General features: G+C 70.0%; 48 protein-coding genes (1 of these 48 running past the window's edge). 26 read left to right on the top strand and 22 right to left on the bottom strand.

Annotated features, from left to right (window positions below):
• The 4 genes from JR065_RS05610 to ilvD form a co-directional block, all read left to right on the top strand.
• Positions 1-1036: the 3' portion of a filamentous haemagglutinin family protein gene (locus JR065_RS05610; RefSeq protein WP_206232890.1), read on the top strand. The gene continues 10964 nt to the left of window position 1, outside the view; the window shows 1036 of its 12000 coding nt (coding positions 10965-12000); the start codon falls outside the window, past its left edge; its stop codon occupies positions 1034-1036.
• Positions 1037-1357: 321 nt separating this feature from the next.
• Positions 1358-2686: a substrate-binding domain-containing protein gene (locus JR065_RS05605; protein WP_206232889.1), complete on the top strand. Its 1329-nt coding sequence runs from the start codon at positions 1358-1360 to the stop codon at positions 2684-2686.
• Between the two features lie 529 nt (positions 2687-3215).
• The gene (locus JR065_RS05600) at positions 3216-4544 is read left to right on the top strand and encodes a substrate-binding domain-containing protein (RefSeq protein ID WP_206232887.1); all 1329 of its coding nucleotides are present in this window, start codon (positions 3216-3218) and stop codon (positions 4542-4544) included.
• 545 nt (positions 4545-5089) lie between these two features.
• Positions 5090-6928, top strand: a complete 1839-nt coding sequence (gene ilvD / locus JR065_RS05595) for a dihydroxy-acid dehydratase (RefSeq protein ID WP_206232885.1) — start codon at positions 5090-5092, stop codon at positions 6926-6928.
• A gap of 172 nt (positions 6929-7100) precedes the next feature.
• Here the strand turns inward: ilvD and JR065_RS05590 are convergent, their stop codons facing one another.
• Positions 7101-7529, bottom strand: a complete 429-nt coding sequence (locus JR065_RS05590; protein WP_206232884.1) for a Dabb family protein — start codon at positions 7527-7529, stop codon at positions 7101-7103.
• Between the two features lie 1506 nt (positions 7530-9035).
• Between JR065_RS05590 and JR065_RS05585 the strand changes: the two genes are divergently transcribed.
• From JR065_RS05585 to JR065_RS05550, 8 genes are all read left to right on the top strand, one after another.
• Positions 9036-9386, top strand: coding sequence for a nuclear transport factor 2 family protein (locus JR065_RS05585; RefSeq protein ID WP_206232882.1), 351 nt, complete (start codon positions 9036-9038; stop codon positions 9384-9386).
• Positions 9387-9611: 225 nt separating this feature from the next.
• Complete coding sequence (locus JR065_RS05580) at positions 9612-10250, top strand: DUF2625 domain-containing protein (RefSeq protein WP_206232881.1); 639 nt, start codon at positions 9612-9614, stop codon at positions 10248-10250.
• A gap of 256 nt (positions 10251-10506) precedes the next feature.
• Positions 10507-10773 carry a hypothetical protein gene (locus JR065_RS05575; RefSeq protein WP_206232879.1) on the top strand — a complete coding sequence of 89 codons (267 nt, stop codon included), beginning with the start codon at positions 10507-10509 and terminating at the stop codon, positions 10771-10773.
• 232 nt (positions 10774-11005) lie between these two features.
• The gene (locus JR065_RS05570; protein WP_206232877.1) at positions 11006-11347 is read left to right on the top strand and encodes a DUF6678 family protein; all 342 of its coding nucleotides are present in this window, start codon (positions 11006-11008) and stop codon (positions 11345-11347) included.
• Positions 11348-11500: 153 nt separating this feature from the next.
• Positions 11501-11731: a hypothetical protein gene (locus tag JR065_RS05565; RefSeq protein ID WP_206232875.1), complete on the top strand. Its 231-nt coding sequence runs from the start codon at positions 11501-11503 to the stop codon at positions 11729-11731.
• Positions 11732-11961: 230 nt separating this feature from the next.
• Positions 11962-12357 carry a VOC family protein gene (locus JR065_RS05560; protein ID WP_206232874.1) on the top strand — a complete coding sequence of 132 codons (396 nt, stop codon included), beginning with the start codon at positions 11962-11964 and terminating at the stop codon, positions 12355-12357.
• 78 nt (positions 12358-12435) lie between these two features.
• Positions 12436-13059, top strand: a complete 624-nt coding sequence (locus JR065_RS21685; RefSeq protein ID WP_277420127.1) for a DUF3592 domain-containing protein — start codon at positions 12436-12438, stop codon at positions 13057-13059.
• A gap of 306 nt (positions 13060-13365) precedes the next feature.
• Positions 13366-13833 (top strand): metallophosphoesterase family protein, encoded by a 468-nt coding sequence (locus JR065_RS05550; protein WP_206232872.1) that lies wholly within the window; start codon positions 13366-13368, stop codon positions 13831-13833.
• Between the two features lie 256 nt (positions 13834-14089).
• Here JR065_RS05550 and JR065_RS05545 read toward each other — a convergent pair whose 3' ends face one another.
• From JR065_RS05545 to JR065_RS05535, 3 genes are all read right to left on the bottom strand, one after another.
• On the bottom strand, positions 14090-14431 hold the full coding sequence (locus JR065_RS05545; protein WP_206232871.1) for a TfoX/Sxy family protein: 342 nt from the start codon (positions 14429-14431) through the stop codon (positions 14090-14092).
• A gap of 146 nt (positions 14432-14577) precedes the next feature.
• Positions 14578-16155, bottom strand: coding sequence for an SDR family NAD(P)-dependent oxidoreductase (locus JR065_RS05540; RefSeq protein ID WP_206232869.1), 1578 nt, complete (start codon positions 16153-16155; stop codon positions 14578-14580).
• A 1186-nt stretch (positions 16156-17341) separates the two neighbouring features.
• Positions 17342-17806: a winged helix-turn-helix transcriptional regulator gene (locus tag JR065_RS05535; RefSeq protein ID WP_206232867.1), complete on the bottom strand. Its 465-nt coding sequence runs from the start codon at positions 17804-17806 to the stop codon at positions 17342-17344.
• Positions 17807-17892: 86 nt separating this feature from the next.
• On the opposite strand from JR065_RS05535, the gene JR065_RS05530 reads away from it, so the two are divergent.
• Both JR065_RS05530 and JR065_RS05525 read left to right on the top strand, forming a co-directional pair.
• Complete coding sequence (locus tag JR065_RS05530; protein WP_241093408.1) at positions 17893-19104, top strand: MFS transporter; 1212 nt, start codon at positions 17893-17895, stop codon at positions 19102-19104.
• Positions 19105-19517: 413 nt separating this feature from the next.
• Positions 19518-19688 (top strand): hypothetical protein, encoded by a 171-nt coding sequence (locus tag JR065_RS05525; protein ID WP_206232866.1) that lies wholly within the window; start codon positions 19518-19520, stop codon positions 19686-19688.
• Positions 19689-19715: 27 nt separating this feature from the next.
• Here JR065_RS05525 and dinG read toward each other — a convergent pair whose 3' ends face one another.
• From dinG to aroE, 4 genes are all read right to left on the bottom strand, one after another.
• Positions 19716-21815: an ATP-dependent DNA helicase DinG gene (gene dinG / locus JR065_RS05520; RefSeq protein WP_206232864.1), complete on the bottom strand. Its 2100-nt coding sequence runs from the start codon at positions 21813-21815 to the stop codon at positions 19716-19718.
• Positions 21816-21929: 114 nt separating this feature from the next.
• Positions 21930-22283, bottom strand: coding sequence for a hypothetical protein (locus tag JR065_RS05515; RefSeq protein ID WP_206232862.1), 354 nt, complete (start codon positions 22281-22283; stop codon positions 21930-21932).
• Positions 22284-22337: 54 nt separating this feature from the next.
• Positions 22338-22706 carry a hypothetical protein gene (locus JR065_RS05510; RefSeq protein WP_206232860.1) on the bottom strand — a complete coding sequence of 123 codons (369 nt, stop codon included), beginning with the start codon at positions 22704-22706 and terminating at the stop codon, positions 22338-22340.
• A gap of 43 nt (positions 22707-22749) precedes the next feature.
• On the bottom strand, positions 22750-23598 hold the full coding sequence (gene aroE / locus JR065_RS05505; protein ID WP_206232858.1) for a shikimate dehydrogenase: 849 nt from the start codon (positions 23596-23598) through the stop codon (positions 22750-22752).
• Positions 23599-23650: 52 nt separating this feature from the next.
• On the opposite strand from aroE, the gene JR065_RS05500 reads away from it, so the two are divergent.
• Positions 23651-24547: a TolB family protein gene (locus JR065_RS05500; protein WP_206232856.1), complete on the top strand. Its 897-nt coding sequence runs from the start codon at positions 23651-23653 to the stop codon at positions 24545-24547.
• Positions 24548-25070: 523 nt separating this feature from the next.
• Here the strand turns inward: JR065_RS05500 and JR065_RS05495 are convergent.
• The 3 genes from JR065_RS05495 to JR065_RS05485 form a co-directional block, all read right to left on the bottom strand.
• Positions 25071-27590 carry a sulfite reductase flavoprotein subunit alpha gene (locus tag JR065_RS05495; protein ID WP_206232854.1) on the bottom strand — a complete coding sequence of 840 codons (2520 nt, stop codon included), beginning with the start codon at positions 27588-27590 and terminating at the stop codon, positions 25071-25073.
• Positions 27591-28038: 448 nt separating this feature from the next.
• Positions 28039-29028: a porphobilinogen synthase gene (gene hemB / locus JR065_RS05490; protein ID WP_206232853.1), complete on the bottom strand. Its 990-nt coding sequence runs from the start codon at positions 29026-29028 to the stop codon at positions 28039-28041.
• 214 nt (positions 29029-29242) lie between these two features.
• Positions 29243-29491 (bottom strand): hypothetical protein, encoded by a 249-nt coding sequence (locus tag JR065_RS05485; protein ID WP_206232851.1) that lies wholly within the window; start codon positions 29489-29491, stop codon positions 29243-29245.
• Between the two features lie 181 nt (positions 29492-29672).
• On the opposite strand from JR065_RS05485, the gene JR065_RS05480 reads away from it, so the two are divergent.
• The gene (locus JR065_RS05480; RefSeq protein WP_206232849.1) at positions 29673-30131 is read left to right on the top strand and encodes a hypothetical protein; all 459 of its coding nucleotides are present in this window, start codon (positions 29673-29675) and stop codon (positions 30129-30131) included.
• A gap of 84 nt (positions 30132-30215) precedes the next feature.
• Here JR065_RS05480 and JR065_RS05475 read toward each other — a convergent pair whose 3' ends face one another.
• From JR065_RS05475 to JR065_RS05460, 4 genes are all read right to left on the bottom strand, one after another.
• Positions 30216-32009, bottom strand: a complete 1794-nt coding sequence (locus tag JR065_RS05475; RefSeq protein WP_206232847.1) for a DUF885 domain-containing protein — start codon at positions 32007-32009, stop codon at positions 30216-30218.
• 529 nt (positions 32010-32538) lie between these two features.
• Positions 32539-33120 (bottom strand): cytochrome c oxidase assembly factor Coa1 family protein, encoded by a 582-nt coding sequence (locus JR065_RS05470; protein ID WP_206232845.1) that lies wholly within the window; start codon positions 33118-33120, stop codon positions 32539-32541.
• Positions 33121-33154: 34 nt separating this feature from the next.
• Complete coding sequence (locus JR065_RS05465) at positions 33155-35383, bottom strand: S9 family peptidase (RefSeq protein ID WP_206232843.1); 2229 nt, start codon at positions 35381-35383, stop codon at positions 33155-33157.
• A gap of 146 nt (positions 35384-35529) precedes the next feature.
• Positions 35530-36219, bottom strand: a complete 690-nt coding sequence (locus JR065_RS05460; RefSeq protein WP_206232842.1) for a glutathione binding-like protein — start codon at positions 36217-36219, stop codon at positions 35530-35532.
• A gap of 112 nt (positions 36220-36331) precedes the next feature.
• Between JR065_RS05460 and JR065_RS05455 the strand changes: the two genes are divergently transcribed.
• From JR065_RS05455 to JR065_RS05445, 3 genes are all read left to right on the top strand, one after another.
• Entirely contained in the window at positions 36332-36937 is a 606-nt protein-coding gene (locus JR065_RS05455) for a TIGR00645 family protein (protein ID WP_206232840.1), read from the top strand.
• A 210-nt stretch (positions 36938-37147) separates the two neighbouring features.
• Positions 37148-38152 carry an energy transducer TonB gene (locus tag JR065_RS05450; protein ID WP_206232838.1) on the top strand — a complete coding sequence of 335 codons (1005 nt, stop codon included), beginning with the start codon at positions 37148-37150 and terminating at the stop codon, positions 38150-38152.
• Positions 38153-38336: 184 nt separating this feature from the next.
• The gene (locus JR065_RS05445) at positions 38337-39437 is read left to right on the top strand and encodes an alpha/beta fold hydrolase (protein WP_206232836.1); all 1101 of its coding nucleotides are present in this window, start codon (positions 38337-38339) and stop codon (positions 39435-39437) included.
• Between the two features lie 327 nt (positions 39438-39764).
• Here JR065_RS05445 and JR065_RS05440 read toward each other — a convergent pair whose 3' ends face one another.
• From JR065_RS05440 to JR065_RS05425, 4 genes are all read right to left on the bottom strand, one after another.
• Complete coding sequence (locus JR065_RS05440) at positions 39765-40946, bottom strand: ABC transporter permease (RefSeq protein ID WP_206232835.1); 1182 nt, start codon at positions 40944-40946, stop codon at positions 39765-39767.
• Entirely contained in the window at positions 40943-41689 is a 747-nt protein-coding gene (locus JR065_RS05435; protein WP_206232833.1) for an ATP-binding cassette domain-containing protein, read from the bottom strand. Before JR065_RS05435 ends, JR065_RS05440 begins: the two co-directional genes overlap by 4 nt.
• A 31-nt stretch (positions 41690-41720) precedes the next feature.
• Positions 41721-43235: an alpha/beta hydrolase gene (locus tag JR065_RS05430; protein ID WP_206232831.1), complete on the bottom strand. Its 1515-nt coding sequence runs from the start codon at positions 43233-43235 to the stop codon at positions 41721-41723.
• 405 nt (positions 43236-43640) lie between these two features.
• Entirely contained in the window at positions 43641-44351 is a 711-nt protein-coding gene (locus JR065_RS05425) for an FAD-binding oxidoreductase (RefSeq protein ID WP_429001844.1), read from the bottom strand.
• 195 nt (positions 44352-44546) lie between these two features.
• Here JR065_RS05425 and JR065_RS05420 point away from each other — a divergent pair, with 195 nt between their 5' ends.
• From JR065_RS05420 to JR065_RS05400, 5 genes are all read left to right on the top strand, one after another.
• On the top strand, positions 44547-45500 hold the full coding sequence (locus JR065_RS05420) for an ATP-binding cassette domain-containing protein (protein ID WP_206233050.1): 954 nt from the start codon (positions 44547-44549) through the stop codon (positions 45498-45500).
• A gap of 21 nt (positions 45501-45521) precedes the next feature.
• A complete protein-coding gene (locus JR065_RS05415; RefSeq protein ID WP_206232827.1) occupies positions 45522-46337 on the top strand; it encodes an ABC transporter permease in 816 nt (271 codons plus the stop codon).
• A gap of 2 nt (positions 46338-46339) precedes the next feature.
• Entirely contained in the window at positions 46340-46789 is a 450-nt protein-coding gene (locus JR065_RS05410; RefSeq protein WP_206232825.1) for a hypothetical protein, read from the top strand.
• Between the two features lie 36 nt (positions 46790-46825).
• Positions 46826-47770, top strand: a complete 945-nt coding sequence (gene panE / locus JR065_RS05405) for a 2-dehydropantoate 2-reductase (RefSeq protein ID WP_206232824.1) — start codon at positions 46826-46828, stop codon at positions 47768-47770.
• Positions 47771-47965: 195 nt separating this feature from the next.
• Positions 47966-48469 carry a hypothetical protein gene (locus JR065_RS05400; RefSeq protein ID WP_429001843.1) on the top strand — a complete coding sequence of 168 codons (504 nt, stop codon included), beginning with the start codon at positions 47966-47968 and terminating at the stop codon, positions 48467-48469.
• 4 nt (positions 48470-48473) lie between these two features.
• Here the strand turns inward: JR065_RS05400 and JR065_RS05395 are convergent, their stop codons facing one another.
• The 3 genes from JR065_RS05395 to JR065_RS05385 all read right to left on the bottom strand — a co-directional run bounded on the left by JR065_RS05395 (position 48474) and on the right by JR065_RS05385 (position 53547).
• Positions 48474-51548 carry an efflux RND transporter permease subunit gene (locus JR065_RS05395; RefSeq protein ID WP_206232820.1) on the bottom strand — a complete coding sequence of 1025 codons (3075 nt, stop codon included), beginning with the start codon at positions 51546-51548 and terminating at the stop codon, positions 48474-48476.
• Complete coding sequence (locus tag JR065_RS05390; protein WP_206232818.1) at positions 51545-52645, bottom strand: efflux RND transporter periplasmic adaptor subunit; 1101 nt, start codon at positions 52643-52645, stop codon at positions 51545-51547. The genes JR065_RS05395 and JR065_RS05390 overlap by 4 nt, the downstream gene beginning before the upstream one ends.
• Positions 52646-52734: 89 nt before the next feature.
• Positions 52735-53547: a TatD family hydrolase gene (locus JR065_RS05385; RefSeq protein WP_206232816.1), complete on the bottom strand. Its 813-nt coding sequence runs from the start codon at positions 53545-53547 to the stop codon at positions 52735-52737.
• A gap of 138 nt (positions 53548-53685) precedes the next feature.
• Here JR065_RS05385 and hrpB point away from each other — a divergent pair, with 138 nt between their 5' ends.
• The gene (hrpB, locus tag JR065_RS05375; protein WP_241093406.1) at positions 53686-56352 is read left to right on the top strand and encodes an ATP-dependent helicase HrpB; all 2667 of its coding nucleotides are present in this window, start codon (positions 53686-53688) and stop codon (positions 56350-56352) included.
• Positions 56353-56827: 475 nt separating this feature from the next.
• Complete coding sequence (locus JR065_RS05370) at positions 56828-57241, top strand: hypothetical protein (protein ID WP_206232814.1); 414 nt, start codon at positions 56828-56830, stop codon at positions 57239-57241.
• Positions 57242-57671 lie beyond the last annotated feature (430 nt).

Genomic DNA, 57671 nt, shown 5'->3' with positions numbered 1-57671 from the left:
GGGCCAGGCGCCGCTGCAAGACTTGCCGGTCGCGCAGGCCTGGACCGCGTTCCAGCAACTGCCTGGCGAGGACCGGCGACTGCTGGTGGAGCGCGTGTTCCTGGACGTGCTCAAGCAGGTCGGCGAAGGCTATGCCGACCCGGCCAGCGCCGACTACCAGCAATACGCACGCGGCTACCAGGCGATCGAAGCCCTGTACCCGGCGCGACTGGGCTATACCGCCAACAACCTGCAAGGCGGCGCCAACGGCGCGGCCGCGCGGGTGGACACCGGCGCGCTGGACATGCGCGGTTCGACCTTGCAAACCGAGGAAGGCGGCGACATCCGCGTGCTCGGGCCGGGCGGCGGCATGCAGGTGGGCAGCGCGCTGGCACCGCCGGCGGTATTCGATACGCAAGGCACCGTGCTGATCGGCCCGGCCCAGCAGGGCATCCTGGCGCTGGGCCAGGGCGACGTCGGCGTATTCACCGATGCCAGCGTGCTGCTTGCGCAGAGCCGCATCTTCACCCAGCGCGGCGGCGACCTGGCGATGTGGAGCTCCAACGGCGACATCAACGCCGGCAAGGGCGCCAAGACCAGTTCGGAGAAGTCGCGCGCCAGCTATCAGTGCGACCTGGACCGCTACTGCACCCTCAACGCGCGCGGCCAGGTCAGCGGCGCCGGCATCGCCACCTTGCGCGTGGACCCGGCCGATCCGCAGGGCGACGTGGTGCTGGTCGCGCCGCGCGGCACGGTGGATGCGGGCGACGCCGGCATCCGCGTCAGCGGCAACCTGATCGTGGCGTCGCAGTTCGTGGCCAATGCCGACAACATCCAGGTGCAGGGCGATACGGTGGGCGTAGGCAGCGCGCGCGGCGTCGATGGCGGCACGCTGAGCGCGGCCTCCAACGCCGCGGCCGCGGTGTCCGACGCGGTCGGCGACATGGCCTCGCGCGGCAACACCCCGCCGCGCGAGGCGCCGTCGGTCATCACCGTGCAGGTCATCGGTCTCGGCGATTGCGCTATGGACGACCCGCGTTGCCAGCCCGGCCCATGACATTGCGACGACATGGGCCGGACCCGCGGCCGGCCCATGTCCGAACCGATAATCTCCGTCGCATTATGTAGACAAAGAAAAATATAATCGGCGTGAATCTGTTCGGATCGTTATGTTTCCGTATACGCATCATGTCAAAGGTGGCGAAAACGACCTTATTTCAAGCTACGCATCACAGGTAAAAGAGTTCCTGCGAATGTCTCCGCAATATCATTGTTCGAGCGCAACCTTTCTCCTGCGCCCCCCTCGGGCGCAAGCACGCTACAGGTCAAGAAATCCCCGGATATCCATCCGTCGTTTTCTCACCAAGGAGATAAGCAAGTGCTCAACCTCAAACTTTCCCGTTTCAGCGCGATCGCCGTGGCGGTCGCGGCCCTGTCCAGCGGTTCGGCCATGGCGGCCGAGAACCTGTACGGCGGCGGCGCCACCTTCCCGGCGCAGCCGTACGTCGGCACCGGCTACCTGACCCCCTACCCGGACGCGCGCCTGTCCACCAACGCCGGCAACACCCCCGGCACCGGCTTCACCGTCTCCGGCATCGCCGCCGGCTCGGTGTTCGGCACCTACAAGACCAACACCACCAACAACGTGTCGTACTGCCAGACCGGCAGCGGCCTGGGCAAGACCGCGCTCAACGGCGCGATCGCCAACCAGAGCTGCCGCGACTTCAGCGCCACGCCGGTGGGCTTCAGCGCCCCGACCAGCGCCACCAACACCCCGGACTTCATCGGTACCGACTCGCCGCTGAGCACCAACGACTACAACGCCTTCCTGACCGGCGCCAACGCCGCAGCGCGCGTGGGCCTGGTGCAGATCCCGACCATCGCCGGCGCCATCGCCCTGCCGCACAACGATTCCGTCGACAACGTCGCGCTGACCACCGCGCAGGTCTGCCAGATCTACTCCGGCCTGGTCAGCAACTGGTCGCAGATCCCCGGCGTGACCGGTTCCACCGGGCCGATCAAGACCGTCTACCGCACCGATGGCAGCGGCACCAGCTTCGCCTTCACCAGCTTCCTGGCCGCGCGCTGCAACGGCACCGCCAACGTCCCGTCCGGCTTCGTCTTCACCCCGCAGCAGAGCTTCAACGCGGCGCTGCCAGGCGGTGTGAGCGGCATCTACGGCACGCGCGCGGTCGGTGCCAGCGGCGATGCCGGCGTGGTTGCGGCGGTGCTGAGCACCGCCAACGCCGATGCGCTGGGCTATGCGGGCATCGGCGAAGTCATCGCCCAGGCCGCCGACTACGCCACGGTCAACGGCTTTGACCCGGCGCTGTTCGGCAGGAACTCCTCCGGCGCGCCCACCCCGATCATCATCCCCGTCACCGGGCTGCTGATCGGCCGCGTGCTCGACGGCGCCACCCACAACCCCGTCCCGGGCAGCGGCTCGACCGCGATCAAGAACTGCGTGCGCCTGGTCAACCCCTCGGCCGCGATCGCCAACGCGTATCCGATCGCCGCGATCACCTACCTGTCCGGCTACGTCAACGGCAACGGCAGCGCTGCGCACATCCAGGCGCTGAAGGACCTGTACGGCCAGTTCTACAACACCACCACGCGCCCGGTGCTGCCGAACGGCTTCGCCTACCTGGACGGCGTGACCACGTTCCGCGTCTCGGTGCAGTCGACGATCACCAACTGCGTTCAGTAAAACTCAAGTACCAACTGCACATCGGGCGGGGCCGCAAGCCCGTCCGATGCTTTTGCGTATGCGTATAGATATCTCTCTACACATCCAAACATCCATGTGACGCGATGCCCAAGCAGCCCGCCGATTCCGAGGTGCCGTCGATTCGCTGTGCGTGGCACAGTTTTGGCGATCCATGCCGAACGCTCGCGCCATCCCGGGCCGTGACACTAGGGCGGCGGCATCCATATCCATGACTGAGTCAGGCCCTAAATTTATAACAATGGTTCATTATGTAGACAATATCATTGCGACAATCTCCTCCTTCATTTAAACGTTATTTCCACGTGCACGCTTTATTACACTGACGAATATAAATACTCTGTTTTCAACATCACATCACAGGTAAAGAAAAGTTCCCACGAGTGTCTCCGCAATATCACTAATCGAGCGCAACCTTTCTCCTGCGCCACCCCCTCGGGCGCAAGCACGCTACAGGTCAAGAAATCCCCCGGATATCCATCCGTCGTTTTCTCACCAAGGAGATAAGCAAGTGCTCAACCTCAAACTTTCCCGTTTCAGCGCGATCGCCGTGGCGGTCGCGGCCCTGTCCAGCGGTTCGGCCATGGCGGCCGAGAACCTGTACGGCGGCGGCGCCACCTTCCCGGCGCAGCCGTACGTCGGCACCGGCTACCTGACCCCCAACCCGGACGCGCGCCTGTCCACCAACGCCGGCAACACCCCCGGCACCGGCTTCACCGTCTCCGGCATCGCCGCCGGCTCGGTGTTCGGCACCTACAAGACCAACACCACCAACAACGTGTCGTACTGCCAGACCGGCAGCGGCCTGGGCAAGACCGCGCTCAACGGCGCGATCGCCAACCAGAGCTGCCGCGACTTCAGCGCCACGCCGGTGGGCTTCAGCGCCCCGACCAGCGCCACCAACACCCCGGACTTCATCGGTACCGACTCGCCGCTGAGCACCAACGACTACAACGCCTTCCTGACCGGCGCCAATGCCGCAGCGCGCGTGGGCCTGGTGCAGATCCCGACCATCGCCGGCGCCATCGCCCTGCCGCACAACGATTCGGTCGACAACGTCGCGCTGACCACCGCGCAGATCTGCCGGGTCTACTCCGGCCTGGTCAGCAACTGGTCGTCGATCCCGGGCGTGACCGGCTCCACCGGCCCGATCAAGATCGTCTACCGCACCGACGGCAGCGGCACCAGCTTCGCCTTCACCAGCTTCCTGGCCGCGCGCTGCAACGGCACCGCCAACGTCCCGTCCGGCTTCGTCTTCACCCCGAACCAGAGCTTCACGGCTGCCCTGCCGGGCGGCGCGAGCGCCGTCTATGGCACGCGCGGCGTCGGTGCCAGCGGCAACGCCGGCGTGGTCGCGGCGGTACTGAGCACCGCCAACGCCGATGCGTTGGGTTACGCCGACATCGGCGAAGTCATCGCCCAAGCGGCCGACTACGCCACGGTCAACGGCTTCGACCCGGCGCTGTTCGGCAAGAACTCGTCCGGCGCGCCCACCCCGATCAGCATTCCCGTCACCGGGCTGCTGACCGGCCGCGTGCTCGACGGCGCCACCCACAACCCGGTCCCGGGCAGCGGCTCGACCGCGATCAAGAACTGCGTGCGCCTGGTCAACCCCACGGCCGCGATCGCCAACGCGTACCCGATCGCCGCGATCACCTACCTGGCCGGCTACACCAACGGCAACGGCAGCGCTGCGCATATCCAGGCGCTGAAGGACCTGTACGGCCAGTTCTACAACACCACCACGCGCCCGGTGCTGCCGAACGGCTTCGCCTATCTGGACGGCGTGGCCACGTTCCGTACCTCGGTGCAGTCGACGATCACCAACTGCGTGCAGTAACGCTTCGCGCTTCACGCCAGGATGGCACCCGACCGGTGGGCAGCGATGCCCGCCGGTTTTTTTGCGCCACGGATCGGCATCGCGACCAGCTGGCGCGCCGCGGCGACGCCAGCATCGGTGTGTGTGGCGTCCTCGCGCGTCGCGGGAGGATGGCCGAAGTCGTGTCCGAACACTACGCCGGCGGCCGGTAGCTCGAAAGGCGCATCCCGAAGAACGTTTGCACCGCGCCAATGTTGCCCTTCGCCTGCAGGTGTTCTGGTCCACGTGCTTGCGCATGCCAAGCACGTCGTTGGCGGGCACCCCCGAGCCGAAGCACCCCTGTTGCGTGCTGGAGGTGGTTGTTGGCCAGCAGCACGATCGTGCAGTGGCGTTTCCGGGACGACACGCGCAGCTCATGAACCGCCCGAACAAGGCGCCGGACAGCGTGCACTGCGGCGTCGTGCTAACGTGATGGGCCAGGCAAAAAAACGCCGCAAGACGGTTGCAACGGCAACGTTTCTAGCGGCTGCGCCAGGCCAGCCTTCCGCCCGCATATCGCCACTCCCATGCCCGACTATCGCTCCAAGACCTCCACCCACGGCCGCAACATGGCCGGCGCGCGCGCGCTGTGGCGCGCCACCGGCATGCAGGATGCCGATTTCCACAAACCGATCATCGCCATCGCCAACTCGTTCACCCAGTTCGTGCCCGGGCACGTGCACCTGAAGGATCTGGGCCAGCTGGTCGCGCGCGAGATCGAACGCGTCGGCGGCGTGGCCAAGGAGTTCGACACCATCGCCGTGGACGACGGCATCGCCATGGGCCACGACGGCATGCTGTACTCGCTGCCCAGCCGCGAGATCATCGCCGACTCGGTGGAGTACATGGTCAACGCGCACTGCGCCGATGCGCTGGTGTGCATCTCCAACTGCGACAAGATCACCCCCGGCATGCTGATGGCCGCGCTGCGGCTCAACATCCCCACCGTGTTCGTGTCCGGCGGGCCGATGGAAGCGGGCAAGACCAAGCTCGCCGACCACAACCTGGACCTGATCGACGCGATGGTGATCGCCGCCGACGACAGCGCCTCCGACGAGAAAGTGGCCGCGTTCGAACGCAGCGCCTGCCCCACCTGCGGCAGCTGCTCGGGCATGTTCACCGCCAACTCGATGAACTGCCTGACCGAGGCGCTGGGCCTGGCGCTGCCGGGCAACGGCACCGTGCTGGCCACCCACGCCGACCGCGAACAGCTGTTCCTGAGGGCCGGACGCACTGCGGTGGAACTGTGCCACCGCTGGTACGGCGCCGAAGACCCGACCGCGCTGCCGCGCGGCATCGCCACCTTCGAAGCATTCGAGAACGCGATGACCCTGGACATCGCGATGGGCGGCTCGACCAACACCATCCTGCACCTGCTCGCCGCCGCGCAGGAAGGCGAGGTGCCGTTCACCCTGCGCGACATCGACCGCCTGTCGCGGCACGTGCCGCAGCTGTGCAAGGTCGCGCCGAACATCCAGAAGTACCACATCGAGGACGTGCACCGCGCCGGCGGCATTCTCTCCATCCTCGGCGAACTGGCGCGCGGCGGCCTGCTGCATACCGGCCAGCCCACCGTGCACAGCCGCACGCTCGACGATGCGATCGCGCAGTGGGACATCACCCGGACCGACGACGACGCCGTGCACACCTTCTACAAGGCCGGCCCGGCCGGCATCCCCACCCAGGTCGCCTTCAGCCAGGCCACGCGCTGGCCGACACTGGACGCCGACCGCGCCGCCGGCTGCATCCGCGACGTCGAACACGCCTACTCGCAGGAAGGCGGGCTGGCCGTGCTGTACGGCAACATCGCCCTCGACGGCTGCGTGGTCAAGACCGCCGGCGTGGACGAGTCGATCCACGTGTTCGAAGGCAACGCCAAGGTGTTCGAGAGCCAGGATTCGGCGGTCAAGGGCATCCTCGCCGACGAAGTGAAGGCCGGCGACGTGGTGGTGATCCGCTACGAAGGCCCCAAGGGCGGCCCCGGCATGCAGGAGATGCTGTATCCGACCTCGTATCTCAAATCCAAGGGCCTGGGCAAGCAGTGCGCGCTGCTCACCGACGGCCGCTTCTCCGGCGGCACCTCCGGCCTGTCGATCGGCCATGCCTCGCCGGAAGCGGCCGCCGGCGGCGCAATCGGCCTGGTCCGCGACGGCGACCGGATCCTGATCGACATCCCCAACCGCAGCATCAACCTGCTGGTCGACGACGCCGAACTGGCCGCACGCCGCGCCGCGCAGGACGCGCAAGGCTGGAAGCCGGTCGAAGTGCGTCCACGCAAGGTCACCACCGCACTCAAGGCGTACGCGCTGCTGGCCACGAGCGCGGACAAGGGCGCGGTGCGCGACAAGGCGATGCTGGACGGCTGAGGCGCTCCGTCGCGCGCCGCAATGCATGTAGGAGAGCTTCAGCCCCGACAGTGTCCGTCGCCGGAAACGCATCCGGCTACGGCCGGTGCCTCTCCCCGCCAATGCCAAGGAAAGGAACTAGAGGCATCTCGCGAATTCGGCGAACTATGTACATGCCTTTGGAGCAAACGAGTTACGGCGCGACGGCCTTGACGTCATACACGACCACGCGCTGCCATAGGTGCTCGCAGTCGGCGACGAACTGCTTGTGAATGGGATGAACCTGATAGGCGTTCTGTCCGGCCACATCGTCAAAGAACAGGATTTCCGACGCGCTGTAGCTGCCGTCGACGACGCCGCGCTGCTCGGTATCCGCCGGCACGCCGATGTGGATGCCTCGCACGCTGTCGATGCCCGCCAACGTTCGTAATCCGGCGAGCAGTTTGGCGAGATCCTCCTTGGAATTCGGATTCTTCAGCCAGAAGAACACGTGGTGCACGACCGGCGGGAACGATGCCTTGCCGGCGGACATGGGAGTGGCCGCGCGGGCGCCGGTGGCGACAACGCCGACAGCCAGAGCGGTGGCTGCAACGATGACATCTCGGCGCGAGCGATCGGTCATGATCTACGTCCTTCAGTTCATAAGCCTGCGGGCCTGCGAGTATAGGGCGGTATTGTCGGACAACGAAACAGGGGCCAGGGCCGCCCTCCTCATACAATGGCAAGAAAGTTGACTCTGACCTCTGTTTCCCAACCCGCTAGTACGGGGCGCCGCCGTAGCTTTCGCTGTATTGATTGCTCCGGGTACTCTTGTCGTTGCGGCAAGGACGCTGACCTTGGCACCTAACAATTCATTCAAGCCGAACCCGTTCGCGGGTCGGCTTAACTCAGGCGTCGGGTCACTCATGGCAAATCCGTCACAACTCAGAGAGATTGCCCAAGAGCTCCGGAGACTGCAGCAATCCTCTCCCGTTTCCCGCGAGGACGTAGACAGTTGGTCCGCGGCTGCTCGACGGTTTACTGACTGGCGGCACTCAACATTTCCGGATGTGCAGCTGCCTCCGCACGTCGTGTTCTACCTGCACGACGCTGACATCCGGGTCAAATATCTTGGGTATCGGAAAGAACAGGACGAGGCTCTGAGTGAGATCATTGCCAGCCTAGAGCAAGGGACTGTCCCCGACTCGCGCGGAAGGACCATTGCCCTTGATCCACGTTGGCTCGGCGCCATAGCCTTGGTGATGCTTGCTGTAGTCGTTTGGGTCGCGCGTGACGCGGCCTAAAAATTCATTCGAGCCGACACCGCTTCACGGCGCAGCTCGCTCAATTCAGGCGTAGCTATGAAGATCGCTGCAGTATCTGTTGGCTTCGCAGCAATGGCTGTAGTAGGCATCTTATCGATGTTGGGGGGGCTTTATGTTCCATCTCGGCTATGGATAATTCTGGCAGCATTCCCAGCAATGCTAATCGCGTGGTATTTTGCTCGCTTCGTGACCACGCGTCTTTCGGCACCCCGCCGATCGTCGCTATATGGCAGGCCGAACCAGACACTGCAGCGGGTTCTGTTGACTCCTATAGCGGCCTTTTTCTCATATGCGTTTGTTTGTTTTTCAATAGGCTCGGCTCTAACACTTACTTTCGGCCACGACCATCTGCGCTCCGCGGAAATATCCAGCATGTCTTCTAGTCGCTCCGGGCGAGGCCTGGACTGCGTTGATGTCGGCGCGGCCATTAGGTTAGATTCTCGAACCTTGTACGTCCGCCAATGTTTGCCGGCGACTTATGCCGCCAACCAACGCACGGGACATGCACGGTTCTTGACTTCGGAGTCCGTCTTTGGGGACATAGCCATTCTCCAGTAATGCTCGCCAAGGATGACCTAACAATTCGTTCAAGCCGAGCCCGCATCGTGGCGGTTCTAATCTGATCGCTGGCCAGGGCGGGCCAGCTTAACTCAAGCGTTAGGTTGCAGATGCCAGCGCTCCGCGGCTTTGAGATCGTAGCAATACGGTTACCAGTCGGCGAATCGACTCATCATGACTCGGCGTCTCCTCGTAGAAGCCGCCCATGATGCGTTGACGGCACCTGGCTGGCCACTATGGCTGTCAGATAGAAGAGGAGGCTTTTGATGTCCATATCGCACAAACAGACGCTGGAGATGGCCAATGAGGCCATCTCCCAAGGCGACTTCGAAGGCTTCCTGCGCCACTGCACCGAAGATACGGTCTGGAACTTCATCGGCGACAGGACCATAGAGGGCAAGGAAGCCTTGCGCCAGTGGATGGCGGAGACATACAAGGAGCCGCCAGTGTTCAACGTCCACCGGATGATCGCCGAAGGCCAACTGCTCGCCGCCATCGGCGAGATCACGCTCAAGGGTGAAGACGGACGAGACGCCACGTATTCGTATTGCGACGTGTGGCGCTTCGAGGACGGCCTGATGGCTGAGCTCAATGCCTATGTGGTGGAGTTGAAGTGATCCTCCGGGACGTGCCTGCGGCCTGACGGGCTGCAACCCGCACCGCAACCGCCACGGCGAGGCTGCAGGTATCCTTGGCACCTCGTACAGGCTTCGTGGCCGGGTGGCTTCTTTACCCGGCCGCATCGTTCTTTGGCTACGCGGCGGCCGCCATGGCCACCGCCCACGATTCGACCGGGCCGAATCCGCTCCGCGGGCCGGCCAGGTTCCAGGCAACAGGTCTACATGCGAACTCTCGAAGAACTGCTGGATGGCGACGACCCGGCGATGCCGCTGGTAAGGCAATGGCTTGCCGAAGCCAGCAGGCCGGTCGAGGTCCTCGCTCCTTCGGCACAGAAGGGCGAGGTCCTGCTCGGCCTTCAGGTCACGACCCGGTCCCCCATGGGCGCCATCGCCTACGAGACCGGCGGCCTGCTGCTCGACCACGGCTGGCTGCGCATCCTGGGCTCGGGCCATCCAAGGCTGCCGCGCAACCTCGTCGAATGGAACGCCGGCCGGTCTTCCGGCCACCTGCTGGTGGCCGACGATGTGGTGGGCGGCTTCTTCTCGATGAACGGTGGCGCCCTGGGAAGCGACCTGGGTTCGATGTACTACTTCGCCCCCGACACGCTGCGGTGGGAAGCGTTGGATATCGGATATACCGACTTCCTGTGCTGGGCGCTGAGCGAGCGGCTCGATGCGTTCTACGAAGGCATGCGCTGGTCCGGGTGGGAAGCCGACGTGAGCCAGGCCGATGGAAGCCAGTGCTTCAACTTCTTTCCGTTTCTTTCGACCGAGGAAGGCTCCGTTGAGTCGAGCTCCCGCAGGCTGATCGGCGTGGCGGAGCAATACGCCTTCAACATGGAATTGGGCGGCCAAGCCTGATGAGGCGGCAGGCTGGGCTTCTTCGCCAGTGTCGTGGGCGGGCCTCATTCTTGGCCTGGCTGCCCTGGCGCTCGGCTTCGCAGAGAGGAAGCATCTGCGCGGCAGGATAGCGGTGGGAATCGCATTGCTGGCCCTGTTGCCCGCCCTGGCGCTCATCGGCTGGATACGGGCCACGGTTGGCTGACGGCTCGAGCCATGTCGGTTCGCTTCGGTCGGTTACACTCATCGAAAAATGAAGACCTGAAAGAAGGGCCGGATGGAGCAGAACCAATCCAAGGAGATGGACACCCTGTTGCGCCAGATGCGCGCCAAGGGCAGGTCCATCCTGTTCGTCGGGGCGACGGCGGGAATTTGCATCGTCCTGTCGGTGCTGATCGGGGTTCCGATTCCGCCCGCAGGGGTGCTCGCCATTGTCGTGGCGATAGTCGCATTCATAGCCTTCCAGATGATTCGCATGTTCCAACTGATCAACGCCGCCAAGCGCTTGCGGGGCAAGGGCGGACCAGGTGGTGCATCCACCTAGGTCCGCGAGAGCCGAGCCGGGTTGGCTTGGGCTTGGTCGGAGTTCGGGTTGTGGGAAGGCGGGTGCACAGCAGCGCACGCATGGCTTCCTCCGCTCGCTTTGGACCGTCTTTGGCCTACACGCGGGTCTGCCGGACGCTCCTGCAGATACGTGTGCCGTCTTTCGGCATTGGGAGCGCGACAGCACTCCCGGGTGGCAGGATGCCGCCGCGGCACGCATCTAGGGCAGACGCATGAGATCCAGCGAAACAACCTGGTGCCAGGCCACCGCCGTGCTTGCCTCTCGGTACAAGGTCGCGGCGCGCGTAAAGAAGGTGCTTGGCGATGCGCCCTGCGATTGGGGTCGGCTCATCGCGCCGGTGCCCGGCTACCTCGAACCCGAGCATCTCGGGCCGGTTCCGGGTGCCGAAATCGAATGGGTGGAGTTCGACATGACCCGCAGCGTGCACCGGGGCCGCCGGGTGCCGGATGCGCGGATCGACGTATCGGCCGAACTTCTGGATAGCCTGGCCGGCTTCCGCTTCGTGGTCGAGGCCACTACGAGCATCGTGCGCATCTATCCAGACGCGGAGTAGTCCTCCGCGCAGTGGAGAATCTGGCGGATTGGAGCGACTTGCGTCCGCGGAACGTCAAGCGGTAGATTCCCAGCGCAGCGGCGGCACGATCGCCAGCGCCAGCGACGCTGCTGCGCAACCGCTCACGTCAACGCCGGGCTTCGAGGAGGCACCATGAGCAGCGACAAGCACTTCGGTTCCCTCGCTGCGCACAAAGGCGTGCTGCTGGGCTTCGTGTATGGCGCCGCCATAGGCGCATTCTTCGGTCGCATCACTATCGGGATCGCCCTTTGCGTGGCGCTCGGCTACCTGTACGACAGCGGCCACTTCAAACGAAAGCCGACGCCCGCCAAGCCGGATTCGGACACCGACGCCCTGGGCACCGACGACCGGCCCGACCGCTGATCCGGTTGCAGCCATTCGTCGCAGGCGGTCGTAACGTGGATTGCCATGGGCGACATGATCGCCGGCGGTTATCCTACGCAACTCGCCTGCGCGCGCCACGCGTCGGCCGACGCGAACGTACAACGGCTCGTGTGCCATCGGCCTTGCGTCGCCTCCACGCCGGCAATCCATCCACCACACGCGGTTCGGCCGGTTCTCCCGACCTCCGAGCCCATCAGAGACCTCTGCCTATGCTTCACCACCTTTCCCTCGGCGTTTCCGACATCGAGCGCGCGGCGCGCTTCTACGACGCGGCGCTTGGCGCGCTCGGATACGTTCGCGTGTGGGAGGACATTTGTCCGGGAGACGACGACCAGGCCGTCGGCTATGGCCTGCCCGGCGGCGGCGACAAGCTGGCGATCAAGCTCAGAGGCGCCAACGCGCGCGCGCCGGGTCCCGGGTTCCATCTCGCCTTCGCTGCGGCCAACCGCGCCGCCGTCGACGCGTTCCACGACGCGGCATTGCGCAATGGCGGCAAGGACAACGGCGCTCCCGGGCTGCGCCCGGACTACGGCGACGACTACTACGCCGCCTTCGTCGTCGATCCCGACGGGCACCACGTCGAGGCCGTCAACACGGTGCCCTGACGTCGGCAGATCGCAGGCCCACGCGACGCCGTGCAGGTTGCCGGCGGACCGGATGGGACAGCGGCGGCTGTCGTTCGCTTGCACGATCGCCTTGGCGGATGCGCGCGAGCGCATCGCACTGCCGCTATCGTGCGTCCGGCCAAGCTGCCGTTCTCCATCCGGATCACAGGACGGCCCAGCATCTCCTGGGGACGGCATCGCGAGGCTTCTTGGTATCCTGACTTCCTTAATTTCATGGACGAGCCTAGACAGAACATGGCCAACCACGCTTCGCCCTCCATCGGACAAAGGCTGCTGGGCCTGCTTTTTGCCCTGGTCGGCATCGGCCTGCTGGGCATTGCCGTCCATATCGTCCTCGACCGGCGCGAATTCCTTGCCCACGCACAGATCGCCGATGGCATCGTCACCCGTTTGAATGCCGGTGGGTCCCACCCTGAGATCGCCTTCACCACCAGCCGTGGCGAAAGAATTTCCTATCCCCAGGGCGGCTTCATCTCCGGCTATCGGCCGGGTCAACCGGTGCGGGTGCGCTACCTGCCCGAGTGGCCGGCCGGCAGCGCCCTCGTCGATGACCGGGGCGCGCTGTGGGGCACGCCCGGGATGGTGGGTGCCATGGGCCTGGTGTTTGTCCTTCTCGGCCTGACGGAAGCCCTGCGTCCGCGCGGTCGCGGTGCGGTGCAGTCAAGCACCCAGAACGCATGAGCGGCCACTACCCGGCGCCCGGTCGCTGAAGTCGCTTTCGGTATCGGACCGCAGGCGGCAGCAGCCTGACCGCGGCCGTACTGGCGGGCAGTAGCGGCTGGATCAAGCTGCGCCTGTCCTGGCGCGACGGGCCAGCTACTGCCACGGCGCCGCCGGATTGGCACCTGCGCCGCGTCCGGACAAGCGATCGTGCGTACATCGCCGATCCTGCGTTTTCCGCGCCGTCGCGGCCAGCGGCCATGCTCTGCGACAGCCTTGACGCGCGCCAGGTTAGGCTGGCGCGCCACGCCTTGCGAACGAGCACCGATGCGTCCAGCCGCGCCATTGCGGATCGGCCTGATCTCCGACACCCACGGCCTGCTGCGGCCGCAGGCGCTGGCCGCGATGCACGGCTGCGCTGCGATCGTGCACGCCGGCGACGTCGGCAAGCCCGAGATCCTGGAGGCCTTGCGCGAGGTGGCGCCGCTGCATGCCATCCGCGGCAACATCGACACCGCACCGTGGGCAGCGGCGCTGCCCGACGAGCTGGACGTGACGATCGCAGGCATCCGCATCCATGTGCTGCACGACCTCAAGGCCTGGTCGCCGACCGCGGCGGCAGTGGACGTGGTGGTCAGCGGGCATTCGCATGCGCCGCGGGTGCAGACCCGCCACGGCGTGCTGTGCGTGAACCCGGGCAGCGCCGGACCGCGCCGCTTCCGCCTGCCGATCAGCGTCGGCTATCTGCACCTGGACGAGGACGGCATCCGCGCCGAGCTGCGCGAGCTGGCCTGAGCGGCGCGCGGATGGCCGAGCATGCGTGGGCTGCCGATGGCCGGGCCGGATCGCGGGCACCAGCACCCGTTCTCCGCCGCGCCAGGCAGGTGGCGCCTACCGGCCTTGGTCGCCGCATGGCGCAGCACTCGGTGGAAGCTGCCATTGCGGCAGCCGTGGCCAGCAACGTCCGGTCCCAACCACGCGTGTCGTCGCGCAGCGCTGCCGGCCCCAGCGCGAGCCCGGGGCGATGCTGCGCGGCGGCGACTTCGCCGGATCAGGCGCTGCGCGGCTTGGCGGGTTTCTTCGCCGGCTTCGGCGCCGGCAGGGCCTGCGCGGTGGCGCGCAGCAAGCGCTGCAGCAATGCGCGGTCATCCAGGCCTTCGTCGATCAACAGGTGCGGCTTGCCGCCGGGATACGGCGCCTGCTCGACCACCTCGTCGAGCAACGCGCGCCCGACCGCGGTCGGCTTGACGAACAACTGGTTGTCGCAGACGAAGGCCACCACCTTGCCGTCCAGGTACAGCGCGTACTCGCCGAACATCTTCTTGTGGGTCAACGCAGCGCCGAGCCCTGCCTGTTCCACTACGTAATCCAGATAGCCGGCATCGGTGGCCATGTCGTCGTTCTCGGTTCAAGGGGACTGGTGCGGGATTCTGCGCTCGCACCTGCAGCGCGCAAAGTCGCTTCCAATGCCGTGCGCACGGAACCTGCACGGCCGCCGACACCGGCGCATCACGCCAGCGCCGATGTTCGCCGCCAGCTTCACCAATCCGTTGGCGCGTAGTCCTTCAGGAACTGGCCCCACACGTGCTCGCCGGTGTTGAAGCCGTGGATGATCGGATCGACGATGCGCGCGGCGCCGTCGACGATGTCCAGCGGCGGATGGAAGCGCTCTTCCTGCACCTTGCGCGCGGCGATCTCGGCCGGATCCTCGTCGGTCACCCAGCCGGTGTCGACGCTGTTCATGTGGATGCCGTCGTTCTGGTAGTCCGCCGCCGAGGTGCGCGTCATCATGTTCAGCGCGGCCTTGGCCATGTTGGTATGCGGGTGCCGGGTGGTCTTGAAGTTGCGGTAGAACTGCCCTTCCATCGCCGAGACGTTGACGATGTGCTTGTCGCGTTCGGGCGTGCGCAGCATCAGCGGCTTGAGCCGCGCGTTGATGATGAACGGCGCGATCGCGTTGACCAGTTGCGTCTCCAGCAGTTCCACCGACGGCACCTCGGCCATCAGCAGGCGCCAGGAGTTGCGTCCGCGCAGGTCCACCTGTTGCAGGTCCTGGTCCAGCCGGCCTTCGGGGAACAGATGCTGCTGGCCGAGCAGTTCGTCGGCCAGCAGCGGCACCTGCGACAGCTCGGCGGCGCGGGTCAGCCCGTCGGCACCGCTCAGGCCGTGGCCCTGGCCTGCCGGCAGCGTGGTCGCCGAGGCCGCCGGCAGCAGCTCCGGGCTGCGCAGGCCTTCGTAGTGGCCGACCAGCCGGCGCACGTGCTCGGGCAGTTCGTGCAACGCCGCGGTCTCGCCGGCCATCATGTGCGCGTAGAACTGCGGCGGGCGGCGCACGGTCTGGCAGGCGTTGTTGACGATGAAGTCCAGCCGCTCGCGCGTGGCCAGCAATTGGCTGCAGAACGCCTCGACGCTGGGCGTGTGGCGCAGGTCCAGGCCGAACACCTGCAGGCGGTGGCCCCATTCGGCGAAATCCGGCTCCTGCGCATAGCGCGCCGCCGAATCGCGCGGGAAGCGCGTGGTCACGATCAGCTCGGCGCCGGCGCGCAGCAGCTTCAGGCCGGCCTGGTAGCCGATCTTGACCCGGCCGCCGGTCAGCAGCGCCACGCGCCCGCGCAGGTCGGCGGTCTCGGTGCGCTTGAAGTAGTTCAGCTGTGCGCAGGACGGGCACATCTGGTCGTAGAAATGGTGCAGCTGGGTGAACTTCTGCTTGCACACGTAGCAGTGACGCAGCTCGGGCGAATGCGCCGCTTCGACCTGCTCGGCCGCGCCGTTGCTGGCGTCGTGCAGTCCCGGCGCATGCGGCGGGAAGTAGTTGGGCGTGCTGAACACCGGCTTGCGCCGCAGCGCGCGGATGCCGGTCTGTTCGAGCAGCGCCTCGGCCTTGCGCACCTTCTCCTGGTGCCGCTCGCGCGCCTGCTGCTTGAGCTTCTGCCGGCGCGCCTTCGGCTCGGGGTGGTAGACCTTGGCCACCACCTGGTGCAGGCGGACGCGATCGGCCTCGGGCAGCGCTTCGAGCACGCTGCGGTCGGCGTCGATGGCTTCGAGCAGGTCCAGCGCCACGCGCAGGCGTTCGGTCAAGGGCAGGTCGTCGGCGGGAAGCGGGGCGGTAGCGTTCAAGGGAAAATCCGTGGTTTGCGGCGGCGAGCCGTGGCAAGAGCGACGGGCGGCCGTCGGATGGCGATGCAGGCGTTGCGGCGCCCGCGCCAGCCGCCGTGGACGGATGTGGGCAGGGCCTGGACGAACGTGGCAACGGGCCGCTGGCGGCGGCCGAGCGCCCATTTTCGCCGATCCGGGGGCCTGGGCGCCATGCCGCCCGTACCGCGCCCCGACTGCGCTGCGCACCGCAGTCGGGGACTTCGCCGGTACCGGCACCGCTAGCCCCTCTCCCACCGGGAGAGGGGTTGGGGTGAGGGTCGGGCGCGTAGCGCGCGCAGTCGTTGCACGGGTGGCCCGTACCCTCATCCGCCTCTGCGGGGCACCTTCTCCCGAGGGGAGAAGGAAGCCGCTAGCCCCTCTCCCACCGGGAGAGGGGTCGGGGTGAGGGTCGGCGCGCAGCGCGCGCAATCGTTGCACTGGCTGCCCTTACCCTCATCCGCCCCTGTGGGGCACCTTCTCCCGAGGGGAGAAGGAAGCGCTGCTGGCCCCTCTCCTCCCGGGAGAGGGGTCGGGGTGAGGGTCGGGCGCGCAGCGCGCGCAGTCGTTGCACGGGTGGCCCTTACCCTCATCCGCCCCTGCGGGGCACCTTCTCCCGAGGGGAGAAGGAAGCCGCTAGCCCCTCTCCCACCGGGAGAGGGGTTGGGGTGAGGGTCGGGCGCGCAGCGCACGTAATCGCTGCACCGGTGGCCCGTACCCTCATCCGCCCCTGCGGGGCACCTTCTCCCGAGGGGAGAAGGAAGCCGCTAGCCCCTCTCCCACCGGGAGAGGGGTTGGGGTGAGGGTCGGGCGCGCAGCGCACGTAATCGCTGCACGGGTGGCCCGTACTCTCATCCGCCCCTGCGGGGCACCTTCTCCCGAGGGGAGAAGGAAGCCGCTAGCCCCTCTCCCACCGGGAGAGGGGTCGGGGTGAGGGTCGGGCGCGCAGCGCACGTAATCGCTGCACGGGTGGCCCGTACTCTCATCCGCCTCTGCGGGGCACCTTCTCCCGAGGGGAGAAGGAAGCGCTGCTAGTCCGGACGGATGGCCCGGACCAGGGCCAGCGCATCCACCGCAGCAAACGTCGCACCACCGCATCGCATGCCGAAGTGCGGCTGCCGCCACGGCGGCGCGCCACCCGCCCACCCGCTATGGCACGTGGCGGCGACGCTCAATCGTCAGCCGCAGGCGCCTCCACCTTTCGCACCAGCGTATGCCGGGGCTTGAGCACGCGGCCGGCGCTGTCGCGCGGCGCCATCGCCGGCACCGGCTTGCCGCTGCGGCGATCGAGCAGGCGCGAATGCGCTTCGCCCGGTGCGAACAGGTGGCGCTCGCCCCACTGCCGCAGCGCGACGACCAGCGGGAACAGCTGTTCGCCCTTGTCGGTCAGCGCATACTCCTGGTAGGCGCTGCCGTCCGCGGCCGGCTGCAGTTCCAGGATCTGCGCCTCCAGCAGGCGCCGCAGGCGGTCAGAGAGGATGTTGCGCGCCACGCCAAGGCTGCGCTGGAAGTCGCCGAACCGGCGCACGCCATCGAAGGCGTCGCGCACGATCAACAGCGCCCAGCGCTCGCCGATCATTTCGACCGACCGCGCCACCGGACAGGGCTGCGCCGTCTCGCCGCGAGCTGTGGCCATTCTTGCATCTCCGGATCACGAACCGGTTGCATTTTAAAACCAACTTGCCCAACCTGCATCTGGTTTCGAATCGCAACTGGATCGCAATGAACAGCAACAGCATGGCGAGCGCCTCGCCGAACCTGACCCGCGCCCAGGTCGCGCTGTTCGCCTGCGCCAGCGGCACCAGCGTGGCCAACGTGTATTTCGCGCAACCGCTGCTCGATGCGCTGGCGGCCGAGTTCGGCATCGGCCAGGCGCTCGCCGGCGGGGTGATCGCCGCGACACAGGCCGGCTGCGCGCTGGCGTTGCTGCTGCTGGTGCCGCTGGGCGACCGTTACGCGCGGCGTCCGCTGATGCTGTGGCAGGCCGTCGCGCTGGTGGCCGCGTTGCTGGCGGTGGCCATGGCGCCGTCGATCGTGCCGCTGCTGGCCGGCATGCTGGCGGTCGGCCTGCTCGGCACGGCCATGACCCAAGGCCTGATCGCCTATGCCGCATCCAGCGCGGCGCCGGCCGAGCGCGGCCGTGTGGTCGGCGCTGCGCAGGGCGGCGTGGTGATCGGCCTGCTGCTGGCACGGGTGCTGGCCGGCGCCATCGCCGACGTCGGCGGCTGGCGCGGGGTCTACGTGGTGTCGGCGCTGGCGATGCTCGCGCTGCTGTTGTGGCTGCGCCGGGCCTTACCGCCGCTGCCGGCCCCGCACCGGCCGCCCAGCTATCTGGCCCTGCTCGGCTCGATGGCGACGCTGCTGGCGCGCGAACGCGTGCTGCAGATCCGCGGCATCATCGCGCTGCTGATGTTCGCCAGCTTCTCGATCTTCTGGACGGCGCTGGTGCTGCCGCTGAGCGCCCCACCCTATCGGTACTCGCACACCGCGATCGGCGCATTCGGCCTGGTGGGCGTGATCGGCGCGCTGGCCGCCGCACGCGCCGGGCACTGGGCCGACCGTGGCTGGGCGCAGCGCAGCAGCGCGATCATGCTGGTCCTGCTGCTGACCGCGTGGCTGCCGCTGGCGCTCGGCATGCGCTCGCTGGCCGCATTGGTGATCGGCATCATTGTGCTGGACATGGCCGGCCAGGCCATCCACGTCGCCAACCAGAGCCTGATCTTCCGCGCCGACGCGCAGGCGCACAGCCGCCGCGTGGCCGGCTACATGCTGTTCTACGCCGTGGGCAGCGGCCTTGGCGCGCTCGCATCCACCACCGTCTATGCGCACGCTGGTTGGAGCGGCGTGTGCGCGCTGGGCGCCGCGGTGAGCGCCGCGGCGCTCGCGTTCTGGGCGGCGACGCTGCGCTGGATGCCGGCGGACGCCGCGAGGTAACGGCATGCGGCGCAGCGAACTGCGCCTTGCCATGTGCTGGCCGGTGCGCAGACGTCGTCGCGTAGAGCGCAGCCGAGGCGATACGACGAGAGGTTGTCGCGTCTTCGGCGGCGTGCGTCCTGCCGCCTCGCGGGGCGACATCGGCCGGACGCTCGATCGCTCAAGTATCGCGACGGCCCGTCGCTACCGACGCCACCCAACAAGGAAGGCCGCCACGGCCAGCGTCGCCGCCGCCTCCACGCTCAACGTGTACGCCGCGCTGAAGTCCGCCGGCACCGCGCGGCCGGCACCGCGAAGAACGGCGCGCGGCGAGCAGCGGGAACAACGACCCGCCGGCGCCCCGCCAGCTGAAGCAAACCATCGAGCGGCTCAAGGAACAGATCGCACGGAAGTCGCAGGAGCTGCAGAAGACCATGGCCGACGCTGCACTCAGCACCGGGCAGAAGCAGGAGCGCGCCAGGGCCATCCGCCAGGAGATGGCCATGCTCCGGGACAGCATGCAGACCGCCTACCCGTCGCTGGCCAAGGCGCTGGAAGAACATCGCATGGGCGGAACCGGCCAGACCTTCAGCGCGGCCGGTTGAGCCGCATGCGCGACGGCGCGGCGTCGCCTACCCGATCACCCGCTTGAACGGCGGCAGCGCGTCGATGATGCGCTTGCCGTAGCGCTTGGTGAGCAGGCGCGAGTCGAGGATGATCACGCGGCCGTGGTCGCTGGAGGTGCGGATCAGGCGGCCGGCGAACTGGGTCAGCGTGCGCAGCGCGTGCGGCACGGCGATCAGGTTGAACGCGTTGAGGCCGCGGCTTTCGAACCATTCGCTCAGGGTGGAGGTCTGCGGGTCGGTCGGCACCGCGAACGGCACCTGGGTGATGACCACCGTGGTGCAGGCTTCGCCGGGCAGGTCCAGGCCTTCGCCGAACGAGTTCAGGCCGAACAGCACCGAGCCTTCGCCGGCGCCGATGCGGCGCATGTGCTCGCCGATCATCTGCGACTTGGAGCCTTCGCCCTGCACCAGCACGCGGTTGCGTTGCGCGATCGGCAGCAGGTCGGCCACCTTGAGCATCTTCCAGCGCGAAGTGAACAGCACGATCGAGCCCTTGCCCCAGTCCAGTTCCCTGACCAGGTAGCGCGCCACTTCGCGCGGATGGCCTTCGCGGTCGTCCGGCGCCACCGGGAACTTCGGCACGATCAGCTCGGCCTGGTTGGGCAGGTCGAACGGCGAGGACAGCGACACCATCTCGGCGTGTTCGGGCAGGCCGCTGTCGATCGCCAGCGACTGGAAATCGCCGCCGCCGGTGAGCGTGGCCGAGGTCAGCACCGCCGAGTCCACTTCGTTCCACAGCAGCGAACGCAGCACCTGCGCAGCGGAGATCGGCGAGCAATGGCAGACCAGGTCGGCATCGCGCAACAGGGTGATCCAGCGCGCCATCGGCGGCTGCCCGTCCTTGTCCTCGCGGCGCCAGCCCGACCACAGCGCGTACTGCTGCTCCACCATCTCCAGCGCCACGCCCAGGTTGCGCTGCAGGCGCTCCTTCGCCGCATCCTCCTGCTTGGACTTGGCCACCAGCTGGTGCGCGGCCTGCACCCAGTTGAGCAGCGCGGCGGTGTCCTGCGCCTGCGCTTCGACCATCGGCATCCAATCCTCGGGCAGGCGGCCGTTGGGCGCGCGCCACAGCGGTTCTTCCTGCGCCGGATCCGGCGTCCACGCGCGCTCGATCGCGGCGCGGAACGCCTTCAGCCCCTTGCTCACCTGCACCGCCAGCTCGATGGCCTCGTTCGGCAGCTGGTTGCCGATCGTCTCCTTGTCCACCAGCCGGTACGCGGCGGCGATCAGGGTCTGCATGCGGCCGCTGCGCCGCGCCATCTCGTCCAGCGCCAGGCTGGCCGCACCCTGGTCGATGGCCACGCCGGCAATGTGGTGGCCCTCGTCGAGGACCAGCAGCATGTCCGAGGGCGGTGCGATCAGCGGCTGGCCGTTGTCGCTGTCGCCCAACGACAGCGACGACAGCAGCAGCGCGTGGTTGGTGACCACGATCTGCGCTTCGCGCACGTCGGTGCGCGCCTTCAGCACCGGGCACTGCACCGCGAACGAGCAGCGGCGGCCGGCGCAGCCGGCGGCGTTGGTGGTGATGCGCGTGCGCAGCGCTGCGGGGATCGGCTCCGGCGCGGTGTCCAGGTCGCCGTTCCAGGTCTTGTCGGCGTAGGCCTTGGCCAGGCTGCGCGCCTGCTCGGCCTCGGCCGGGCTCAGCGGGCGGTCGTACAGCGGCGCCTCGTCCTCGAACATGCTGTCCTGCGCCGCTTCGCCGTGCAGCTCGGCGACGTTGCGCACGCACAGGTAGCGGGTGCGGCCCTTGGCCAGCGCCACCGTCGCCTCGATGCCGGTGGCCTTGAGGAAGGCCGGGATGTCGCGCTCCACCAGCTGCGACTGCAGCGCCACGGTGCCGGTGCTGATCACCAGCTTCTTCTTGCTCGCCAGCGCGATCGGCACGCCGGCGGTGAGATAGCCCAGGCTCTTGCCCACGCCGGTGGGCGCCTCGGCCACGCCGATGCCGCCGGAGGTGCCCAGCGCGCGCGACACCACGCCGATCATCTGGCTCTGCGCGCGGCGCACCAGGAAGCCGGGCGTGTTGGCCTGCAGCTTGGTGTAGGCGTCGCGGATGCCGGCCTTCAGCTCGTCCGTCAATATCCGCGTGGGTGCTGCCTTCTCCATGCCGCCTGTCTGCTCGTGCCGGTGTTCGGCCGGCTATTTTCCCAGGTCTGGCGCGCGCGTGCTGCGGGAAGGTGAACGCCCGGGGCGCAAAGGAGCGACCGCGCGCCCAGCGCGCTAGCGTCGCGGCGGCGCCGGCGGCGCCGGCGGCCTGGCGGCGCGCGAGGCCTGCAGCGCCTGGCGCAGTGCGACCAGCACCAGCAGCAGGCCCACCGCGCTGCTCACCGTGAGCAGGCCGTTGAGGATGGACAGCACCGAGCCGATGGTGGTCCATGCCCCCGCCATCTGCATGAACACCACCAGTGCGGCAACCAGCTCGCTGACCAGCATCGCGGCCAGGCCGGCCAGACCGAGCGGCTTGCCCGGACCGCGCGCGGCGCCGAGCAGCAGCACCAACCCGACCACCACCGCGGCCAGCATCGGGGCGCGATAGGCGAAGGCCATCAGCTGGAAGGAGATCTCATCGGACATGGCGGTACTCCTGGGAACAGGCGCGCGGCAACCGAGCGCGGCAGCGGCGTTGCGTCACGGTGCCGGCCGGCGCACGGCCGCAGGCGCCGCCGCCGCGTGCCCAGGCAGCGCCAGGCGCAAGGCCAGCACCACCAGCAGCATCGCCACCGCGTGCAGCAGGGTGAAAACCGCCTGCAGGATGCCGAACCAGGCCGCGTAGCTGGAGAAGGTCCCGCCCTGCGACAGGATCCACATCGGCAGCAACGAAGTGACCGTGCCGCACAGCCCACCGAGCAGCAGCAGGCTCAAGCCCCACAGCCCGAGCGTGCGTGCGCGGCCGGGGCGACGCGTGGCCAGCAGCACCAGGCCGGTGCCGAGCACGATCAGGATCGGCAGCTGGAAGCCCACCGTGGTCAACAGCTGCAGCACGAATCCATTGTCCAAGGGAATCTCCGTCTAGCCATGGAAGGAAGCAGAAGGCGCAGGATCAGTCGGCGCTGACCAGCACCGCGTCGCGCTCGCGCAGCGAGGCGTAGACCGGGTCGGTGTCCGGGCGCACGCCATGCCACAGTTCGAAGCTCTCGGCCGCCTGTTCCACCAGCATGCCCAGCCCGTCCACCGTGTCGCGGCACTGCGCCGCGCGCGCCCAGGCCAGGAATGGGATCGCCACCTCGCCGTAGTTCAGGTCCACCGCCAGGGTCAGGCTGTTGACCAGCGACAGCGGCAGCGCGAAGCCGGCGTTCGGATCGCGGCCGGCCGCCGTGGCGTTGATGATCAGTTCGAAGTCGCCCTGCTCGCGCAGGTCGTCCCAGTAGCGCGACCAGGCGCGGCCGGGTTCGCCCAGCACGTCGACCAGCGCATCGGCGCGTTCGGGCGAGCGGTTGACGATCACCAGTTCGCGGATGCCGGCATCGAGCAGCGCGGCGGCCACGCCGCGCGCGGCACCGCCGGCGCCGAGCAGCAGCGCGCGGCGGCCGCGCAGGTCCAGGCTGCGGCGCCCGGTGAGGTCGCGCACCAGGCCGGTGCCGTCGGTGTTGTCGCCATGCCAGTGGCCGTCGCGGTAGCTGAGCGTGTTGACCGCACCGGCGCGCTGCGCGCGTTCGCTGGTATGCGCGCTGAGCGCGAACGCCGCTTCCTTCAGCGGCAAGGTGACGTTGGCGCCGACGCCGCCCTGCGCGGCGAACCCGGCCAGGGCCGCGGCGAACCCGTCGCGCGTGGCGTCTAGCGCGTCGTACTGCAGCGCGATGCCGCGCTGCGCGGCGAACGCGGCGTGGATGCGCGGCGACAGCGAATGGGCGACGGGATGGCCGAACACGGCATAACGGGATGTGGGCATGGAACGCTCTTTAGGTTGTTCTAGACTGGTCGCGACACCCCAGGACTCCGACATGCGGACCCAACCCCTGCTGCTCGCGATGTGCGCGAGTTTACTCTGCGCGCCGCCGGCGTTCGCGCTTTCCGAATTCGGCATCGAGGGCATGGGCGTGGTGTCCACCCCGGGCGACGAAGCCCGCGCCAGCGTGGCTCCGGACGGGCAGCGCATCGTCTGGGGCAGCGCCGAACGCGCCGGCGGGCCCGGCGGCGGCGACCTGTGGCAGGCCACGCTGCGCGGCGGGCGCTGGTCCGATCCGCAGCCACTGCCGGCGCCGGCGAACTCGCCGGGCAAGGACTTCGACCCGTTCTTCAGCGCCGACGGGCGCTGGCTGTACTTCGCCTCCGACCGCGCCGGCGGCCACGGCGGCGCCGACCTGTACCGCGTGGCGGTGCAGGCCGACGGCGGCTACGGGGCGCCGCAGAACCTGGGCGCGGCGGTGAACACGCGTGGCGACGAGCGCGCGCCGACGCTGTCGCTGGACAGCACCCGGCTGCTGTTCGCCAGCGATGGCCACGGCGGCGCCGGCGGCCACGACCTGTGGCTGGCGCGCTGGAACGGCCAGGCCTTCGCCGGTCCCGCGCCGCTGCCCGGCATCGACGGCAGCGGCGACGAAGTGGATGCGGCGTGGCTGGGCGATGGCCGCGCGCTGGTGTTCGCGCGCGCGGCGGACGCGGGCGGCGGGCCGGTGCGGCTGTTCCTCGCGCAATGCGCAGCTGGCCGCTATGCACAGGCGCAGCCGCTGCCGCTGTCGTTCAACGGCGCCGACGGCGTCACCCGCGGCCCGGTGCTGGACGCGTCCAAGCCGGGCGAACTGCTGGTCAGCGGCAGCGCACGCGCACCCAAGGCCGGGAAGCTGGATGTGTACCGGATGCGCGCGCCGGCGGCGACGGGCAGCGCCGATTGCCAGTAGCCGAACGCGGCCTTGGGTCGTCTCGCCGATGCATGCCGCGAGACGTCGGCAGGCAGGTAGCATTTCTGAGTCCCGTGGCGACCTCGATACGCGAGTCAACACCAACAACATCATCAACACGATCCTGCCGCTCGACACAAGAACGCGGTGAAGTGGCACGCGTCGCGCGGCGCGGCGCCAGGGCAACACCATCCAAGAGCAGGGCAGCGGCAACGGCGCCAACGCGAGTTCGCATCGCCCGGCCTGGTGCGCCAGCGCAGTTCGATTCAGCCGTCACCGTCGGCGAAGTCCTGCGGGAGGCGCTCCGGGCGGCTCCGGCCATCGATCGCGACGGCCATACCGGCACAATCTGTCGCGGCGGGTAGCCCAAGGCCACGCGAGCCGCTCCTGCACAGATCGCGACACCTGCGAACAGACCAGAAAAGCACGCTGGCAACCCCACATCGCCGCACCACGCGCTGCGGAGGCCCGCTCCCGTCAGCGCACGCGACCGTCCGCCAATCCCGAATCCCCAATCCCCACCTCAATAGACATCGCGCCGATAACGCCCCGCAGCGATCAACCCATCGAGCTCGGCTTCGCCAAGCATCTCGCGCATCGCCGCGTCGACCTCCTGGCCCATGCCCTCGAGACTGCCGCAGACGTAGAGCGTGGCGCCGTCGCGCAGCCATTGGCGCACCTCGTCGGCGCATTCGCGCAGGCGGTGCTGCACGTAGCGCCGCTGCGGCTGGTCGCGCGAATACAGCCGCTCCAGCCGGCGCAGGTGGCCGTCGGCCTGCCAGGCGCGCAGTTCGGCGTCGAACAGCGCGTCGTGCGCGGCGTTGCGCTCGCCGAACAGCAGCCAATGGCCGCCCTGCCCGTCGCGCGCCGCTTCGCGCAGCAGGCTGCGCAGGCCGGCGATGCCGGTGCCGTTGCCGATCAGCAGCATCGGTGCGGCCGTGGCGTGGCGATGGAAGCCGGGGTTGCGCCGCACGCGCGCGGCAATGCCGGCATGCAGCGGCGCGTGCTCGCCCAGCCAGCCCGAACCGATCCCGCTGCGTCCGTCGTGGCGCCGGACCTGGCGCACCACCAACTGCGCCACCGCATCGCGCGGCAGCGACGCCAGCGAGTATTCGCGATGCTTCAGCGGCGCCAGCGTTTCCAGCCACGCCTGCGCGGTGGGCGCGGGCGCGGAGCGGTCGCGCGGCGGCGCCGGCAGTTCGCGCACGGCGACGGCCGCGGCCAGCGACACTTCGGCGCCGTCCAGCCATACCGGCGCCGCCGGATCCAGCCGCCACTGCGCCAGCGCCGCGCGCACATCGGCGTCGGCATTGCGCGGCTGGATCTCGAGGATGTCGCCGGCCTGCCAGTGCGCCCGCGCCGGCGGCACCAGGTCGATTCGCCACACCGGCGCGCCCTGGCTGCCGGGATTGAGCAGCGCGCGCCCGCACAGCGTCCACGCCTGCATCGGCAACGCGCGCCAGGCCGGGCCGGCGTCGTGGCCGGTCAGCGTCGCCAGACGCTGCTGCCAGTCGTCCAGCGCGCGCGCATCGGCGTTGTCCACCTCCACCGTGCCCAGCAGCGCCTGCGCGCCCTGCTGCTGCAGCCAGCGCTCCAGGCGCCGCGAGAAACCGCAGTACTGCGCGTACTGGCGGTCGCCCAGCGCCAGCATCGCGTAGCGCAGCCGCGGCAGCGGCAACGCCCTGGCCAGCTGCTTCCTGTCGAAGGCATGCGCGCTGTCGGGCGCCTCGCCGTCGCCGAAGGTGCTGACCACGAACAATGCGCGCGCGGCCTGCGCCAGCGTGGCGGGGTCCAGCTGCGCCAGTGGCCGCACCTGCACCGCGTGCCCGGCCGCCTGCAGCTGCGCGGCGCTGTGCCAGGCCAGTTGCTCGGCGAAACCGCTCTGGCTGGCGAAACCGACCAGCCACGGCTCGCCGCCGGCCGCCGCGCCGGCCAGGCTGCCGCGCGTGGCCTGCACCTGGCGTTGCTTGCGGCGCCGGTCCAGGTACAGCAGCCAGCCGCTGACGAAGAACAGCGGCATGCACAGGCTGGCCAGCATCACCGCCACGCGCCCCGGCAGGCCGAAATAGCTGCCGCTGTGCAACGCGAACACGCTGGCCAGCCACTGCCGGCCGGTGGGCTGCGCGGCATAGCGCTGCTGCTTGAGCACGCGGCCGCTGCCCGGGTCCAGGGCCAGCAGGTCGTAGGCGCGGCTGTGCCGCGGACGCGGCGGCAGGTAGCGCACGCTCAGCGGCTTGCCGGCGGCGACCGGCAGGCGCAGGTCGAGCCAGGTGCCGTGCGTGTCCGGCAGCGCCGCCAGGGCGCGATCGATGCGCGCCAGGTCGGCCGCGGACATCGCCGCGCCGCGCCCGCCGCGACCGATGCCGTCGCCCTGTGCCGAGCCGCCGAGCAAGGCGGTCACGCCGTGCTTGTACCAGTCGTAGGACCAGTACAGGCCGGTCAGCGCGATCAGCAGATACACCGCCATGCACCAGGTGCCGACCACCGAATGCAGGCTCCACAGGAAGCTGCGCCCGCTTCGCCGCCACTCCACCGCCAGCCACGGCCGCCAGCGCCACCACTGCCGCGGCCAGCGCAGGTACAGGCCGGACACGCAGAAGAACAGCAGGATCAGCACGCAGGCGCCGGTGACCGCCTCGCCGCGCTTGCCGGCCACCAGGCGCCGGTGCAGGTCCTCGACCACGTCGAAGAAGCCCACCAGCCGCGGCTGCGCGATCGTGGCGCCGGTGTAGGGATCGAAATGGACCACGCCGCCAGCGCCGGGAAAGCGCGCGCTGGACAGGCGCTGCCCGGTCGGATCGATGCGCACGCGGTCCGGCGCGGTGGGCCGGCCGGCCTGCAGCTTCGGCAGCAGCTGCGCCAACGGCAGCGTGGTCGCACCGGCGCTGTGCTGCGCGGCCACCGCCGCCAGCGACGGGTTCGCCAGGCGCTCGATCTCGTCCTGGAACGCCAGCGTCGCCCCGCTCAGGCCCATGACCGCCAGCACCAGGCCGGCGCTGATGCCGAACAGCCAGTGCAGCTGGAACAGAATTTTCTTGAACATCGGCCGCGGGACTCGCCGGTGGGGTGGCGAACGACCGTCGATTGTAGATGAGAATCGTTATCGGGTCAGAGGCCACGACAGGCTCGCGCGCTGGTCGGCGGCGACGTCCCGAGGGTGGGGTCGGCGGCTGGGCGCGGCCGGCTTGCGAGTGGCCCAAGCCGCGACGGCGAGGACTTGCCGCCGCTGTCGGGCTGAAGCCCCTCCTACAAGGTGCCGCTTGCCGTCGGCCCTGAGCCGGACCTGGGGAAAGCCGCTCTGTTCTCGGGAAGCGAATCCTCGCCGCCCGCGGCAAGGTCGCTGGCCTGGCGCATCGGCGCCGGGCGAGCGGCGGGCCTGCCGTGCCGGGCACCGCCGGGGCTGAAACCCGCGCGAGGCGTACCGGCGCCGGATAGCGCCATGACCGAAGCGTCCCTGATGCCGTGGACCGGACGCCAAGCGGCGGCGGCCTTCAGCCCTCGCGCAGCCAGCGCGCCGCGTCCAGCGCGAAGTAGGTCAGCACGCCGTCGGCGCCGGCGCGCTTGAACGCCAGCAGCGCCTCCAGCGCGCAGGCGCGTTCGTCCAGCCAGCCGTTGGCGGCCGCGGCCTTGAGCATCGCGTACTCGCCGCTGACCTGGTAGGCGAAGGTGGGCACGCGGAATTCGTCCTTGACCCGCCGCACCACGTCCAGGTACGGCATGCCCGGCTTGACCATCACCATGTCCGCGCCCTCCTCCAGGTCCAGCGCGATCTCGCGCAGCGCCTCGTCGCCGTTGGCCGGGTCCATCTGGTAGGTCTTCTTGTCGGCCTTGCCGAGCGCGCCGGCGCTGCCCACCGCGTCGCGGAACGGCCCGTAGAACGCCGAGGCGTACTTGGCCGAATACGCCATGATGCGCACGTCCAGGTGCTGCTGCGCGTCCAGCCCCTGGCGGATCGCGCCGATGCGCCCGTCCATCATGTCCGACGGCGAGACGATGTCCACGCCGGCCTGCGCGTGCGACAGCGACTGCTTGACCAGCGCCTCGACGGTGATGTCGTTGAGCACGTAGCCGCGGTCGTCGATGATCCCGTCCTGGCCATGGGTGGTGAACGGGTCCAGCGCCACGTCGGTCATCACCCCCAGTTCGGGGAAGCGCTGCTTCAGCGCGCGGATCGCGCGCTGCGCCAGGCCGTCGGGATTCCACGCCTCGGCCGCGTCCAGGCTCTTGCCGGCCGGGTCGATCACCGGGAACAGGTCCAGCACCGGGATGCCCAGTTCCAGCGCCTGTTCGGCGACCTTCAGCAGCTCGTCGATCGACAGCCGCTCCACGCCCGGCATCGACGCGATCGGTGAGCGCCCGGGCAGTTCGTGCACGAACACCGGGTAGATCAGGTCGTTGGCGGTCAGCGTGTGCTCGCGCATCAGCCGGCGCGAGAAATCGTCGCGGCGCATGCGGCGCGGGCGGTAGTGGGGATGGGCCATGCGGGGCTCCTGTGGGGACGGTACAGGGCGCCGCCATGACGGCAGGGCGCCGCCGGCAAGGCGGACGCGGTACCGCGCGCCGGCGCCGGCGTGAGCGAGACGGCGCCGCGCGCGATGAATGCGCGGCGTTTCGCCAGGGCGCGATTTTACTCCCGCTGCGCGTGCGCCGGCGGCCGGCGCCTGCAACACAGCGTCGTGCCGCGGCGCCGCAGGCTCAGAACACGCCGCCGCCCAGGCTGAGCCGGATCACGCCGACGACGATGACCAGGCCGTTGAGGATCAACCCGGTCTTGGCGCGGCCGCGGTTCGGCGCGCTGGTGAACAGCAGGCCGATCGCGGCGATCAGCGCGCCGACCGCGGCGAACGGGATCACGAACCAGTTGCCCCAGCCGAGCAGCGGGATGAACGCCACGATCATCCACAGCAATGCCACGATGCCCCACAGCAGGCTGATCAGGCCCATGATGTTCCCCTTCGAATGGACGTTGCACGCACCATAGCGCGCGCTGGCGGCGGCGCAAGCCAACTCTTGGCATGGGCCTAACACCGGCCGTGCCACGGTGGCGCCGCGAGCATGGGTTCGTCCCGATTCACCGGCCTGGCCTATCATCGCGATCGTGATCCACGACCCAGGGGTGAATGCCATGACGTTCCGTCCACTGCTGCCGCTGGCGCTGCTGTTCGCGCTGGGTGGCTGCGCCAGCTCCTCGAAGGTGATGCTCAGTGCGCCGCGGCCGCCGATCGATCCGGCGCTGGTGCAGGTCTACTCCACCCCGCCGGCCGGTGCGGAGGATATCGCCCAGCTGGAGTCCTCCAGCGCGGTCGGCTTCGGCACCCAGGGCCAGACCGACGCCGCGGTGGCGCGGCTCAAGCGCGAGGCGGCCAAGCTCGGCGCCAACGGCGTGGTGCTGATGGGGGTGGGAACCAACGGCTCGCCGGTGGGCATGTCGGTGGGCGCGGGCAGCTACGGCGGCCACGTCGGCGGCGGCCTGGGCATCGGCATCCCGACCACGCAGAAACGCGCCGCCGGCATGGCGATCTGGGTGCCGCCGGGCGCGGACCGCGGCACTGCGCCGCCGCGTCCGCAGCCGCCGGTGCAATAAGCCCGGCGCTCCCGACGCCCGGGCCACCGGGCGCCGGACCCGGGGTGAAGCGCGGGCGGTGCGATCGCGCCGCCCGCGCTGCGGTCACTTGCGCTGCGACGGGATGAACACTTCGTCCACCGCCTTGGCCAGCTGGCTCGGCGGCAGCAGGCCCTGGTCGAGCAGGAAGTTGTTGAACGCCAGGCGGTCGAAGCGCTTGCCGAGCGCCAGCTCGGTGCGCATGCGCAGCTCCAGGATGCGGGTGTAGCCGTAGAAGTAGCTGCCGGCCTGGCCGGGCGCGCGCACCATGTAGCGGTCCAGCTCCTGCCGCGCCATCGCCGGCGACAGCATCACCTCCTCCTCCAGCACCACGCGCGCGCGTTCGCGGTCGATCAGGCCCAGGTTGAGCATTGGATCGAGCATCGCCCGCGCCGCGCGCAGCAGGCGGAACTGCAGCGCGATCAGCTGCCCGTCCAGCGGCTCGTACGGCACCATCTCGGCCTCGGCGTACAGCGCCCAGCCTTCGACGTTGACCGAGTTGAACGCGAACATGCTGCGCGCCAGCGACACGCCGCGCTCCACCATCGCGGTGAACTGCAGTTCGTGGCCGGGCCGGCCTTCGTGCGCGCTCAGCGTCCACGCCGCCGAGCCGTAGTTGAAGTCGTCGTAGTGCTCGCCCTTGCCGGCCGTGTCCGGATTGCCCAGCGGCAGCACGAACGTGCCCTGCTCGCCGGTGTTGCCGACCAGCGGCGCCGGGCGGAAATGCGGCGCCGGCTGCGCCGCGCTCTCGGCGGCCGAGCCCAGCCGCATCTGCATCGGCCGCTGCGGCACGTCGACGATGCGCTGCTGGCGGATGATCGGGTCGATGCGGTCGATCACGCCGCGGTAGTGCGCCTCGAGCGCGTCGTTGGCGATGGTGTCGCGCTTGAGCCCGCGGATCACCGCGCGGTAGTCGCTGGCGTCGATGCCCTTGGCCTTGGCCACCAGCGGCGCCAGCTGCTGCATCGCGGCGCGGGTTTCCATGAACTCCAGCTGCGCGCGCTGCATCAGCACCGCAGGATCGATGTCGATGCCGAACTGCTTGAGCTGGAACGCGTACAGCTCCGGCGGCAGCCGCGCGTCCTCGCGCGCCTTGGGCAGCACGCGGCTGCGGGTCCAGGCGGCGTAGTCCTTGAACTGCTGGTCCATCGCCGCCAGCGCCGCATCGGCGCCGTCGATCTTGTATTCGGCGAACAGCTCGCGCACGCCCTTGGCGTAGGTATCGACGTTGCTCAGCGCCTGCTCGACCTCGCGCTTGGTCGGCTGCAGCAGCTTGCCGTCGGCCAGTTTTTCCTCGTAGCGCTGGCGCGCCAGCAGCAGCGACGAGGTGCTGCCCGGCGCCAGCCCGACGTAGCGCTTGAGCCGGTCCAGCGCCTTGCCGCGGCGCTCCGGCGCCACCTGCGCCGACAACAGGTTGTTGAGGCCGCCGAACACCATCTGCGGCGCGTCGACCCACGGCAGCATCAGGCGCTCGTTCAACGCGCTGCCTTCGATGCTCTCGTCGGCGGCGGCGATCATGATCGCCAGGTCCTGGCGTACGTCGGCGTCGCGCTCGACCGCGAGCTTGGCCTGCAGTTCGCGCTTGGCCGCGGCCACCGCGTCGCGGTAGCGGCGCTCGCGGTCCGGTCCCAGGTCGGCGACCTTGTCGTCGAACCCGGGCACGCCGAAGAAGCTGACCTGTTCGGGCTGGAACGGCGCCTGCGCCTGCAGCAGGATCTGCGCGTATTCGTTGCTGCGCTTTACCCACGCCGGGCTGCTTGCGGCCTTGGCCGGCTTGGCCGCCGGTGCGGGTGCGGCCTGCGCGAACGAGGGCAATGGCGCGGCCAGGGCCAGCGCGACGGCGAGGACAAGTGGCTTCATCGGGATGGATCCGGTTTGGGTAGTGGGGCGACCCTAGCGCGTCGCGGCGGAGGCCGGCAATGCGCCGTAGGTCATGGCCGGCGCAACGGGGGCGCCGGCTTGCGCGCTTCCGGCGCCTGGCTCGGGGCAGCGCGACAGAATCGTCGACATGCCAAGACCAACTCGGATCGAGCACCCGGCATCGACCGCCTCGATCGCGCAGGGCAACATGCGGCCAGCCAGCAGGAGCCGGCGCTGCGCGTGCGCGAGGGGGCGCCAGCACCGCTGTGCAGCGCGCTTGCCACCGCGGATGCGAAGAACGGGCTCCCCAGGTTTCCGACAACGGGATGCGCGCGCTTTGGACAGCGGACGCATGCGGCGCCGAGCCTGCTTTCTCGCACACCCAGCCGGCGAGGCCGGCAAACGAATACCCCCCGCGATGCCGCACCACGCGCTCGCGCCGCCGGGTGCCGACCGGGACAGCGAGCGGCTCACCGCTCCATCCGGCGGCCGCCCGAGCGGGCGCCGCGCGGCGGCATCGCGTGGCCGGCTACTGCGCCGGCGCTTCCTGCGCGGCCTGCACGTCCGCGTCCGCCGCCGCGTCCTGCGGCTCGGCGTCCACGTCCAGGTCGGACTCGGCGTCGGTTTCCCATTCGCCGTCCGCATCGGCTTCCTCTTCGAGCAGCACGATCGCCTCGCTGCCGTCGTCCGGCGCCACCTGCAAGGTGCTGTAGTGCCACTGGCCGGCGTGGCGCTCGGCCTCGATGTACAAGGTGCCGGTGCCGCGCGGGCCGCTCAGCGACACGCTGAACTCCGCCTGGCCGCTACCGTTGGTGGTGTTGATGCTGCCCGAGGGCATGAAGCCGTCCTTGACCGGGTCGCCGAGCGCGGCCTGCACCCGCGCATCGTGCTGCGCCGTGGCCACGCCGTGCCGGTACGGCTCGGAGGACTTGGTCATGCTGGCGATGCCGAAAAAGAACACCGCGATCGACGCGAGCAGCAGCAGTCCCAGCAGCAGCGCGATCAACGGCGCCGCCCATTTCCAGTGGCGGCTCCACCAGCCGCGCGCGACGGGTGCCGGCGCGGGCGGCGCGGCGGGCGGCAACGGATCCAGCGGCGGCGGCACGGACATGCGAATTCCTTTTCGTGGGAGGAGCGCGAGGGTATCAGGGCTTCAGGCAGCGGGCCAGGAACGCCTCGGTGGTGCGGTAGCGGTGCAGGGCGTTGGCGCCGGACAGGCCGTGCTTGGCGCCGGGATAGGTCATCAGCTCGAACGGCTTGCCGCGCTTCTGCAGCTCGCTCATCAGCGCAGTCGAGTTGCTGAACAGCACGTTGTCGTCGGCCATGCCGTGGATCAGCAGCAGCGGGGATGCCAGTCCGTCCAGGTGCTCGACCACGCGCCCCTGGCGATAGCCCTCGGCATTGGCGTCGGGCAGGTTCATGTAGCGCTCGGTGTAGTGGGTGTCGTACAGCGCCCAGTCGGTCACCGGCGCGCCGGCCACGCCGCAGGCGTAGGCCTGGCTGTGCTTGGCCAGCAGCATCAGCGTCATGTAGCCGCCGTTGGACCAGCCGTACACGCCGATGCGCGCCGGGTCCACCCACGGCTGCGCCTTCAGCCAGTCCACGCCGCGCAGCTGGTCGGCCACTTCCACCGTGCCCTGCTTGCCATACAGCGCGCCGCCGAACTCGCGCCCGCGGTGCGGGGTGCCGCGGTTGTCCACCGAGAACACCAGGTAGCCGTGCTGCGCCAGGTACTGGTTGAACAGCGCATCGCCGCGCTCGGGCCAGCCGTTGCTCACCGTCTGCGCGGCCGGGCCGCCGTAGACGAACACCACCACCGGATAACGCTTGGCCGGATCGAAGCCGTCCGGCTTGATCAGGCTGTACTGCAGCGCGGTCTTGCCGTCGGCGGCGGTCAGCGTGCCGAACTCCACCGGGCGCTGCGCATCGCGGTAGCGGGCGTAGGGATGCTGCGGATCGGCCAGGTCGTTGGCCAGCAGCGTGGCGATCTTTTCGCCGCTGCCGCGGAACAGCTCGATCTGCGGCGGCGTGGCGGTATTGCTCCACTGCTCGACGTAGACGCTGCCGTTCTTGGCGAAGCTGGCCGAATGCATGCCCGGATGCTTCGACAGGGTCTGGATCCGGCCGCCGCGCAGCGGCACCGCGTAGATCGCCATCTCGCGCGGCGAATCCTTGTTGGCCTTGAAATAGACGCGCCCGGCCGCCTCGTCCACCGCCAGCAGCGTATCGACGACCCATTCGCCCTGGGTCAGCGCGGTCAGCGTGCGGCCGTCTTCCGAGGCCAGGTACAGGTGCTCGTAGCCGCTGCGCTCGGAGCCCCAGACGAAGCGCCCGTCCTGGAGGAAATGCAGGTTGTTGTGCAGCGGCACCCAGGTCTTGCTGGTCTCGGTGACCAGCGTGCGCTGCCTGCCGCCGGCGAGCGTGGCTTCGATCAGCTCGAGCTTCTTCTGGTCGCGCGACTGGCGCTGGAAGGTCAGCCGCTGCGGGTCGCGCCAGTCCACCCGCGCCAGGTAGATGTCCGCCTCCTTGCCCAGGTCGACCCACTGCGGCGTCGCCCCGGCGTGCGGCGCGATCACCCCCAGCTGCACGCGCACGTTCGGCTGCCCGGCCTGCGGATAGCGCTGTTCGACCACCTCAGTGTGGTCGGCGTACACCTCGTAGCGTTTCTGCACCGGCACCTGCGCCTCGTCGATGCGCGCGAAGGCGATCGCCGAATCGTCCGGCGCCCACCAGTAGCCGGTATGGCGGTCCATCTCCTCGTCGGCGACGAATTCGGCCACACCGTTGCCGATCGTCTCGCTGCCGTCGCGGGTCAGCTGCAACTGCCGGCCGCTGGCTAGGTCGATCACCCACAGGTTGCGCTCGCGCACGAAGCTGACGTAGCCGCCCTTCGGCGACAGCTTCGGATCGGTGGCGAAGCCCTCGCCGTGGGTCAGCTGCCGCACCGCGGCGCTGCCGGACTTGGCCAGGTCGTACAGGTACAGTTCGCCGCCGAGCGGGAACAGCAGCGCGCGCGCGTCGGGCGCCCACTGGTAGTCGACGATGCCCGAATAGGCGGCGATGCGCTGCCGCTCGCGGCGCGCCTTCTCCTCGTCGCTCAGCGTCTCGGTGCCGGGCAGGACCACCTTGGAATCGACCAGCAGCCGGGTCTGGCCGCTGGCAATGTCGTATTCCCACAGGTCCAGCTGGTTGCGGTCGCGGTCCTTGCCGCGCAGGAAGGTGACCCGCGAGCCGTCCGGCGCCACCTGCGGCTTCATCAGCGTCGGGCCGGCCAGCGGCTTGCTGCCGGTGATCGCTTCCAGGGTCAGTTTTTCGGCGTGTACGGCGGGGGTGGTGGCGAGCATGAGGGCGACAGCGGCAAACAGGGAACGCATGGAATGTCCTGGCGGGGCACCGGCCGCACAGGATGCGCGTCCGGCCCGGTTTTGAGAAGCCGACCGCCCCCGCGCGCCGCTACGGCCGGGCACCGGCGGCCAGCGCCGGCGCCGGCGCCGCCGCGACGCGCCCGGCCACGCGCCGCTCAGCGCTTGCCGAACAGGTGCTTGCGCTCTTCGTCGCTGAGCGGCTTGCCGGCGTTGGGATTGACCTGTTCCTTCAGCGCGTAGGCGCGCTGCGTGGCCGGGCGCGCGGCGATCGCCTCGTGCCAGCGCTTGAGGTGCGGGAACGCGGCATAGTCCGGCTTCAGGCCGTTGTAGACCTCGATCCACGGGAAGCTGGCCATGTCGGCGATGCCGTACTCGTCGCCGGCCAGGTAGGCGCTTTGCGCCAGGCGCCTGTCGATCACCCCGTGCAGGCGCCGCACCTCGTTGTCGTAGCGGTCGATCGCATAGGCGATCTTCTCCGGCGCGTAGACGTTGAAATGCCCCATCTGCCCGCTCATCGGCCCCAACCCGCCCATCTGCCAGAACAGCCATTCCAGCGCCGCGTTGCGCCCGCGCAGGTCGGTGGGCAGGAAGCGCCCGGTCTTCTCGGCCAGGTACAGCAGGATCGCGCCGGACTCGAACACGCTCAGCGGCGCGCCGCCGTCGGCCGGCGCATGGTCGATGATCGCCGGCATCTTGTTGTTCGGCGAGATCGCCAGGAAGTCGGGCTGGAACTGCGCGCCGGCGCCGATGTCCACCGGCTTGATCGCGTAGTCCAGTCCGGCCTCCTCCAGGAACAGGGTGATCTTGTGGCCGTTCGGGGTGGGCCAGTAGTACAGATCGATCATGGCGGGGGTCCGGCAGGAGGAGGGACACCAGTCTAGCGGCGCGCCCGCGGTTGGCAGTGCCGGCGGCGCCGGTTACCCTGCGCGATTCCTGCAACGCAGCATCCCGAATCCCATGACCCCACCCGTGCGCCGCCTGAGTCCGCTGTCCACCCTGATCTTCGCCTCGCGCTGGCTGCAGCTGCCGCTGTACCTGGGCCTGATCGTGGCCCAGGGCGTGTACGTGTTCCTGTTCGGCAAGGAGCTGTGGCACCTGATCCACGAAGCCCCGACCCTGGGCGAGCAGCAGATCATGCTGATCGTGCTCGGCCTGATCGACGTGGTGATGATCTCCAACCTGCTGGTGATGGTGATCGTCGGCGGCTACGAGACCTTCGTGTCGCGGCTGGGCCTGGAAGGCCACCCCGACCAGCCGGAGTGGCTGAGCCACGTCAACGCCAGCGTGCTGAAGGTGAAGCTGGCGCTGTCGATCATCGGCATCTCCTCGATCCACCTGCTCAAGACCTTCATCGCGGTGGGCGCGCTGGGCGGCATGCCGATGTGCTCGCCGGACCAACTGGCCAGCGCCGCCACCGCCACCGTCGGGCTGAGGAACTGCGCCACGCTGACCGAGGCCGGGGTGCTGTGGCAGACCATCATCCATGCCATCTTCATCCTGTCGGCGATCGGCATCGCCTGGACTGACCGGCTGATGGCCGCGCCGGCGAAGAGCGACCACTGAGGCCGTCCCGCACGCCATGCCGGCGCTCTGTGCGGTGACGCACGTTTTTTCCGGCCAGGCGTCACTTCCCGCCACCCGGCGCGCGGGGGCGGATGCTAGATTGTCCGGTGGGACGCGCAGGGCGGAACCGTGGGAGACGGTGCCGCCCGGGCCGAGAGGTTCATCGCCGCGTATTTCGCCATCATCACCGGGGTTCTCTAGGGGGAACGCATGCTGCACGTGACTACATTCGGAAAGGCGCGCCATCTGGCGCCGTTGCTGTTGCTCGCCGCGCTGGCGGGCTGCTCCAAGCAGGAAGAGGCCAAGCCCGCGGCCTCGGCCACGCCCGCCGCCCCTGCCGCCGCACCGGCGCCGCCGGCGGTGTCGGCCAAGGTGCAGTCGATGGGCACCGACCAGCTGCACGAATCGGCCAGCCAGGCGCTGCGCGAGAACCGCATGTACGCGCCGGCCGGCAACAACGCCGTGGAGTACTACCTGGCGCTGCGCGACAAGCAGCCCGACGACGCCGGGGTGAAGAGCGCGCTGACCGACCTGATGCCGTACACGCTGATCGCCGCCGAGCAGAGCATCAACCGCGAGGACTTCGCCGAAGCCCAGCGCCTGGTCGCGCTGATCGAGAAGATGGACGACAAGGCGCCGGCGCTGCCGCGGCTGAAGCTGGGCGTCAGCAACGGCATGCAGGCGGCGGTGCAGCGCACCGCCGAGGAGACCGACAAGGTCAAGAAGGAGGCCGAGCAGAAGGCCAAGCAGCTGGCCGAACAGCAGAAGCAGGCGCAGCAGCAGGCGACCGAGGCGCAGGCCGCGCAGCAGATCGCCGCGCAGCAGGAAGCGGCACGGCGCGAGGCCGCCGCGCGCGAGGAGTCCGAGCGCCAGGCGGCCGCGGCGCGTACGCCGCAAGCCGCCGCACCGGCCGCGACGACCCCGGCGCCTGCCGCACCGGCACCGGCCGCCGCCAGTGCGCAAACGCTGCGCCCGATCAGCACCCCGGCGCCGCGCTATCCGCCCGAGGCCTTGCGTTCGGGCACCGCCGGCGAAGTGCTGGTGGAGATCACCGTCGGCACCGACGGCTCGGTGACCAACGCGCGCGTGCTGCGCGCCAGCCCGGCGCGCATCTTCGACCGCGAGGCGCTCAACGCCACCAAGCGCTGGCGCTTCGAGCCGGTCAGCGCGCCGGTGACCACGCGGCGCACGCTGGCGTTCAATCCGGGCGGCTGACGGCCCGCGAGCGGCAAGCGAACGAGCCCGGCGCAAGCCGGGCTTTTTGGTGGGCGCGCCTTGGCTTGCGCCATGGGCGGCGGGGCCTGCCGGCGGCAGCGCGATGGCCCCCCTGCCGACCGGCCTATGACAGGCCCGCGGCCGCCTTCTACGATCGCTCCATCCTTTGCCACCGGAGACATCCATGCGCCTGCGCGTCCTGCTATCGCTGTGCCTGCTCGGAGTCGCCGCCGCCGCGCAGGCCGGCACGCCGCCGCCGGAGGACCGCTACGCGCCGGCGCGGGAGATCGTGGCCGACATCGGCCGGATCGTCACGCCCAGCGGCGTGCAGGAGACCTTCGAGGTCGAGCTCGGCGGCACCCGCCAGGTGGTCAACGTGCGCGGCGCCGATCGCGCCAACCCGTTGCTGGTGTTCGTCCACGGCGGCCCGGGCGCGGTGGAGATGCCGGTGGCGTGGTCGTTCCAGCGCCCGTGGGAGGATTTCTTCACCGTCGTGCAGTGGGACCAGCGCGGCGCCGGGCGTTCGTTCCCGCTCAACGACCCCAAGACGCTGGCGCCGACGCTGACCCCGGCGCGCTACCGCGACGATGCGATCGAACTGATCGAGCAGCTGCGCAAGCGCTACGGCAAGCCGAAGGTGTTCGTGCTCGGGCACAGCTGGGGTTCGATCGTCGGGCTGGACGTGGCCGCGCAGCGCCCGGACCTGCTGTACGCCTACATCGGCATGGGCCAGGTGATCGATTTCCGCGCCAACGAACGCGCCGGCTACGACTGGGTGCTGGAGCAGGCCCGCCGCGACGGCAACGCCGCCGCGGTGGCCGAGCTCGAAGCGCTGCATCCGTATCCGGGCGACGGCGCGTTCGACATCGGCAAGATGAGCACGCAACGCAAGTGGTCGATCCACTACGGCGGCCTGGCCGCGGGGCGCCAGGACGCGAACTTCTACTTCCGCGCGCCGCGGCTGTCGCCCGAGTACACGCCGGCCGACATCCAGGCGTGGGACCAGGGCAGCGCGTTCACCATCGCCACGATGTTCCCGCAGCTGTCGGAGGTCAGCTTCGCCTCGCTGCGCACGCTGCAGGTGCCGGTGATCATGCTGCTCGGCCGGCAGGACTACACCACCCCGTCGGCGCTGACCGCCGCCTGGCTCGAGCGGTTGCAGGCGCCGCGCAAGCGCGCGGTGTGGCTCGAGCACTCGGCGCATCTGCCGATGGTGGAGGAGCCCGGCCGCGTGCTGCAGGCGCTGCTCGCCGAGGCGTTGCCGCTGGCGCAGCCGGCGCCCTAGCCGCCGCGCGCCGCCGCCGGACGATGGCGCGTGCGGCCCCCGCGGGAGCGACTGCTGCGGCCTCCCGCGGGAGCGACTTCAGTCGCGACGGCACGGCCGATATAGCGCCAGCGGCCATGGCAATCCCTCCCACGGCACTCGACTGACTCCCGCACACGGAACGGCTGGGTGCCATGGGTCTCGTCGCGCGCCGCCGTCCGTCGGCACCTGCATGACCGCTTCTTCGGCCACGCCGCCGGGCCCGGGCGCCGGCCACGCACACCCACACCCTTGTCCGTGCCGCGGCCGCGGCTGCATGCACGCAGGCAGCATGCAGGTCAGGCAACCTCAACCCGAAATCGCCAGCCGCTCCTGGTGATAGCGGCGCACCGCGGCGAACCACAGCAGCGCGGCCAGGCCGAAGCCGGCGGCCAGGTACACCGCCCAGGTCTGCAGGTCGATCGGCTCGCGGCGGATAATCTTCAGCAGCATCTGGTTCTGCGCCAGGAACGGCACCGCGAACTGCCACAGCGTGGTCTTCAACGGATACACCATCAGCGCGTAGCCGGGCAGCATCGGCAGCAGCATCAGCCAGGTCATGTGGCTCTGCGCTTCCTTCATGCTCTTGGCCGCCGCGGCCAGCACGGTCAGCAGCGAGGTACCGATGAACAGCATCGGCACCAGCACGAACAGCATCTGCAGCATCGCCACGAAGCCGACGTTGAGCTGGCGGCCGATGCCGGTGGCGAACTGCGCGCTGAGCTTGAACGCGAGCAGGGTCAGCAGCAGCGACACCAATCCGACCACGCACGCGGCGGCGATCTTGCCGCTGACGATCGCCCCGCGCGAGGCCGGCGTGGCCAGCAGCGGCTCCAGCGACTGGCGTTCGCGCTCGCCGGCGGTGGCGTCCAGGATCAGGTAGGCGCCGCCGATGAACGAGGTGATGGTCAGCAGCACCGGCAGCAGGATCGACAGCAGCGCGCCGCGCTTGGCCTCGGCGGTGGCCAGGTCCTGGGTGGCGATGTCCAGCGGCCGCGCCACCTGCGCGTCGATGCCGCGCGCGAGCAGGCGCAGCGCGCCCACCTGCTGGCTGTAGCCGCTCAACGCCGCCTGCACCCGGCTGGCGGGGATGTCCGCGTCGCGGCGGGTGCTGTCCTTGACGATCTCCACCAGCGCCGGGCGGCCTTCGCGCCAGGCCTGTTCGTAGTCCTCGCCGATGCGCAACGCCAGGTCGATGTCCTGGTTGCGGATCGCCGCGGTCAGGTCCGCCGGCGGCGCGACCGCGTTCAGGCCCTGCGCGGCGAGGAACGCGACCAGGTTCGGCGCGCGCTCGCGGCCGACCACGGCGATGTCCAGCGGCTTGTCGATCTGGGTCTTGACCCGGCTCTCGGCCAGCGCGCCCATGCCCAGGATCAGCGCCGGGTACAGCAGCGGGCCGAGCAGCAGGGCCAGTGCCAGCGTGCGGCGGTCGCGCGAGAGGTCGCGCAATTCCTTGCGCATCACGGTCAGTAGTGTGCCGAACAGGTTCATGCGTGCAGTCCCTCGTCGCTGCCGATCGCCTTGACGAAGGCGTCTTCCAGGTTGTCTTCGCCGGTCAGCGCGCGCAGCTCGTCGGCGGTGCCGGCGGCCACCACCGTGCCCTTGGCGACGATGACGATGCGATCGCACAGCGCCGCCACCTCCTGCATGATGTGGCTGGAGAAGATCACGCAGCGGCCTTCCTCGCGCAGCCCGCGCAGGAAGCCGCGCATCGCGCGGGTGGTCATCACGTCCAGGCCGTTGGTCGGCTCGTCGAGGATCACGTTGCGCGGATCGTGGACCAGCGCGCGCGCGATCGCGGTCTTGGTGCGCTGGCCCTGGCTGAAGCCCTCGGTCTGGCGGTCGAGGATGTCGTCCATGTCCAGCGCCGCCGACAGCAGCCGCGTGCGTTCGGCGATGCGCGCGGCCGGCAGGCCGTGCAGCTGGCCGAAATAGGCGATGTTCTCGCGCGCGGTCAGGCGCTTGTACACCCCGCGCGCGTCCGGCAGCACGCCCAGCGCGCGCCGCACCGCGATCGCGTCGTGGCGCGCGTCCAGGCCGTCCACGCGCACCTGGCCCTGGTCCGGGGTCATCAGCGTGTACAGCATGCGCAGCGTGGTGGTCTTGCCGGCGCCGTTGGGGCCGAGCAGGCCGGTGATCTGGCCGTCGGCGGCCTCGAAGCTGACCCCCTGCACCGCCTGCACGGTGCCGGTCTTGGTCTTGAACGCCTTGTGCAGATTGTCGGCGACGATCATGCGCGGCCCTCCCTGCGTGACGATGCGCGGCTCATGGTTCCCATCCGTTGAATGAAGTGAAAGCGGGCACGCCGCTCATCGCGTCCAGGCACTGCGCGTCCAGTTGCTTGGCGTCGGCGGTCTCGAAGAACTGGCCGAGCAGCTTGGGCATGCAGCCCAGGGTCATGGTGCCGTGGCCCTGCCCGCGCACCACCAGGTGGCGGCCGTTGGGCAGGCCCTGCAGCACGCGCTCGGCGTAGCGCGGCGGGGTCACCGGGTCCAGTTCGCCGGAGGTCAGCAGCACCGGCAAACTGGACTTGAACGGCGCGGTGAAACCGGCCGGCCGCGTGCCGGTGGGCCAGGCCGGGCACGCGGCGAAGAACATCCGCGCCACCTCCGGGCCGAGCAAGGTGCCGGTGGCGGCCGGTTCGCGGTAGCGGTCGGCGTCCTCGGCGCAGATCACCGACCACTGCATGCCGCGGCTCATCTGCCCGGCCATCTGCTTGCCCATCAGCTGCGCCAGCGACAGCAGCGGCGCGTAGCGCTCGTGCGCGGCCTCGTCCAGCACCAGCGGCAGCAGCGATGCGGTCTGCGGGGCGTAGGAGAACGAGAACGCCAGGCTGGTGACGGTATCGGCGGTGACCCGGTCGCGCTTGCTCTCGCCGCTGGCCGGGTCGCGGTAGTCCACGTCCACCGGCGCCTGCTGCAGGCGCGCCATCACCGCGCGCAGCTGGGCGCGGGTGTCGGTGGGAAAACGCTTGGCGCAGGCCGGGGTCGCCTTGCATTGCGCGGCCTGCAGGGCGATCGCGTCCTCGAAGGTGGTGGCGAACTCGCCACCGACCACCAGGTCGTTCGGCGCCACGCCGTCGAGCACCACGCTGCGGGTGTGCGCGGGGTAGCGCGCGGCGTACTGCTGGGCCACGCGGGTGCCGTAGGAGCCGCCGATCAGGTTGAGCTTGTCCACGCCGAGCGCGGCGCGCACTGCGTCCAGGTCGCCGATCGCCTGGGTGGTGGTGTAGTAGCGCGGATCGGCGCGGCCTTGCAGCGACTGCGCGCAGCGCCGCGCGTAGTCGGCCATTTCGCTCGCGCTGGGCACCTGGCTGGCATCGTCCAGCGCCAGCTCCTGGCCGTCGGCGTCCAGGCAGCGCAGCGGGTTGGACTGGCCGGTGCCGCGCTGGTCGACCAGGAAGATGTCGCGCTGCTTGCGCACCTCGCGCAGCGCCAGGTTGACGATGCCGGCGACCTCGGTGGCGGACTGGCCGGGCCCGCCGGCGAGGAAGAACACCGGGTCCGGCGTGCCGCCGCCCTGGTTGCCGGCCTCCAGCCAGGCGATGTTGAGCTCGATCCTGCGCCCGCCCGGCGCGGCCGGGTTCTCCGCCACCGCCAGGCGCGCGCACTGCGCCTCGACATTGCCGGTGGCGACCGGGCTGGTCAGCGTGCAGGGACGGAAGCGCAGCTGGCCGTAGCTGCGCTCGGCCTGCTGCGCTTGCGGCGCCCGCGCCGGCTGGCAGGCGGCGAGCAGCACGGTCGCCGCGCCCAGGGCGAGCAGTCTGCTGGGGTATCGCATGGTTCGCATCCTTGGAATGATGGCTTGCAGGATGCCATGACGCGGCCCCATGCCGGATGTGACCGAAGGCCGGGACTCGGGACTCGGGACTCGGGACTCGGGACTCGGGACTCGGGACTCGGGACTCGGGACTCGGGACTCGGGACTCGGGACGGCAGGATGATGTCCCGGGGCAAATCGCTGTCAAGCGATTTGATGAAAAAAGTGCCAGTTTTTTTAGAAAAAAGCGGCCCTTTTTTTTGCGGTTCCGGCGCAACCGCTTTTCTGTAGGAGGGGCTTCAGCCCCGACGCCTTACCGGTAACGCGTCGGGGCTGAAGCCCCTCCTACAGAAAAGCGCAAAAGCTACGAACTTGCGAAAATCCCGAGTCCCGAGTCCCGAGTCCCGAGTCCCGGCTCCCGAAGCCTCACTTGCTGCTGACGTACTTCTCGCGACGGATCTGCTGCACCGGCAGGCCGGCCTCCTTCAGCGCGTCGAAGCAGGCGTCGACCATGTTGGGATTGCCGCACAGGTAGGCGATGTCGGTCGACGGGTCGGGGGCGAATTCGGCCAGGAACTGCTGCACGTAGCCGTGGCGCACGTCCGCGTGCGGCGCGGCGGGCAGCTCGCGCGAAAAGCACGGCACGAAGCGGAACCCCGGGTGCGCCTCGGCGAAGGCGCGGAACTCGTCGCCGTACAGCAGCTCGGCCGGCGAGCGCGCGCCCAGCAGCAGCACCACCTCCACGCCGCGCTCGGCCATCGCCGCCTCCAGCAGCGGCAGCATCGAGCGGTACGGGGTCACCCCGGTGCCGGTGGCGATCAACAGGTAGCGGCGGTTGACGTCGCCCTGGCCCAGGCAGAAACGCCCGTACGGACCGCTGGCCGAGACCTGGCCGCCGATCTCCAGCCCTTCGAACAGCGCGGTGGCCGCGCCGCCGGCGACGAAGCTGACCGCGATCTCCACCACTGTGTCCGGCGGCGCGGCCGGATCGTGGCGCGTGGCCAGCGAATAGCTGCGCTTGGTCGCGGTGCCGTCGGCGTAGTGGAAATGCACCTGGACGAACTGGCCGGGCACGAACGCCAGCGGCTCACCGTCGTCGCGGACGAAGCGATAGTGGCCGACGGCCGGGGCCAGCATATGGCGATCGACCAGTTTGAGCGGAAATTGGGCAGGCACGAAGGATGCAACAGTCTGTAGCCGGGGCCGGGCCCGCGAGGTCTCCTATAATAGCGGCTGCATTTATCCGGCGCCGTCAACAAGGCGCGAAAGGCCCTGGCTTTGACTTCCCCATCCCCGAACCCGCTCCCGAGCCCGCCGGCACCGGCGCTGCGCGTGCGCGAACTGCGCAAGACCTACGACAACGGCGTGCAGGCCCTGAAGGGCGTGTCGCTGGACGTGGCGCCCGGCGATTTCTTCGCCCTGCTCGGCCCCAACGGCGCCGGCAAGTCCACCCTGATCGGCATCATCAGCTCGCTGGTGAACCTCAGCCAGGGCCAGGTCGAGGTGTTCGGCACCGACCTGGTGCGCCAGCGCAGCGCGGCGATGCAGCTGATCGGCCTGGTGCCGCAGGAGATCAACTTCAACCTGTTCGAGCAGCCGTTCGACATCCTGGTCAACTACGCCGGCTTCTACGGCATGCCGCGCGCCCAGGCCGAGGCGATGGCCGAGGTGGAGCTCAAGCGCGCGCACCTGTGGGAGAAGGCGCGGGTGATGAGCCGCACGCTGTCCGGCGGCATGAAGCGGCGGCTGATGATCGCGCGGGCGATGATGACCCAGCCGCAGCTGCTGATCCTCGACGAGCCCACCGCCGGCGTGGACATCGAGATCCGCCGCGACATGTGGCGGGTGCTGCGCGAGATCAACCTCGCCGGCACCACCATCATCCTGACCACCCACTACCTGGAAGAAGCCGAACACCTGTGCCGCAACCTGGCGATCATCGACCACGGCCGCATCGTCGAGCAGGGGCCGATGCGCGAGCTGCTGGCCAAGCTCGACGTGGAGGGCTTCCTGTTCGACATCGACGGCGAGTTGCCGGCGCAGCTGCCGGCGATCGAAGGCACCACGATGTTCGCGCAGGACGCGCATACGCTGGACCTGGACATGCCGCGGGCGATGGACCTCAACCGCGTGTTCGCCGCGCTCGGCGACGCCGGCATCCGCGTGCGCTCGATGCGCACCAAGAGCAACCGCCTGGAGGAGCTGTTCGTGCGCCTGACCGGCGACAACCGGGACCCTGCAAGCCCGGCGGACGCGGATCCGCCGAAGCAGCCCCCCGCCGCCTGATCCCCCTTTCGCTGGACGACGATGAACACCACAAGCACTCCGCCCCCCCACCTTTCCGAGGCCACGCCGACCCAGCGCAACTGGGTCGCGCTGGGCACCGTGGTGCGCCGCGAGGTCAAGCGCATCCTGCGCATCTGGGGCCAGACCCTGGTGCCGCCGGCGATCACCATGACCCTGTACTTCCTGATCTTCGGCGGGCTGATCGGCTCGCGCGTGGGCGAGATGGGCGGCTACAGCTACATGCAGTTCATCGTCCCCGGGCTGGTGATGATGAGCGTGATCCAGAACAGCTACGGCAACATCAGCTCCAGCTTCTTCGGCGCCAAGTTCGGCCGCCACGTCGAGGAGCTGCTGGTCAGCCCGATGCCCAACTGGGTGATCCTGTGGGGCTATGTCGCCGGCGCGGTGCTGCGCGGGCTGATGGTCGGGGTGATCGTGCTGATCATCGCGATGTTCTTCACCCCGGTGCGCATCCCGCATCCGCTGGTGACGCTGAGCACGGTGCTGCTGGGCGCGACGATCTTCTCGCTGGCCGGCTTCATCAACGCGGTGTACGCGAAGAAGTTCGACGACGTGGCGATCGTGCCGACCTTCATCCTGACCCCGCTGACCTACCTGGGCGGCGTGTTCTATTCGGTCAAGCTGCTGCCCGGCTGGGCCGAGGCGGCGACCCACGCCAACCCGATCTTCTACATGGTCAACGCGTTCCGCTACGGCCTGCTCGGCAGCAGCGACGTGCCGCTGTGGGTGGCCTATGCGCTGATGCTGGGCTTCGTCGCGGTGCTCAGCGCGCTGGCGCTGTGGCTGCTCAAGCGCGGCGTGGGACTGCGCAGCTGAGCATGCGCCGCCCCGTCGTGGCGCGGTCGCGGTGGCTGCTGTGCGCCGCCGTCGTGGCCCTGCCCTGCGCCGCTTCCGCCGCCGGGCAGGCGCCGGCCGCGCTTGCCGACGACACGCTGTACCGCCTGGGCCAGGCCGACGGCACCCAGCTGGCGCAGGCACGCTACTGCGACCTGCCGCGGACCGAGGTCGCGCGCCTGGCCAGCGCCCTGCAGCACGCCGCGCGCGAGCGCGCGCTGGCCGCCAACGCGGCGTTCGACGCGGCCGAGCACAGCGCCGCGATGAAATCCGGGTTCGACGACTTCCGCCGGTTGATCGCCCTCGTCGACGCGCAGGGCGACGCGCAGGATCCGGCGCAACGCCAGGCGCGCTACCGCGAGCAGTGCGCCGAGGTGCGCGCCGGGGTCGAGGCGCTGATCGGCCCGCTGCCCGAGGAAGAAGCCAAGGACTAGGCGCTGTTCCGCCCCCCACCACCAGAAAGGCACCAGATGCGCATCCTGATCCTCGGCGCCGGCGGCACCGGCGGCTACTTCGGCGGACGCCTGGCCCAGGCCGGCGTCGACGTCAGTTTCCTGGTGCGCCCGGCGCGCGCCGAACGCCTGCGCCGCGACGGCCTGCGCATCCGCAGCCCGCGCGGCGACGCGCAGCTGGCGGTGGCCACGGCGACCGCCGATGCGCTGCCGGCGCTGGCCGCGGCGCAACCGTTCGACCTGGTCATCCTCAGCTGCAAGGCCTACGACCTGGACAGCGCGCTGGACGCGGTGGCGCCGGCGATGAGCGCCGCCACCACGCTGCTGCCGATCCTCAACGGGCTGCGCCACTACCCGGTGTTGGACGCGCGCTTCGGCCGCGAGCGCGTGCTCGGCGGGCTGTGCTTCATCAGCGCCACGCTGGACGCGGACGGCGTGGTCCAGCACCTGGGCAAGCCGGCCTCGCTGACCTTCGGCGAACGCGACGGGCATGGCACAGACAGCGCGCGGGTGCGCGCGTTCGCCGCTGCCTGCGCGGCGGCCGGCCTCGACCATGTCGCCGCGCCGCGGATCGCGCAGGAGCAATGGATCAAGTACACCTTCCTGACCGCGCTGGCCGCCGGCACCTGCCTGATGCGCGCGCCGGTCGGTCGCATCGTCGCCGGCGACGACGGCGATGCGCTGATGCGCGGGCTGTACGCCGAATGCCTGGCGGTGGCGGCCGCGGCGGGCGAGCCGATCCCCGACACGGCCCAGGCCAGCGCGCTGCAGTTGCTGACCCAGCCCGGCTCGCCGACGAAGGCCTCGATGCTGCGCGACCTGGAGGCCGGGCAGCAGGTGGAAGCGCAGCACATCGTCGGCGACATGCTGGCGCGCGCCCGCGCCGCCGGCCACGCCGCGCCGTGGCTGACGGCCGCGTACTGCCATCTGCAGGCTTACCAGACCGGGCTGGCGGAGCGCTGAGACACGCGGCAGCACCGCCGCCCCCCCCTGTAGGAGCGGCTTCAGCCGCGACCGGACGTACCGGCAGAGCGGTCGCGGCTGAAGCCGCTCCTACAGAGGAAACAAGGCAATGGCCGCCCGCAATCTTCGCGCGCCGCTGACGCCCGCCCCGCCTATGCTCGGCGACCTCACCACGGCCGGCAGCGCATGAAGTTCATGGAAAAGATATTCCGCGGCGGCCACATCGTGATCATCCTGCTGTTCCTGCTGTGCGCCGCCGGGCTGGTGTCGATGGCGGTGCTGGAGCTGTGGCACGGGCTCACCCCCGGCGGCGACCTGGTGGTGCGCGACCGCTTCAACGTGGTGCTGGAGGCGATCGGCCTGCTGACCGTGGCGCTGGTGACGCTGGAACTGGGCCAGACCATCTTCGAGGAAGAGGTGCAGCGCGACGTCAAGGTCAGCGGCCCCACCCGGGTCCGGCGCTACCTGTCGCGCTTCTTCGTGGTCATCGTCATCGCCCTGGCGATCGAGACGCTGGTATCGATCTTCGAGCTGATGCACGACGACCCGTCCAAGCTGCCCTACGCCACCGCCGTGGGGCTGTGCGCGGCGCTGCTGCTGATCGCCTGGGGCGTGTTCGTGCGCCTCAACCGCAGCGCCGAGGAACTGGAGCCCGAAGCGATGGCCGAAGCCAAGCGCGAGGACAAGCAGGTCGAGTGACCCGCTACTCCGCCGGTGCCGGTGCCGGTGCCGGCGCGCGGCGCAAGCGCCGCGTCATCCATTCGCCCAGGTCGTCGAGCACCGTGAACGCGGCCGGGATCACGATCAGGCTCAGCAGCGTGGAGGTGATCAGCCCGCCGATCACCGCGATCGCCATCGGCGCGCGGAAGCTGGAGTCACCGGACCAGCCCAGCGCGATCGGCATCATGCCCGCGCCCATCGCCAGCGTGGTCATGATCACCGGCTGGGCGCGCTTGCGGCAGGCGTCGATCAGCGCATCGTGCTGGCTCAGGCCGTGCTCGTCCTCGGCGATCACCGCATAGTCCACCAGCAGGATCGAGTTCTTGCTGGCGATGCCGATCAGCATCAGCAGGCCGATCAGCGCCGGCAGCGACAGCAGGTTCTGGGTCAGCAGCAGCGCGCCGAACGCGCCGCCGGCGCACAGCGGCACCGCGGTGAGGATGGTCAGCGGCATCAGCGCGTGGTTGAACAGCAGCAGCAGCACCATGTAGATGCATACCAGGCCCGCGGCCATCGCCAGCAGGAAGCCGACGAACAGCTCGACGAACACCTCGGCATCGCCGGTGTTGAGGAAACTGACCCCGTCGGGCAGCTTCTGCACGCTGGGCAGTGCCTGCACCTCGTCCATCACCTCGCCCAGCGGGCGGCCGTTGAGCTCGGCGCTGAGGGTGACGTTGCGCTGGCGCTGGTAGCGCGAGATCTGCGCCGGGCCGCTGCCGGCGCTGATGTCAGCCACCGCCGCCAGCGGCACCGGGCCGTAGCGGCCGTTCACGCGCAGCTGGCCGATCAGCGCCGGGTTGTCCAGCTGCGCCTCGGCGAAGCCGACCCGGATCGGCACCTGCCGCTCGGGCAGGTTGAGCTTGGCCAGGCGCTGCTCGTAGTCGCCGGAGGTGGCGATGCGCGCGGCCTCGGCGATGTCGGCGGTGGCCACGCCCAGGTCGGCGGCGCGCGCGGAATCCGGCGCGATCACGATCTCCGGACGCAGCAGCGACGCCGAGGAAGTGACGCTGCCCAGGCCGCGGATCGTGCGCAGGTCGCGCTCCAGCGCGATCGACGCGTCCTGCAGGCGCTGCGGATCGTCGCCGGCCAGCACCAGCTGCATCATCTCGCCGGCTTCGGAGCTGAGGTAGCTCACCCGCACCCCGGCCAGGTTCGCCAGCTGGGTGCGTACCAGGCGTTCGAGCGTCTTCTGGTCGCGGTCGCGGTCCTCGGCCGGGCCCCAGTCGAGGATCAGCATGGCCTTGCGCGGCTCGCCGACGCCGGACTTGGACGGATCGCCCACGTCCAGCACCGCGCCCACCGAGGTGTACACCTGCTTGAGCTCGGGGATGCCGCGCAGCTGCGCGCGGGCGCGCTCGGCCACCGCCATGGTCTGCTGCAGGGTGGTGCCCGGCGGCAGTTCCAGGCTCAGGTTGCTGCGGCCCAGGTCGGAGGTGGGAATGAAGGTGGTGGGGATCAGCGGCACGATCGCCAGCGACGCCACGAACAGGCCGGTGGCGATCCACAGCGTGCGCGCGCGATGGCGCAGCGCCGCGTCCACCCAGCCCAGGTACCAGGTCATCAGCCGCGACTCGCGGTGCGTTTCCGGATGCGCCTTGAGCGTGTAGGCGGCCATCATCGGCGTCAGCAGGCGCGCCACCAGCAGCGAGAACAGCACTGCGGTGGCCGCGGTCCAGCCGAACTCGCGGAAGAACTTGCCGGCGATGCCGGGCATGAAGGCCACCGGCACGAACACCGCCGCCAGGGTCAGCGAGGTGGCGATCACCGCGGTGCCGATCTCGGCGGCGGCGTCGCGCGCGGCCTCCAGCGGCGGCTTGCCCATGCGCAGGTGGCGCACGATGTTCTCGATCTCCACGATCGCATCGTCGACCAGGATGCCGACCACAACGCTCAGCGCCAGCAGGGTGATCAGGTTGAGGCTGAAGCCGAACCAGTACATCACCGCGAAGGTGGGGATGATCGACAGCGGCAGCGCCACCGCCGACACCCAGGTCGCGCGCCAGTCGCGCAGGAACAGCCACACCACCAGCAGCGCCAGCAACGCGCCTTCCCACAGCATCGTCATCGACGAGTTGTACGAGCGCAGGGTCTCGTCGATCACCGTGGTGACCAGCTTGAAGCTCACGCCCGGATGCGCGGCCTTGAGCGTCTCCAGCGCCGCCTCCACGCCCTCGGCCACGTCGACCTCGCTGGAGCCGCGCGTGCGCGACATCGAGAACGCCACCACCGGCTTGCCGTCCAGCAGCGCGGCCTGGGTCGGGTCGGCGGCGGCGTCGCTGATGCTGGCCAGCGCCGACAGGCGCACCGCGCGGCCGTCGGCCACGCTGATGCTGTAGTCGCGCAGCGCGGAGGCGTCGGCGATGGTGCCGACGGTGCGGATCACCTGCTGGCTGCCGTCGAGCTCGGCCTTGCCGCCGGCGCGCTCGACCTGGATCCGCGCCAGCTGCTGCGACACGTCGCCGGCGGTGACGCCGAAGGCCTGCAGCGCGTTGGGGTCCAGGTCCACCCGCACCTGGCGCTCGACGCCGCCCACGCGGGTCACCTGGGCCACGCCCGGCACGCCGTACATCGCCTTGCTGACCTCGCGGTCGACGAACCAGCTGAGCTCGTCGGGCGTCATCGCCGGGGCGACCACCGCGTAGGTCATCAGCGAGCCGCCGATATCGACCTTGGACACCACCGGTTCCTGGATGTCCTGCGGCAGGTCGGTGCGGATCTTGGTGACCGCGTCGCGGGTATCGTCCAGCGCGGTGGGCAGGTCGGTGCTGAGGAAGAACTCGATGCTGGTGACGCTGACGCCTTCGTTGACGGTGGACATCACCCGCTTGACGTTGGGGATGGTCGCCACCGAATCCTCGATCCGGCGCGTGACCTCGGTCTCCAGCTGGCTCGGCGATGCGCCGGGCTGGGTGATGGTCACCGTGGTCATCGGGAAGGCGATGTCCGGGAAGCGCGCCACCGGCAGCTTGTGGAAGCCCCACAGGCCGGCCACGCACAGCACCAGGAACACCATCAGCGCCGGCAGCGGACGCTTGATCGCCCAGGCGGAGAAGTTCATGGCGCCGGCTTCGCCGCGGCCGCGGCCGCGTTCGCCACCACCCGCACCCGGTCGCCGTCGCCGAGGAAGCCGGCGCCCTGCTCGACCACCGCATCGCCGGCCTTGAGCCCTTCGACGATCTCCACGCGGCCGTCGACGGTGGCGCCGGTGCGCACGCGCAGGCGGCGCGCGATCTGCTTGTCGACCGCGAACACGTACGGGTGGCCGTCGCGCTGCACCACCGCGGCGGCCGGCACCATCAGCGCCGGACCGGCGCCGACGACGATGCGGCCCTCGACGTAGGTCCCGGGCTTGAGCGGCCCGGGTTCGGGCAGGTCGGCGTAGATGGTGCCGGTGCGGGTCTGGCTGTCCACGCCCGGGCTGACCGCGCGGATGCGCCCGGCGACGCTGCCGCCGGCGGCGGGCAGGGTCACGAGAGCCCCCGGCGCGACCAGCGGCAGCTCGGCCTCGGGCAGCTCGGCGCGCCATTCCAGGCGGCCGTCGCGGATCAGGCGCAGCAGCTCGGTCCCGGACGCGACCACCTGCCCGGGCTGCACCAGCCGCCTGGAGACGATGCCGTCGGCGGGCGCGCGCAGTTCGGCGAAGTCGCGGCGCAGCTGCGCCGCATCGCGTGCGGCGCGCGCGGTGTTGCGCTGCGCCTCGGCCTGGGTGCGCGCGGCGCGCAGCTCGTCCAACTGCGAGGCGCTGATGTACTTGTCCTTGACCAGCTGCTCGGCGCGCGACAGGTTGGCCTGCGCCAGTACCACGCTGGCGTCGGCCTCGGCCAGGCCGGCGCGGGCCTGCTGCAGGTCGCTGTCCAGGGTGCGGTGGTCCAGTTCCAGCAGCACCTGGCCGCGGCGCACCGCCTGGCCGACATCGACGTTGAGCGCGGTGACGCGCGCGCCGCTGATCTCCACGCCCAGCTGCATCTCCTCGTACGCCGAGACCGGGCCGGACACCAGCACGGTGCGCTGGATCGACCGCGGCTCGGCGCGGACCAGGGTCACCGCCAGCGCCGAGGCGTCGGCGTCGGCCTCCGGTTCGGCCGGCTTGCCGCACCCGGCCAGGACCAGCATCGCGCCGGCAAGCACCACGACCAAGAGCGGACGAACAGGCATGCAGGGCTTTCCGTAGACAGTGCAGCCGGATCGGTGCCGGGCGATTGTACCGGCAAGTTCAGCGTGCAACGGCCTGCACGCGCGGCGCTTCAGGCGGCGGCAGGCAGGGAGAAGAACGCCCGGGCGGTGGCGGTGGTCGCCGCGGCGGTCGCCGCCGCGTCCTCGCCGCGGTCGCGCGCCAGTTCCTCGACGATATGCGCCAGGAATGCAGGTTCGTTGCGGCGGTCCTTGGGCAGGGGCGTGAGCGTGCGCGGCAGCAGGTACGGCGCGTCGGTCTCGACCATCAGCCGCGACGCCGGGATGTTGCGCACCAGTTCGCGCAGGTGCGCGCCGCGGCGCTCGTCGCACAGCCAGCCGGTGATGCCGATGTGCCAGTCGCGGTCCAGGTAGTCGAACAGCTCCTCGCGGCTGCCGGTGAAGCAGTGCACCACCACCGGGCCGAGCTTGCCGTCGAACTGCTTCATCAGCGCCAGGAAATCGGCATGCGCGTCGCGCTGGTGCAGGAACAACGGCTTGCGCGCGCCGCCGGCCGCCAGCTCGCTGGCCAGCTGCAACTGGCGCTCGAACGCGCGGTGCTGCGCCGGGCGCGGGGCGAAATCGCGGAAATAGTCCAGGCCGCATTCGCCCACCGCCACCACCTGCGGATGCGCATGCAGCGCGCGCATCTCCGCATCGCATTCGGCGGTGTATTCCAGCGCATGGTGCGGGTGCACGCCGGCGGTGGCGTACAGGAAGCCGGGGTGCTGCTGCGCCAGCTGCAGCGCCTGCGGCGAATGCTCGCGGCTGGCGCCGGTGACCACCATCTGCGCCACCCCGGCCGCGCGCGCGCGCTGCAGCACCGCGTCGCGGTCGCGGTCGAAGGAGTCGTGGGTGAGGTTGGCGCCGATATCGATCAGGGACATGGAACGGTGGGCCGCAGCAAGGACGGCCGCCGATTGTAAGCGGCCGCGCCGCACGCGGTGGCCGCACGCATGCGCCAAAACGCGAGGCGGCGGCGCGCGGCGCTCTACACGCGGCGGGGCGATCCGTATCCTTGGCCGATGGCCTCCCCCGTTTTTCCGATCGACCCGCTGCTGCCGCAGATCCGCGCCAGCCTCGCCCGCCATCCGCGGCTGGTGCTCGAAGCCCCGCCCGGCGCCGGCAAGACCACCCAGGTGCCGCCGGCGCTGCTCGACGCGCCGTGGCTGGACGGGCGCCGCATCGTGATGCTGGAACCGCGCCGGGTGGCCGCGCGCAGCGCCGCCACGTTCATGGCCCGGCAGCTGGGCCAGGCGCCGGGCGAGACGGTGGGCTACCGCATCCGCTTCGAGAACAAGGTCTCTTCGCGCACCCGCATCGAGGTGGTCACCGAAGGCATCCTGACCCGGATGATCCAGGACGACCCGATGCTCGACGGCGTCGGCGCGCTGCTGTTCGACGAGTTCCACGAGCGCCACCTGGCCGGCGACCTGGGCCTGGCGCTGGCGCTGGACGTGCAGGCGCAGGTGCGCGAGGACCTGCGCATCGTGGTGATGTCGGCGACGCTGGACGGCGAGCGGCTGGCGCAGTTCCTGGACGCGCCGCGGCTGTCCAGCGCGGGGCGCAGCCATCCGGTGGAGATCGCGCACTTCCCCGCGCGCCGCGACGAATCGCTGGAAGCGCAGACCCGCCGCGCGGTGGATCACGCGCTGCAGCAGCACCCCGGCGACGTGCTGGTGTTCCTGCCCGGCCAGCGCGAGATCGCGCGGGTGCAGGCGGCGCTGGAGGGGTCCGGGACCGTGTCGGGGCTCTCGTCCGGTACGGCTTCGGGAGTCGTCTCATCAGGCGCCGCCTCGGGCGTGTCCTCGTCCGCTGCTGCTTCTGGTTCCCGCTCTTCCGGCACCGCCTCCGGCGTACCCTCATCCGGCGCTGCGCGCCACCTTCTCCCGGGGGGAGAAGGGAGTGGCGGCGTCGACATCCTGCCGTTGCATGGCGAGTTGCCGGTCGAGCAGCAGGCCAAGGTGCTGCAACCCGATCCGCAGAGACGCCGCCGCGTGGTGCTGGCCACCAACGTGGCCGAGTCCTCGGTCACCCTGCCCGGCGTGCGGGTGGTGATCGACGCCGGGCTGGCGCGCGAGCCGCACTACGACCCCAACAGCGGCTTCTCGCGGCTGGACGTGACCGCCATCGCCCAGGCCTCGGCCGACCAGCGCGCCGGGCGCGCCGGGCGCGTGGCGTCGGGCTGGGCCTACCGGCTGTGGCCGCAGTCGCAGCGGCTGGAGGCGCAGCGCCGGCCCGAGATCGCGCAGGTGGAACTGGCCGGGCTGGCGCTGGAACTGGCCGCGTGGGGCAGCGACGCGCTGCGCTTCGTCGATCCGCCGCCGGCCGGCGCGCTGGCCGCCGCGCGCGAGCTGCTGCAACGGCTGGGCGCCTTGAGCGAGAACCACGCGGTCACCGCGACCGGCCGGCGCATGCTCGCGCTGGGCACGCACCCGCGGCTGGCGGCGATGCTGCTGGCCGCGCCGGATGCGCGCGCGCAGGCGCTGGCCTGCGACCTGGCCGCGCTGGTCGAAGCGCGCGACCCGCTGCGCCAGGGCGGCGACGCGCTGGCCGCACGCTGGCGCGCGCTGGCCGCGTTCCGCCGCGGCCGCGCCCCGCACGACGCCAACCGCGGCGGCCTGGCCGCGATCGATGCGGCGGCCAGGCAATGGCGGCGACGCCTGCGCAGCGACGCCACCCCACCGGACAGCGTGGAGGCGCACGAACTCGGCGACCTGCTCGCCCATGCCTTCCCCGACCGCATCGCCGCACGCCACCCGTCCGACCCGCTGCGCTACCTGCTGGCCAACGGCCGCAGCGCGCGCCTGTTCGACCACAGCGACCTGCGCGGCGAACCGTGGCTGGTCGCCACCGAGCTGCGCTACGAGGCCAAGGACGCGCTGCTGCTGCGCGCCGCGCCGGTGGACGAGGCGCGGCTGCGCGCCGATTTCCCGCAGCGCTTCGTGCAGCAGGACGTGGTGCGCTGGGATGCGGAGCGGCGCGCGCTGAGCGCGCTGCGCGAGAGCCGCTTCGATCGCATCGTGCTCGACAGCCGCCCGGCCGGCCGCGTCGATCCGGCGCATGCCGCCGCCGCGTTGACCGACGCGGTGCGCGAACTGGGCCTGCACGCGCTGCCGTGGAGCGAGCCGCTGCGCCAATGGCGCGCGCGCGTGGCCGGGCTGCGCCTGTGGATGCCGGAGCTGGACCTGCCCGACCTGGGCGACGCCGCGTTGCTGGCCACGCTCGACGCCTGGCTGCGCCCGGCCTTCGCCGGCAAGACCCGGCTCGACGCGCTGGACGAGGACGCCCTGGCCGAGGCGCTGAAATCGCCGCTGCAATGGAGCCAGCGGCAGGCGATCGACCGCCATGCGCCGACCCGGATCACCGTGCCGTCCGGCATGGAACGGCGCATCGACTACGCGCTGGACCACGACGGCCAGCCGCGGCCGCCGGTGCTGGCGGTGAAGCTGCAGGAGCTGTTCGGCCTGGCCGACACCCCGCGCATCGCCGACGGCCGCGTGCCGCTGGTGCTGCACCTGCTCTCGCCCGGCGGGCGCCCGCTGCAGGTGACCCAGGACCTGCGCAACTTCTGGTCCAGCACCTATCCGGAAGTGAAGAAGGAGATGAAGGGACGCTACCCGCGCCACCCCTGGCCGGACGACCCCTGGACCGCCGCCGCCACCCATCGCGCCAAGCCGCGCGGCACCTGACGCTCGCGGGCCGAAGACGATCTCGATCCGGCGACGTCATCGCGGTGCCTGCGACGCAAGGTGGCGGCGATGCGGAACAGCGGCTGCACGACGCGCTCCGAGCGGCCTGCAACGCCTGCCTGCATGCAGGAAGGAGGGACCCCGCCAAACCCATGGCCGGCAATCCCGCGGCGACCGCGACGCTGCATGCCGAACCGGCGCAATCGCCGTACGACGGCCACCAGCCGCTCCTGCCCTCCGATCCAATGCGTTTCCCAGCCAGGCATTGCCGCCAGGCCGCGCAGACGCCACGCACGTCGGCCGGTGCCCCTTCCGCAGCCGGCTCCCCCAGCCGGCACGTGCGCACGGTACCGCCGCACGCGCCTGCAAAGCGGCCCACATTCAGCCGCCAGACGAATCCGCGACGGCGCGCTAACGCCATCTATACGGCGGCCAAGGGACACTGCAGCCCTTATTCCTGCAAGAAGGAACGCCCATGAACAAGCTGACCATCATCACCGACCGCGCCCTGGACCGTGCGCTGGATTTCGCCAGCCAGGCCGGCGACAGCCTCAAGCACCTCGGGCCGCAGGCGAACCGGTGGTTGCAGTCGGGCGCCGCGATGGGCGCGATCAAGACCGGTGCGGCGATGGGTGCGGTAAGGACCGGCACCAAGGTCGCCGGCACGGTGGTACGCCGCAACCCGGCCATCGCGATCGCCGCCGCGGCGCTGGGCGCCGGCCTGCTGGGCTATGCGATCTACCGCAAGCGCCAGCGCGACCGCAACGGGCCGATCGACGGCGATTCGCAGCGCATCGAGGCCAGCAAGCGCGGCAATGCCGGCGCGCGGCGTTCGGCGACGCGGGTCTCCCGCCGCGCCGCGGCCGCGCAGGAAGGCACCCAGGAATAACGCGCCGTATCGCCGTATCGCCGTCGGACGGCGGCGGCAGCGAAAGAAGCGACCGGGCTACGTCCGGTCGCTTTGTTTTAGGCGCTACTTGAGGCACCACGCCGCGGCACGCTGGCATCTTGCAGACGGGTTTCAGTCCCGATCCTTGCGGCCGCGATCGGCCGCTTCATGCGTCGCGACTGAAGTCGCTCCCACAGTCCTGTCGATCCTTCCGATCGTGGCGAGCTGCCACTGTCCGTCACGATTGAATCGCGTGCAGAACGCACATCCGGCGGACCGAAGGCACACTTGCCCCTGTAGGAGAGACTTCAGTCCCGACCCGTTGCGGCCACGGTAGGCTCGCCACTTCCTTTGTCGCGACTGAAGTCGCTTGTGTCTTATGCGGGTATACCGTTGAGGTGAGAGCGGAGTGCGGCAGGCCGCTAAGTCG

The organism is Xanthomonas sp., assembly GCF_017163755.1.
Taxonomy (GTDB): domain Bacteria; phylum Pseudomonadota; class Gammaproteobacteria; order Xanthomonadales; family Xanthomonadaceae; genus Xanthomonas_A.
The sequence above is the reverse complement of the archived record's forward strand: the minus strand, read 5'-3'. Positions and strand labels throughout refer to the sequence as shown.

Coding starts and splice junctions, on each gene's coding strand:
- JR065_RS05580 (WP_206232881.1), top strand. CDS start 9,612: ATGCGAACTCTCGAAGAACTGCTGGATGGCGACGACCCGGCGATGCCG.
- JR065_RS05530 (WP_241093408.1), top strand. CDS start 17,893: ATGAACAGCAACAGCATGGCGAGCGCCTCGCCGAACCTGACCCGCGCC.
- ilvD (WP_206232885.1), top strand. CDS start 5,090: ATGCCCGACTATCGCTCCAAGACCTCCACCCACGGCCGCAACATGGCC.
- JR065_RS05445 (WP_206232836.1), top strand. CDS start 38,337: ATGCGCCTGCGCGTCCTGCTATCGCTGTGCCTGCTCGGAGTCGCCGCC.
- JR065_RS05450 (WP_206232838.1), top strand. CDS start 37,148: ATGCTGCACGTGACTACATTCGGAAAGGCGCGCCATCTGGCGCCGTTG.
- JR065_RS05410 (WP_206232825.1), top strand. CDS start 46,340: ATGCGCCGCCCCGTCGTGGCGCGGTCGCGGTGGCTGCTGTGCGCCGCC.
- JR065_RS05535 (WP_206232867.1), bottom strand. CDS start 17,806: ATGGCCACAGCTCGCGGCGAGACGGCGCAGCCCTGTCCGGTGGCGCGG.
- JR065_RS05465 (WP_206232843.1), bottom strand. CDS start 35,383: ATGCGTTCCCTGTTTGCCGCTGTCGCCCTCATGCTCGCCACCACCCCC.
- JR065_RS05575 (WP_206232879.1), top strand. CDS start 10,507: ATGGAGCAGAACCAATCCAAGGAGATGGACACCCTGTTGCGCCAGATG.
- JR065_RS05385 (WP_206232816.1), bottom strand. CDS start 53,547: ATGTCCCTGATCGATATCGGCGCCAACCTCACCCACGACTCCTTCGAC.
- JR065_RS05560 (WP_206232874.1), top strand. CDS start 11,962: ATGCTTCACCACCTTTCCCTCGGCGTTTCCGACATCGAGCGCGCGGCG.
- hemB (WP_206232853.1), bottom strand. CDS start 29,028: ATGGCCCATCCCCACTACCGCCCGCGCCGCATGCGCCGCGACGATTTC.
- JR065_RS05425 (WP_429001844.1), bottom strand. CDS start 44,351: ATGCTGGCCCCGGCCGTCGGCCACTATCGCTTCGTCCGCGACGACGGT.
- JR065_RS05440 (WP_206232835.1), bottom strand. CDS start 40,946: ATGAACCTGTTCGGCACACTACTGACCGTGATGCGCAAGGAATTGCGC.
- JR065_RS05525 (WP_206232866.1), top strand. CDS start 19,518: ATGGCCGACGCTGCACTCAGCACCGGGCAGAAGCAGGAGCGCGCCAGG.
- JR065_RS05435 (WP_206232833.1), bottom strand. CDS start 41,689: ATGATCGTCGCCGACAATCTGCACAAGGCGTTCAAGACCAAGACCGGC.
- JR065_RS05390 (WP_206232818.1), bottom strand. CDS start 52,645: ATGCCTGTTCGTCCGCTCTTGGTCGTGGTGCTTGCCGGCGCGATGCTG.
- JR065_RS05470 (WP_206232845.1), bottom strand. CDS start 33,120: ATGTCCGTGCCGCCGCCGCTGGATCCGTTGCCGCCCGCCGCGCCGCCC.
- JR065_RS05370 (WP_206232814.1), top strand. CDS start 56,828: ATGAACAAGCTGACCATCATCACCGACCGCGCCCTGGACCGTGCGCTG.
- JR065_RS05430 (WP_206232831.1), bottom strand. CDS start 43,235: ATGCGATACCCCAGCAGACTGCTCGCCCTGGGCGCGGCGACCGTGCTG.
- JR065_RS05515 (WP_206232862.1), bottom strand. CDS start 22,283: ATGTCCGATGAGATCTCCTTCCAGCTGATGGCCTTCGCCTATCGCGCC.
- aroE (WP_206232858.1), bottom strand. CDS start 23,598: ATGCCCACATCCCGTTATGCCGTGTTCGGCCATCCCGTCGCCCATTCG.
- JR065_RS05485 (WP_206232851.1), bottom strand. CDS start 29,491: ATGGGCCTGATCAGCCTGCTGTGGGGCATCGTGGCATTGCTGTGGATG.
- JR065_RS05565 (WP_206232875.1), top strand. CDS start 11,501: ATGAGCAGCGACAAGCACTTCGGTTCCCTCGCTGCGCACAAAGGCGTG.
- JR065_RS05400 (WP_429001843.1), top strand. CDS start 47,966: ATGGAAAAGATATTCCGCGGCGGCCACATCGTGATCATCCTGCTGTTC.
- JR065_RS05585 (WP_206232882.1), top strand. CDS start 9,036: ATGTCCATATCGCACAAACAGACGCTGGAGATGGCCAATGAGGCCATC.
- panE (WP_206232824.1), top strand. CDS start 46,826: ATGCGCATCCTGATCCTCGGCGCCGGCGGCACCGGCGGCTACTTCGGC.
- hrpB (WP_241093406.1), top strand. CDS start 53,686: ATGGCCTCCCCCGTTTTTCCGATCGACCCGCTGCTGCCGCAGATCCGC.
- JR065_RS05460 (WP_206232842.1), bottom strand. CDS start 36,219: ATGATCGATCTGTACTACTGGCCCACCCCGAACGGCCACAAGATCACC.
- JR065_RS05590 (WP_206232884.1), bottom strand. CDS start 7,529: ATGACCGATCGCTCGCGCCGAGATGTCATCGTTGCAGCCACCGCTCTG.
- JR065_RS05475 (WP_206232847.1), bottom strand. CDS start 32,009: ATGAAGCCACTTGTCCTCGCCGTCGCGCTGGCCCTGGCCGCGCCATTG.
- JR065_RS05395 (WP_206232820.1), bottom strand. CDS start 51,548: ATGAACTTCTCCGCCTGGGCGATCAAGCGTCCGCTGCCGGCGCTGATG.
- JR065_RS05550 (WP_206232872.1), top strand. CDS start 13,366: ATGCGTCCAGCCGCGCCATTGCGGATCGGCCTGATCTCCGACACCCAC.
- JR065_RS05545 (WP_206232871.1), bottom strand. CDS start 14,431: ATGGCCACCGATGCCGGCTATCTGGATTACGTAGTGGAACAGGCAGGG.
- JR065_RS05500 (WP_206232856.1), top strand. CDS start 23,651: ATGCGGACCCAACCCCTGCTGCTCGCGATGTGCGCGAGTTTACTCTGC.
- JR065_RS05570 (WP_206232877.1), top strand. CDS start 11,006: ATGAGATCCAGCGAAACAACCTGGTGCCAGGCCACCGCCGTGCTTGCC.
- dinG (WP_206232864.1), bottom strand. CDS start 21,815: ATGGAGAAGGCAGCACCCACGCGGATATTGACGGACGAGCTGAAGGCC.
- JR065_RS05415 (WP_206232827.1), top strand. CDS start 45,522: ATGAACACCACAAGCACTCCGCCCCCCCACCTTTCCGAGGCCACGCCG.
- JR065_RS05455 (WP_206232840.1), top strand. CDS start 36,332: ATGACCCCACCCGTGCGCCGCCTGAGTCCGCTGTCCACCCTGATCTTC.
- JR065_RS05495 (WP_206232854.1), bottom strand. CDS start 27,590: ATGTTCAAGAAAATTCTGTTCCAGCTGCACTGGCTGTTCGGCATCAGC.
- JR065_RS05480 (WP_206232849.1), top strand. CDS start 29,673: ATGACGTTCCGTCCACTGCTGCCGCTGGCGCTGCTGTTCGCGCTGGGT.